The sequence below is a fragment of the Shewanella marina JCM 15074 genome, assembly GCF_000614975.1.
GTDB lineage: Bacteria > Pseudomonadota > Gammaproteobacteria > Enterobacterales > Shewanellaceae > Shewanella > Shewanella marina.
This window is the reverse complement of the sequence record NZ_BALM01000022.1, coordinates 1-57,671: the sequence shown is the minus strand read 5'-3', so window position 1 is coordinate 57,671 and position 57,671 is coordinate 1. Positions and strand designations below refer to the sequence as shown.

43 protein-coding genes and 12 pseudogenes (1 of these 55 running past the window's edge) are annotated in these 57,671 nt (G+C 42.2%); 28 read left to right on the top strand and 27 right to left on the bottom strand.

Going from position 1 to position 57,671, the window contains the following annotated elements; translation table 11 throughout:
* Both JCM15074_RS15130 and JCM15074_RS15125 read right to left on the bottom strand, forming a co-directional pair.
* On the bottom strand, nucleotides 1–18 hold the start of the coding sequence (locus tag JCM15074_RS15130) for a methyltransferase domain-containing protein (protein ID WP_025822096.1). Its footprint begins 618 nt before the window's first position; the window shows 18 of its 636 coding nt (coding positions 1–18); it begins with the start codon at nucleotides 16–18; its stop codon lies beyond the left edge, outside the window.
* A 748-nt stretch (nucleotides 19–766) separates the two neighbouring features.
* Nucleotides 767–1,390, bottom strand: coding sequence for a c-type cytochrome (locus JCM15074_RS15125; RefSeq protein ID WP_025822094.1), 624 nt, complete (start codon nucleotides 1,388–1,390; stop codon nucleotides 767–769).
* Nucleotides 1,391–1,557: 167 nt separating this feature from the next.
* Here JCM15074_RS15125 and yihA point away from each other — a divergent pair, with 167 nt between their 5' ends.
* Nucleotides 1,558–2,211, top strand: coding sequence for a ribosome biogenesis GTP-binding protein YihA/YsxC (gene yihA, locus JCM15074_RS15120; protein WP_025822091.1), 654 nt, complete (start codon nucleotides 1,558–1,560; stop codon nucleotides 2,209–2,211).
* A 512-nt stretch (nucleotides 2,212–2,723) separates the two neighbouring features.
* Here the strand turns inward: yihA and polA are convergent.
* Nucleotides 2,724–5,482 (bottom strand): annotated as a pseudogene (polA, locus tag JCM15074_RS22470) (DNA polymerase I).
* A gap of 387 nt (nucleotides 5,483–5,869) precedes the next feature.
* Between polA and elbB the strand changes: the two are divergent.
* Nucleotides 5,870–6,519: pseudogene (elbB, locus tag JCM15074_RS22465) on the top strand (isoprenoid biosynthesis glyoxalase ElbB).
* A 46-nt stretch (nucleotides 6,520–6,565) separates the two neighbouring features.
* On the opposite strand, the pseudogene glpG reads toward elbB, so the two are convergent.
* The 5 genes and pseudogenes from glpG to JCM15074_RS22450 all read right to left on the bottom strand — a co-directional run bounded on the left by glpG (nucleotide 6,566) and on the right by JCM15074_RS22450 (nucleotide 10,775).
* A pseudogene (gene glpG / locus JCM15074_RS22460) lies at nucleotides 6,566–7,410 on the bottom strand (rhomboid family intramembrane serine protease GlpG).
* The gene (gene glpE, locus JCM15074_RS15100; protein WP_025822089.1) at nucleotides 7,407–7,715 is read right to left on the bottom strand and encodes a thiosulfate sulfurtransferase GlpE; all 309 of its coding nucleotides are present in this window, start codon (nucleotides 7,713–7,715) and stop codon (nucleotides 7,407–7,409) included. Before glpE ends, glpG begins: the two are co-directional and overlap by 4 nt.
* A gap of 87 nt (nucleotides 7,716–7,802) precedes the next feature.
* Nucleotides 7,803–8,828: an L-threonine 3-dehydrogenase gene (gene tdh / locus JCM15074_RS15095; RefSeq protein ID WP_025822087.1), complete on the bottom strand. Its 1,026-nt coding sequence runs from the start codon at nucleotides 8,826–8,828 to the stop codon at nucleotides 7,803–7,805.
* A 2-nt stretch (nucleotides 8,829–8,830) separates the two neighbouring features.
* Nucleotides 8,831–10,023, bottom strand: a pseudogene (locus JCM15074_RS22455) (glycine C-acetyltransferase).
* Between the two features lie 83 nt (nucleotides 10,024–10,106).
* Nucleotides 10,107–10,775 carry a TetR/AcrR family transcriptional regulator gene (locus JCM15074_RS22450; RefSeq protein WP_037469791.1) on the bottom strand — a complete coding sequence of 223 codons (669 nt, stop codon included), beginning with the start codon at nucleotides 10,773–10,775 and terminating at the stop codon, nucleotides 10,107–10,109.
* Nucleotides 10,776–10,865: 90 nt separating this feature from the next.
* Between JCM15074_RS22450 and waaA the strand changes: the two genes are divergently transcribed.
* Nucleotides 10,866–12,140, top strand: coding sequence for a lipid IV(A) 3-deoxy-D-manno-octulosonic acid transferase (waaA, locus tag JCM15074_RS15080; RefSeq protein WP_025822085.1), 1,275 nt, complete (start codon nucleotides 10,866–10,868; stop codon nucleotides 12,138–12,140).
* Here waaA and JCM15074_RS15075 read toward each other — a convergent pair.
* Complete coding sequence (locus JCM15074_RS15075) at nucleotides 12,117–12,821, bottom strand: 3-deoxy-D-manno-octulosonic acid kinase (protein ID WP_025822083.1); 705 nt, start codon at nucleotides 12,819–12,821, stop codon at nucleotides 12,117–12,119. The genes waaA and JCM15074_RS15075 overlap by 24 nt on opposite strands.
* Before the next feature lie 174 nt (nucleotides 12,822–12,995).
* Here JCM15074_RS15075 and JCM15074_RS15070 point away from each other — a divergent pair, with 174 nt between their 5' ends.
* Nucleotides 12,996–14,036, top strand: coding sequence for a glycosyltransferase family 9 protein (locus JCM15074_RS15070; protein WP_025822081.1), 1,041 nt, complete (start codon nucleotides 12,996–12,998; stop codon nucleotides 14,034–14,036).
* Nucleotides 14,037–14,068: 32 nt separating this feature from the next.
* Nucleotides 14,069–15,145, top strand: coding sequence for a glycosyltransferase family 9 protein (locus JCM15074_RS15065; protein WP_148300809.1), 1,077 nt, complete (start codon nucleotides 14,069–14,071; stop codon nucleotides 15,143–15,145).
* 2 nt (nucleotides 15,146–15,147) lie between these two features.
* Here the strand turns inward: JCM15074_RS15065 and JCM15074_RS22445 are convergent.
* From JCM15074_RS22445 to JCM15074_RS25660, 4 genes and pseudogenes are all read right to left on the bottom strand, one after another.
* Nucleotides 15,148–16,118 (bottom strand): annotated as a pseudogene (locus JCM15074_RS22445) (WavE lipopolysaccharide synthesis family protein).
* Nucleotides 16,119–16,122: 4 nt separating this feature from the next.
* Nucleotides 16,123–16,854: a glycosyltransferase family 2 protein gene (locus JCM15074_RS15055; RefSeq protein WP_025822078.1), complete on the bottom strand. Its 732-nt coding sequence runs from the start codon at nucleotides 16,852–16,854 to the stop codon at nucleotides 16,123–16,125.
* Nucleotides 16,851–18,437 carry a hypothetical protein gene (locus JCM15074_RS15050; protein ID WP_025822076.1) on the bottom strand — a complete coding sequence of 529 codons (1,587 nt, stop codon included), beginning with the start codon at nucleotides 18,435–18,437 and terminating at the stop codon, nucleotides 16,851–16,853. The genes JCM15074_RS15055 and JCM15074_RS15050 overlap by 4 nt, the downstream gene beginning before the upstream one ends.
* A gap of 195 nt (nucleotides 18,438–18,632) precedes the next feature.
* Nucleotides 18,633–18,806: an HAD hydrolase family protein gene (locus tag JCM15074_RS25660; RefSeq protein ID WP_373278912.1), complete on the bottom strand. Its 174-nt coding sequence runs from the start codon at nucleotides 18,804–18,806 to the stop codon at nucleotides 18,633–18,635.
* A 330-nt stretch (nucleotides 18,807–19,136) separates the two neighbouring features.
* Between JCM15074_RS25660 and coaD the strand changes: the two genes are divergently transcribed.
* Nucleotides 19,137–19,622, top strand: coding sequence for a pantetheine-phosphate adenylyltransferase (coaD, locus tag JCM15074_RS15040; RefSeq protein WP_025822074.1), 486 nt, complete (start codon nucleotides 19,137–19,139; stop codon nucleotides 19,620–19,622).
* A 59-nt stretch (nucleotides 19,623–19,681) separates the two neighbouring features.
* Here coaD and JCM15074_RS15035 read toward each other — a convergent pair whose 3' ends face one another.
* From JCM15074_RS15035 to JCM15074_RS15025, 3 genes are read right to left on the bottom strand one after another with little or no spacing between them, the layout of a single operon-like run.
* Nucleotides 19,682–20,821, bottom strand: a complete 1,140-nt coding sequence (locus JCM15074_RS15035; protein WP_025822072.1) for an ABC transporter permease — start codon at nucleotides 20,819–20,821, stop codon at nucleotides 19,682–19,684.
* Nucleotides 20,821–21,555, bottom strand: a complete 735-nt coding sequence (locus JCM15074_RS15030; RefSeq protein WP_025822071.1) for an ABC transporter ATP-binding protein — start codon at nucleotides 21,553–21,555, stop codon at nucleotides 20,821–20,823. The genes JCM15074_RS15035 and JCM15074_RS15030 overlap by 1 nt, the downstream gene beginning before the upstream one ends.
* A gap of 2 nt (nucleotides 21,556–21,557) precedes the next feature.
* On the bottom strand, nucleotides 21,558–22,934 hold the full coding sequence (locus JCM15074_RS15025) for an alpha/beta fold hydrolase (RefSeq protein ID WP_159105303.1): 1,377 nt from the start codon (nucleotides 22,932–22,934) through the stop codon (nucleotides 21,558–21,560).
* 450 nt (nucleotides 22,935–23,384) lie between these two features.
* Between JCM15074_RS15025 and JCM15074_RS22435 the strand changes: the two are divergent.
* Nucleotides 23,385–25,180 (top strand): annotated as a pseudogene (locus JCM15074_RS22435) (AMP-dependent synthetase/ligase).
* Nucleotides 25,181–25,287: 107 nt separating this feature from the next.
* Nucleotides 25,288–25,689, top strand: coding sequence for an acyl-CoA thioesterase (locus tag JCM15074_RS15015; protein ID WP_025822067.1), 402 nt, complete (start codon nucleotides 25,288–25,290; stop codon nucleotides 25,687–25,689).
* 26 nt (nucleotides 25,690–25,715) lie between these two features.
* On the opposite strand, the gene mtnC is transcribed toward JCM15074_RS15015, so the two are convergent.
* Both mtnC and hutI read right to left on the bottom strand, forming a co-directional pair.
* Complete coding sequence (gene mtnC / locus JCM15074_RS15010) at nucleotides 25,716–26,396, bottom strand: acireductone synthase (protein WP_025822065.1); 681 nt, start codon at nucleotides 26,394–26,396, stop codon at nucleotides 25,716–25,718.
* Between the two features lie 122 nt (nucleotides 26,397–26,518).
* Nucleotides 26,519–27,745 (bottom strand): imidazolonepropionase, encoded by a 1,227-nt coding sequence (hutI, locus tag JCM15074_RS15005; protein ID WP_025822063.1) that lies wholly within the window; start codon nucleotides 27,743–27,745, stop codon nucleotides 26,519–26,521.
* 145 nt (nucleotides 27,746–27,890) lie between these two features.
* On the opposite strand from hutI, the gene hutC reads away from it, so the two are divergent.
* The 4 genes and pseudogenes from hutC to JCM15074_RS14985 all read left to right on the top strand — a co-directional run bounded on the left by hutC (nucleotide 27,891) and on the right by JCM15074_RS14985 (nucleotide 33,195).
* Complete coding sequence (gene hutC, locus JCM15074_RS15000) at nucleotides 27,891–28,598, top strand: histidine utilization transcriptional repressor HutC (RefSeq protein ID WP_025822061.1); 708 nt, start codon at nucleotides 27,891–27,893, stop codon at nucleotides 28,596–28,598.
* Between the two features lie 37 nt (nucleotides 28,599–28,635).
* Nucleotides 28,636–30,303, top strand: a complete 1,668-nt coding sequence (gene hutU / locus JCM15074_RS14995) for a urocanate hydratase (protein ID WP_025822059.1) — start codon at nucleotides 28,636–28,638, stop codon at nucleotides 30,301–30,303.
* A gap of 5 nt (nucleotides 30,304–30,308) precedes the next feature.
* Nucleotides 30,309–31,840: pseudogene (gene hutH / locus JCM15074_RS22430) on the top strand (histidine ammonia-lyase).
* 101 nt (nucleotides 31,841–31,941) lie between these two features.
* Nucleotides 31,942–33,195: a mechanosensitive ion channel family protein gene (locus JCM15074_RS14985; RefSeq protein ID WP_025822057.1), complete on the top strand. Its 1,254-nt coding sequence runs from the start codon at nucleotides 31,942–31,944 to the stop codon at nucleotides 33,193–33,195.
* Here JCM15074_RS14985 and JCM15074_RS14980 read toward each other — a convergent pair.
* Both JCM15074_RS14980 and JCM15074_RS14975 read right to left on the bottom strand, forming a co-directional pair.
* Nucleotides 33,192–33,818 (bottom strand): LysE family translocator, encoded by a 627-nt coding sequence (locus JCM15074_RS14980; RefSeq protein WP_025822055.1) that lies wholly within the window; start codon nucleotides 33,816–33,818, stop codon nucleotides 33,192–33,194. The genes JCM15074_RS14985 and JCM15074_RS14980 overlap by 4 nt on opposite strands.
* 14 nt (nucleotides 33,819–33,832) lie before the next feature.
* Entirely contained in the window at nucleotides 33,833–34,390 is a 558-nt protein-coding gene (locus JCM15074_RS14975) for a lysophospholipid acyltransferase family protein (RefSeq protein ID WP_025822053.1), read from the bottom strand.
* Nucleotides 34,391–34,508: 118 nt separating this feature from the next.
* On the opposite strand from JCM15074_RS14975, the gene JCM15074_RS14970 reads away from it, so the two are divergent.
* On the top strand, nucleotides 34,509–34,940 hold the full coding sequence (locus tag JCM15074_RS14970) for a YybH family protein (RefSeq protein WP_373278911.1): 432 nt from the start codon (nucleotides 34,509–34,511) through the stop codon (nucleotides 34,938–34,940).
* A gap of 3 nt (nucleotides 34,941–34,943) precedes the next feature.
* Here JCM15074_RS14970 and JCM15074_RS14965 read toward each other — a convergent pair whose 3' ends face one another.
* Nucleotides 34,944–35,705 carry an NRDE family protein gene (locus JCM15074_RS14965; RefSeq protein WP_025822049.1) on the bottom strand — a complete coding sequence of 254 codons (762 nt, stop codon included), beginning with the start codon at nucleotides 35,703–35,705 and terminating at the stop codon, nucleotides 34,944–34,946.
* A 65-nt stretch (nucleotides 35,706–35,770) separates the two neighbouring features.
* Complete coding sequence (locus JCM15074_RS14960; RefSeq protein ID WP_025822047.1) at nucleotides 35,771–37,321, bottom strand: ZIP family metal transporter; 1,551 nt, start codon at nucleotides 37,319–37,321, stop codon at nucleotides 35,771–35,773.
* Nucleotides 37,322–37,558: 237 nt separating this feature from the next.
* Between JCM15074_RS14960 and JCM15074_RS14955 the strand changes: the two genes are divergently transcribed.
* Nucleotides 37,559–38,149, top strand: coding sequence for a YhgN family NAAT transporter (locus JCM15074_RS14955; protein WP_025822045.1), 591 nt, complete (start codon nucleotides 37,559–37,561; stop codon nucleotides 38,147–38,149).
* Between the two features lie 73 nt (nucleotides 38,150–38,222).
* Here the strand turns inward: JCM15074_RS14955 and JCM15074_RS22425 are convergent.
* Nucleotides 38,223–38,782, bottom strand: a pseudogene (locus JCM15074_RS22425) (chorismate--pyruvate lyase family protein).
* A gap of 101 nt (nucleotides 38,783–38,883) precedes the next feature.
* Between JCM15074_RS22425 and JCM15074_RS14945 the strand changes: the two are divergent.
* On the top strand, nucleotides 38,884–39,312 hold the full coding sequence (locus JCM15074_RS14945) for a flagellar basal body-associated protein FliL (protein WP_084267029.1): 429 nt from the start codon (nucleotides 38,884–38,886) through the stop codon (nucleotides 39,310–39,312).
* A 29-nt stretch (nucleotides 39,313–39,341) separates the two neighbouring features.
* On the top strand, nucleotides 39,342–40,361 hold the full coding sequence (rlmF, locus tag JCM15074_RS14940) for a 23S rRNA (adenine(1618)-N(6))-methyltransferase RlmF (protein ID WP_025822041.1): 1,020 nt from the start codon (nucleotides 39,342–39,344) through the stop codon (nucleotides 40,359–40,361).
* 44 nt (nucleotides 40,362–40,405) lie between these two features.
* Here rlmF and JCM15074_RS22420 read toward each other — a convergent pair.
* Together JCM15074_RS22420 and JCM15074_RS14930 are read right to left on the bottom strand one after the other, a co-directional pair.
* Nucleotides 40,406–41,313: pseudogene (locus tag JCM15074_RS22420) on the bottom strand (substrate-binding domain-containing protein).
* Nucleotides 41,314–41,333: 20 nt separating this feature from the next.
* On the bottom strand, nucleotides 41,334–42,164 hold the full coding sequence (locus JCM15074_RS14930; RefSeq protein ID WP_234400245.1) for a formate dehydrogenase accessory sulfurtransferase FdhD: 831 nt from the start codon (nucleotides 42,162–42,164) through the stop codon (nucleotides 41,334–41,336).
* 290 nt (nucleotides 42,165–42,454) lie between these two features.
* On the opposite strand from JCM15074_RS14930, the gene JCM15074_RS14925 reads away from it, so the two are divergent.
* The 12 genes and pseudogenes from JCM15074_RS14925 (at nucleotide 42,455) to JCM15074_RS22400 (ending at nucleotide 56,385) form a co-directional block, all read left to right on the top strand.
* Nucleotides 42,455–42,916 carry a DUF3305 domain-containing protein gene (locus tag JCM15074_RS14925; protein ID WP_025822037.1) on the top strand — a complete coding sequence of 154 codons (462 nt, stop codon included), beginning with the start codon at nucleotides 42,455–42,457 and terminating at the stop codon, nucleotides 42,914–42,916.
* The gene (locus JCM15074_RS22415; protein ID WP_025822035.1) at nucleotides 42,913–43,554 is read left to right on the top strand and encodes a DUF3306 domain-containing protein; all 642 of its coding nucleotides are present in this window, start codon (nucleotides 42,913–42,915) and stop codon (nucleotides 43,552–43,554) included. Before JCM15074_RS14925 ends, JCM15074_RS22415 begins: the two co-directional genes overlap by 4 nt.
* Nucleotides 43,555–43,731: 177 nt before the next feature.
* A complete protein-coding gene (locus tag JCM15074_RS14915) occupies nucleotides 43,732–45,387 on the top strand; it encodes a 4Fe-4S binding protein (RefSeq protein WP_025822033.1) in 1,656 nt (551 codons plus the stop codon).
* Between the two features lie 10 nt (nucleotides 45,388–45,397).
* Entirely contained in the window at nucleotides 45,398–46,054 is a 657-nt protein-coding gene (locus JCM15074_RS14910) for a TorD/DmsD family molecular chaperone (protein ID WP_025822031.1), read from the top strand.
* Between the two features lie 124 nt (nucleotides 46,055–46,178).
* The gene (locus JCM15074_RS14905; protein ID WP_025822029.1) at nucleotides 46,179–46,385 is read left to right on the top strand and encodes a twin-arginine translocation signal domain-containing protein; all 207 of its coding nucleotides are present in this window, start codon (nucleotides 46,179–46,181) and stop codon (nucleotides 46,383–46,385) included.
* Between the two features lie 9 nt (nucleotides 46,386–46,394).
* Nucleotides 46,395–49,249 (top strand): annotated as a pseudogene (locus JCM15074_RS22410) (formate dehydrogenase subunit alpha).
* A gap of 27 nt (nucleotides 49,250–49,276) precedes the next feature.
* On the top strand, nucleotides 49,277–49,876 hold the full coding sequence (gene fdh3B, locus JCM15074_RS14895; RefSeq protein ID WP_025822027.1) for a formate dehydrogenase FDH3 subunit beta: 600 nt from the start codon (nucleotides 49,277–49,279) through the stop codon (nucleotides 49,874–49,876).
* Between the two features lie 42 nt (nucleotides 49,877–49,918).
* Nucleotides 49,919–50,920, top strand: coding sequence for a formate dehydrogenase subunit gamma (locus JCM15074_RS14890; protein WP_148300808.1), 1,002 nt, complete (start codon nucleotides 49,919–49,921; stop codon nucleotides 50,918–50,920).
* A 760-nt stretch (nucleotides 50,921–51,680) separates the two neighbouring features.
* Nucleotides 51,681–51,884 carry a twin-arginine translocation signal domain-containing protein gene (locus JCM15074_RS14885; protein ID WP_025822024.1) on the top strand — a complete coding sequence of 68 codons (204 nt, stop codon included), beginning with the start codon at nucleotides 51,681–51,683 and terminating at the stop codon, nucleotides 51,882–51,884.
* Between the two features lie 13 nt (nucleotides 51,885–51,897).
* Nucleotides 51,898–54,755, top strand: a pseudogene (locus JCM15074_RS22405) (formate dehydrogenase subunit alpha).
* Between the two features lie 29 nt (nucleotides 54,756–54,784).
* Complete coding sequence (fdh3B, locus tag JCM15074_RS14875) at nucleotides 54,785–55,372, top strand: formate dehydrogenase FDH3 subunit beta (protein ID WP_025822022.1); 588 nt, start codon at nucleotides 54,785–54,787, stop codon at nucleotides 55,370–55,372.
* Between the two features lie 42 nt (nucleotides 55,373–55,414).
* A pseudogene (locus tag JCM15074_RS22400) lies at nucleotides 55,415–56,385 on the top strand (formate dehydrogenase subunit gamma).
* Between the two features lie 64 nt (nucleotides 56,386–56,449).
* Here JCM15074_RS22400 and JCM15074_RS14865 read toward each other — a convergent pair.
* The gene (locus tag JCM15074_RS14865) at nucleotides 56,450–56,845 is read right to left on the bottom strand and encodes a hypothetical protein (protein WP_025822020.1); all 396 of its coding nucleotides are present in this window, start codon (nucleotides 56,843–56,845) and stop codon (nucleotides 56,450–56,452) included.
* Between the two features lie 140 nt (nucleotides 56,846–56,985).
* The coding region (locus tag JCM15074_RS14860; protein ID WP_025822018.1) for a dehydroquinate synthase/iron-containing alcohol dehydrogenase family protein at nucleotides 56,986–57,671 on the bottom strand (686 nt) is incomplete at its 5' end.

The following is a 57,671-nucleotide window of genomic DNA, read 5'->3' as shown; positions in this document are numbered from 1 at the left end:
AAGAGGACAAATGCGCATTAATTACCTGAATGATATTGACTACCTATCTTACTTATAAGATTGATCTATTTTGCGCTTTAAAACAATAGAGATTACGGTAAAACAAGATAAAAAAAGGCGACAGTAAAACTGTCGCCTTATTATTCAGTACCATTCCAAGCACTTAATCCTGACTCAAGTATCCATACTTGCTATGAGGCCTTCCCAGCCTATTTCCTATTGTTATTATTTGTTTCCATACGATTTATTATCGTTTACGGTCATCCTGACGCTTTATTTTATCCTGTACCATCCTGGCAACAGCTTCCCTAGACGGTCATCATGACTCATCAAATTTCCTATCGTCTTCAATGACGAAATAAACAATCCATGTTTATTCTTGATTTAACAACTAATATACAATTAATAATTATCCATTAGTGGTTAAAAGTTAATAAGAGACCATGCTAAGCACATATATCCTTAAGCTCTCTTATTTAGAAAAACATTTTAGCTTGAATAAAAATATTATCAGTCACAGCCAAAACAAAGTTATATAATTGTTATTATTAAAGGTCTTTATTCTTATATCTTAAATGCACCTAAAGAACACTATAAGCTATTGATATTATTATGTACTTATAGTTGGGTTCAGCTCTTTACGGGGTCTATTAGACCTAAATGACATGCTAATGTCAATGATAAATAGATAAAAAGTTTAATAATTGTTAATTCCAGTAAAAAAGGAGCCGAAGCTCCTTTATATAAACACGACTAAATTTTCTATTTATTGTTTTAAATTAGCGATATAGCTTGATAGTGCTTGAATATCTGTTGGAGTTAACTTTTTAGCAACATCCTGCATCATGCCATTTAGATCGTTAGCTCTGCTGCTATTATGAAACTTTTCTAATTGGATTTTGATATAATCAGCATGCTGACCGCCAATTTTAGGGAAACCTGCTAATTCTGCACCATTACCATTAGGGCCATGGCAGGCGATGCAAGCGGTAATGCCCCGAGAGGGATCTCCGCCTTGATATAATTGCTTACCCAATGCAGGTACATCTTTTATATCTGCTTGAGTTTGTTGTTGTGATGCAAAAAATGCAGAAACATCTTTAATATCTTGATCACTTAGTGGGAGTGACATGCCGGCCATGATAGGATCCATTCGACCCTGTTTTCCGGCGGTTTGTGCGGAATGTTTAAAATCATGTAACTGTTTTTCTAAATAAGCGGCATGTTGGCCTGCTAATTTAGGGTACATACTGATAACACTATTACCGTCAGCTCCGTGACATGCCGCGCAAGTTACTGCTTTAGTCTTACCCGCTTCAGCATTTCCTTCAGCAAGAGCTGGGGTTGAGGTGACTGCGATGATTGACAGCGCTATTGCTAACTTTTTCATGGCGTTCCATCTTCTTGTTAAGATTATTATTCCGTATTCACTATATAATTAAGTGAACATGATCATATTGATATTTTGTGATCCGGGTAATATTTTACACGAAAATGCGTAAAAGTAAGTAATTGATTAACATTTGCGCATTAAATTTAAAACTTTTGGAGTTTATAGTGACAGAATCACGAATCGATTTTCGTAAAGCACACTTTTTGATTAGTGCACCTGATATCGCTCACTTAGATCAGCACTTACCCGGTGACGTTGGGATTGAAATTGCATTTGCAGGTCGATCTAATGCGGGTAAGTCGAGCGCATTAAACGCACTAACTGAGCAAAAAAGCTTAGCTCGTACCAGTAAAACCCCTGGTCGAACTCAATTAATCAACGTGTTTGCTTTAGATGAACACCGCCGTTTAGTTGACTTGCCTGGTTATGGTTTTGCGCAAGTTCCTATTGTGATGAAGAAAAAATGGCAAAATGCATTAGGTGAATATTTACAGCGTCGTGAGTGTTTATCTGGTGTGGTGGTATTGATGGACATTCGTCATCCGCTAAAAGATCTTGATATGCAGATGATTGAGTGGGCAGTTGCGAGTGAGATTCCAGTGTTAGCGTTACTGACTAAAGCTGATAAATTAGCTCAAAGCGCTAGAATGAAAAGCGTGAATATGGTTCGTAAAGAACTGGCTGATTTTGGTGATTGGGTAATGGTTGAACCCTTTTCATCATTGAAAGGTACTGGTAAGAGTAAAGTGCTTGGTATTTTAAATGCTTGGTGTAACCCTGATTGGCTAATAGAGCAACAAGCTTCTGAAAATGAATAAAAAAATAGCCGATGATATAAAGTCATCGGCTTAAAATTAGCTCTTTTGGGGAGAAGCTAAATTCAACAAGACTCAAGTTCCACTTGTTCAAGTGGTTCTCAATGATGACAGCATATCTTGATTTTTTAAGAAATTAAAGTAAATACTCTAAATTTTATTTGGGCATAAAAAAAGCCCCAGCAAAAAAGTTGCTGGGGCGCCATAATTTGGCAGATCACTATAAGTGAAATAAAGGTCTGAAAGATAGAACATCTTAACCTCTGTACCCTACGCCGAGAATATTACGCTATTTGTCATAATATGAAAAACTGTTTTTTACAAAAAACCAAGCTAATGTGATGCATGTCACATTAACAAGTGCTGTTATTGGTCATTAATTAACAAATATTTATGTTTATTACGATAAAAATAGGCTTGTAAATAGAAATAAGCCTATTTTTACGTAATTAATTTACCAAATTAAAATTTAAACCAATAAAAAGTGTGATCTTGGTTGTTTAATGTTTTGCTGGTTAGTGAGCTTGCTCCCAGTTTTCTCCGGTACCAGCTTCAGCAAGTAGTGTGACATCAAGCGTAGCTGCTTGGGCCATGAGATCACATACCCATGTCTTTATTTCATCAGCTTGCTCTGCATTGACTTCAAAAACCAATTCATCGTGAACTTGCATGATCATTTTTACATCGTACTGTGGATTTGATTTGATCCATGCTTGTACGTTGATCATTGCTTTCTTAATAATATCTGCTGCAGTCCCCTGCATTGGTGCATTAATTGCTGCTCTTTCAGCTGCTTGTCGGCGCATCGCATTTCGAGCTTTAATTTCTGGTAAATATAAACGACGACCAAATAGCGTTGATACGTAACCTTGTTCAGCGGCTTGTGCTCGGGTTTGCTCCATATAATTTAGTACGCCAGGGTAGCGAGCAAAATAGGTATCAATGTACGTTTGTGCTTCGTTACGTGGGATATCTAATTGTTTCGCTAAACCAAATGCCGACATACCGTAAATTAAACCAAAGTTTACTGCTTTTGCTCGGCGACGTTGTTCATTGGTCACTTCTTCAAAATCAACGCCAAAAACTTCAGCGGCGGTTGCCCTATGAATATCTTTGCCTTCAGCAAAAGCCGTTAGTAGGCCTTTGTCTTGTGATAAATGGGCCATGATCCGTAATTCAATTTGAGAGTAATCTGCCGCGAGAATCACTTTTCCTTCTGGGGCGATAAAGCATGTCGAATACGACGGCCTTCTTCTGTACGAATTGGAATATTCTGCAAGTTGGGTTCGCTAGATGATAAACGTCCTGTTGCAGCATTAGCTTGGTGATAACTGGTGTGTACTCGTCCTGTAACAGGGTTAACCATTAATGGTAGCTTATCAGTATAAGTGCTCTTTAATTTACTTAAACTACGATGCTCTAAGATGATTTTTGGTAATGCATAATCCAGTGCGAGTTCAACTAATACCTCTTCGGCTGTTGATGGTGCTCCTTTTGGGGTTTTCTTTAAAATTGGATACTTTAATTGTTCAAAGAAAATCTGTTGTAACTGTTTTGGTGAACTGAGGTTGAACTCTTGCTCTGCAATGTCGAAAGCTTTCTTTTCTAGAACATCAATTTTACGCGCTAACTCTTCACTTTGTTGGCTCAATAACATTGAATCAATCAGTACACCACCACGTTCAATTTCTGACAAAATATTGATTAAAGGTAGCTCAATATCGGTAAACACTGATGCTAAATCAGGTGTTTTTGATAGGTGAGGCCACAGGTGTTGATGCAGCCTTAACGTAATATCTGCATCTTCTGCCGCATAATGAGCTGCTGTTTCTAGTGGGATCTGATTGAAGGTAAGTTGTTTTGCTCCTTTGCCTGCAATCTCTTCAAAGCTGACGCATTTATGTCCTAAATACTTAAGCGCTAATGAATCCATATCATGGCGGGTTGCAACAGAGTTAAAGACATATGACTCGAGCATAGTATCAAAAGCGATACCGCGTAATTGAATGCCGGCATTGGCAAAAATACTGATGTCATACTTTAAGTTTTGGCCGACTTTTTTGATTGACTCACTTTCTAAGATTGGCTTGAGTTGATCAAACACAAGATCTAATGGTAATTGTGTTGGAGCATCAAGATAATCGTGAGTTAATGGTAAGTAAGCGGCCTCACCAGCTGCGACAGCAAAAGAGATACCCACTAACTTGGCCTTCATATAATCGAGGCTCGTGGTTTCGGTATCGATAGCGATTAGCGGCGCTTGAGCTAGTTTCTCAACCCAAGAAGTTAACTGAGCTTGGGTTAGAATTGTTTCATAATGAGTTTCAATGTTTTGTGCAACGATTTCCTCTTCTGTTTCATCCGTCGCTGTTATGTTTGCTGGTTGGTTATTACCATCCAATACTTCAGCTAACCAACGTTTAAATTCCATTTCGCCGTAGCACTGAATTAATTCATCAGTTTTCGCGGGCTTAATGGCAAAGTCTTGCCAAGTTTGTTCAACTTCTACATCCGTTTTGATGGTGGCAAGATCATATGATAGTTGCAACATTTCAGCATTATCAGTGATTTTCTTTGCCATGGTCTTTGAGCCACGGAAACTCAGCTCTAGCATTTTTTCTGGGGCGCTAAGAATGCTTTCTACACCACCGGCACCAATCAGCATTGCTAGTGCAGTTTTTTCACCTACACCGGGTAAACCTGGGATGTTATCAGCCTTATCGCCCATTAATGCCAGTAAATCAATAATTAATTCAGGGCCAACACCGAATTTAGTTTTTACTTCTTCAGGGCCTAAAACCGTATCTGTCATGGTATTGATAAGAGTGACGTTCTCATCAACTAATTGAGCCATATCTTTGTCACCAGTACTGATAAGCGTTGCTCGACCATCAAGGCTGGCTTGGCGTGCAATGGTGCCAATTACATCATCAGCTTCTACACCAGAAATTGAAATTAATGGTAAACCTAAGGCTTGAATTATTTTGTGTAAAGGCGCAATTTGGGTACGCAAATCATCAGGCATAGGTGGACGATTTGCTTTGTAGTCACTGTACATCTCGTTACGAAATGTTTTGCCTTTTGCGTCAAAGATTACCGCCATGTGTGATGGTGAATATTGTCTAATTAAGCTGCGTAGCATATTAACTACACCATAAACGGCACCGGTGGCTTCACCTTTTGAGTTGGTTAAATGTGGTGGTGCATAGTAGGCACGGTATAGGTATGACGAACCATCTACTAAAATGAGTGGGTTTTCAGCAATTTTAGGCATAATTTGATATCGAACGAGTTATTTATCTATGGCTATAAGGATGCCACAGAGTCGTAAAATCGGCTATGTAAAATAACCTTTATCCCTGTGGATAACTCTGTGGGTCAAAAAATTTGAAAGCAGAATAATTACAGTCCATTAAAAAAATGGGTTGCTGTAAGTTTTTGAATAAATAGTGATTTTATTTTTTATGTGATCTTGATCAGTTTTTATTTAGTAAAGTAGGATTTGTGGATTTTTATTTTATTGATTAAAAAATAATAAATACAAACCTAACTATCAACTCAAGCTTTTTTATCAGAGTTGATAACCTAGCATGTTTTTTGTACAGATCAAGTGTTTTGTTATTTTTTTATTGAATTTTATTTGCAAAAATGGAGCTTATAAATGAAACGTATTGCCGTATTGCTTAGTGGTTGTGGTGTGTTTGATGGTAGCGAGATTAATGAGGCGGTATTAAGTTTGTTGGCGATTGCTAGCAAGGAGCGAGTTACCAATGTTTTGCGCCTAATATTGAGCAATTACACGTTGTTAATCACTTAACTGGGGAAGTTGAATCAAATCAAGTTCGTAATGTGCTTGTTGAATCTGCACGTATTGCCCGTGGTGAGATTCTAGATACGGAGCAGTTAAATATTGAATTATTTGATGGTTTGATTATTCCAGGTGGTTTTGGCGCTGCTAAAAATTTATGTGATTTTGCGGTTAAAGGCGCACAGTGCCAAGTTAACCCTATTGTTGATAAGTTTGTGCAGCAATTTATTGCAGCGGGCAAACCTATTGGTTTTATCTGTATTGCGCCGGTGATGATCCCTCATTTTGTGAAAGGAGCAACAGGAACTATTGGGCAAGATGCTGATACTGCCGCTGCTTTTGAGCAGATGGGCGGCATTCATCAAGCCGTTAATGTTGATGAAATTGTAGTTGATGAGCAGCACAAAATTATCAGTACACCAGCATATATGTTGGCGCAATCTATTGTAGAGGCGAATCAAGGGATCCAAAAGTTAGTCGCAAAAGTGATTGAGTTAGCTTAAAGCCGCAGGATCACCAAAGAGGGTCAATGACCCTCTTTGGTGATGTTTAGTTGGATTTTTTATAACGTTGACTATCGATAAAGCCTTGTAGTAAACCAATGACTAAGCCACCGATATGAGCGCCATTAGCGACTGAAAAGCCAAAAATATCGGTAAAACCTAAGACTAAACAAAGCAGCATAAACCCCATAAAGGCGGGGGGTAAATCAATGCCTTTTTCTGGGACTCGTTGACTAATCACATAACAGTAGCCAATTAATGCGTAGACTACGCCAGATAAACCACCAAAATCTGGTCCCGCGACAAAATACTGAATAATGTTAGGGAGCGTACCGGCCACAACCAGCAAAATGATAAGCGGGGTCTTACCTAACTTATTCTCAATCTTGCCACCTAGATACCACCACCATAATAAGTTGAAGATTAAATGTAGGGCAGAGAAGTGTAATAAGCTGGGGGTAAAGACTCGCCATACTTGATTGATATTGCTATCTGGGGTTGCACCAAAAAATGATAAGTAATTAAATACGGTTTGTGCAAAGCCTAAATTAAGTGCTGCAAATATGGCGCAACAAACAGCAAAAATGGTCAGGGTGACAGGGCCTGCACCGGTCATAAATTGACTAAAAAGTTGTAACCCAGGAGCGCCATAATCAAATTTAGTGTGACTATCGCCATGCTGCATGATGCTTGCAAGTATTTATCTTGATAGGGATTTTCTACAAATTTTTGAAACTCAACTTGAGCCTGTTCTAGTTGGCTATGATCTGATATGTAGAGGGTAACGCCATTTTCATCTGGTTGTAGTCGACACTCAATATCGAGCCCTTGTAGGTAATCCACTAATGCTTGTGCCGCGCGGGGATTATCTATGGTTCCTATGGCTATCATAGGTGTGCCTCATGCCATGCTTGAAAGCCACCATCAAGGCTATAAACATCATCAAAACCTTGTTCATGTAGATAATTAGCGGCACCTTGACTGCTAATACCGTGATAGCAAACGACAACAATAGGCGCATCTAAATCTGCATCGGCAATATAATGAGCGATGTTCTCGTTAGATAGGTTAGTAGATTTTTCAATATGTTGCGTGTTGAAACTTGCATTATCGCGGATGTCGACAATTTGTAATTCAGGATGTTGAGTTATTAGATGTTTTAGTTGCATGACATCTAGATGTTGGAAACTAGACATACTTACCTCGCAATTAGATGAGCTATCGCTGAGGTGTAATAGTGCAATATGAGGCTGCATATGTACAGCCTCAAACCGTCGATTAATTTAATCCCAATTTAAGATGACTTTACCAGAAGCACCTGAGCGCATCTGTTCAAATCCTTGTTGGAAATCATCAATAGGGTAGTGGTGGGTGATAATTGGCGTGATATCTAATCCTGATTGGATCAGACTGGCCATTTTATACCAAGTTTCGAACATCTCACGGCCATAAATACCTTTGATGGTTAGGCCTTTAAAGATAACTTGGCTCCAATCAATGGCCATATTATCACCTGGAATACCTAACATGGCGATTTTGCCACCATGGTTCATGGTATCAAGCATAGTATGGAAAGCACTTGGAACGCCTGACATCTCTAAACCGACATCAAACCCTTCAGTCATTCCAAGTTCATGCATCACATCTTTAATGGACTGCTTGCTGACATCAACGGCACGAGTTGCTCCCATTTTTTCAGCAAGTTCAAGACGATAAGGATTTACATCGGTAATCACCACGTGTCTAGCACCAACGTGACGACACACCGCCGCAGCCATAATACCAATAGGGCCAGCACCTGTAATTAATACATCTTCACCCACTAGATCGAATGATAATGCGGTGTGGACAGCATTGCCAAAAGGATCGAAGATTGCGGCTAAGTCATCACTAATATCGTGTGGAATTTTAAAGGCGTTAAATGCTGGAATAACTAAATATTCAGCAAAGCATCCTTCACGGTTGACGCCAACGCCGATGGTATTACGACATAAGTGAGTGCGGCCACCACGGCAATTACGGCAATGACCACAGGTAATATGCCCCTCGCCAGAGACTCGGTCACCAATATTAAAGCCACGAACTTCTTGCCCCATATCGATAACTTCGCCCACATATTCATGGCCGACAACCATAGGCACGGGAATGGTTTTTTGTGACCATTCATCCCAGTTGTAAATATGAATATCGGTACCACAAATAGCCGTTTTACGGATTTTAATCAGCAAGTCGTTATGGCCCATCACTGGCTTTTCAACTTGGGTCATCCAGATACCAATTTCTGGCTTTAATTTACTTAATGCTTTCATGGTTAGATTATTCCCATCTCTTTAGCGATACGGTAAATGCCTCAATAGCATGATCTAATTGAGCTTGTGTATGGGCTGCTGACATTTGAGTGCGGATCCGAGCTTGTCCTTTAGGAACAACGGGGAATGAGAAGCCAATGACATAGATTTGTTCTTTAAGTAACTGATTGGCAAAATCACCAGCAATTTTTGCATCGCCAATCATCACTGGGATAATGGCATGATCGGCACCACCTAAGGTGAAACCTGCTTGGGTCATTTTCTCACGGAAATACTGACTATTATATTTCAGTGTTTGACGTAGCTGTTGCCCCTCTTTAAGCATCTCTAATACCGTAATTGAAGCGGTCACAATTGATGGTGCTAGTGAATTAGAAAACAGATATGGGCGTGAGCGTTGGCGTAACCAATCAATCACTTCTTTTTTAGCTGAGGTAAAACCACCCGATGCGCCACCAAGTGCCTTGCCTAAGGTACCCGTAATAATATCGACCCTATCCATTACGTCACAATATTCATGGGTTCCGCGGCCTTGTTCGCCAACAAAACCTACAGCATGAGAGTCATCAACCATCACTAAGGCGCCATATTTATCGGCAAGGTCACAAACACCTTTGAGGTTAGCGATTACACCATCCATAGAGAACACACCATCGGTCGCGATTAGGATATGACGGGCATCAGCAGCTTTTGCTGCAATAAGTTGTTGCTCTAAGTCTGCCATATCATTATTGGCATAACGGTAACGTTTCGCTTTACATAAACGTACGCCATCGATGATTGAGGCGTGATTTAGCGCATCAGAAATAATGGCATCTTCGGCGCCAAGTAGGGTTTCGAATAGCCCTGCATTGGCATCAAAACATGAAGAGTAAAGAATGGTATCTTCCATTCCTAAAAATTCGCTTAAACTGGCTTCTAATTGCTTATGAATGTCTTGAGTTCCGCAAATAAAGCGAACTGATGCCATACCAAAACCATGTTGCTCTAAGCCTTGTTGGGCGGCTTTTATTAAGGTTGGGTGGTTGGCTAAGCCTAAATAGTTATTGGCACAAAAGTTAATGACTTGCTGTTGATTAACTTCGATTTGGGGCTGCTGAGGAGATTCGATAATACGTTCAGACTTATACAGTCCTTCGTTTTTTACATCCTCAAGTTGTTGATTGATTTGGGTATAGAAAGACGTTGATGCCACCTTGTTGCTCCTTAAGGAAATCTAATTGTAGGCTGGTGGCATTCTAGCGCTTATCTGATGGCACAGCATCATTTTTGTGCAGGTTACTGACTGGATAGGCTACGGTAATGTTGCTCTAGGCGCGCAATGGCAGGAAGTGCGGCGTCGGTTGCATATCCTTTAAAGATCATCAGTACCCGTAACAGTCCCTCATAGAGTGTTGCTTTATTGATGGTGCTGATGCTGGATTGGGTCAGTTTGTAACTGATCCAAAAGCTCACAATCATTTTGACGGTGTCGGCTAATTCTTCAATGCGATTGGCTTCAATAGCGAGAAAACCATCTTGTTTGAGTTGCTGTAGTACATGGCTAGATTGTGACAGCACTTGCTGTTGCGCCATTAGATAACGTTGTTTTAATTGCTCATCTCGAGCCAATATATCGGCAAGATTGGCGTACATAAATCTAAACTGCCAGAGTGTATAAAACATAGCGTCGAAATAGCCCATTAATAACTCAACATCAACAGGTTGTTTCTCATAGGGCACAAAACCTTGCTTTAGGTGTTGTTCGTATTGCAAAAAAATGGAACTGATAATGTCTTCTTTATTACGGAAATGGTAATAAAGATTGCCAGGGCTGATACTAAGGTGCGCTGCAATATGGTTGGTGGTGACATTACGCTCACCTTGCTCATTAAACAAAGCAAGGCTGGCCGCGATTATTTTATCACGGGTTTTTAATGGCTTAGATGTCGCTTTTGAGGTTGGCATATGGCGTCTTAATTGCTCGTGGCATTATGGTAGTTCTATCGATTATGTTAGCATTGGCACAATTGACCACGCAAAAATAATCTTAATTAAATGAATCGCTCACTATATTCGTTACTACTTTATTTTATTTCACCGCTATTACTGCTGTATCTAGGCTTTCGGGCGATCAAGAGCGCTGATTATCGTGGTCGTTGGAGTGAACGTTTTGGTTTCGCTAAGTTGCAACCAAGTGATGTAGTGATTCATTCGGTCTCTATGGGCGAAACGCTGGCCGCTATTCCATTAATTAAGTTAATTATGCAGCAGCATCCTGAGCTGCAGATCACCGTGACAACCACAAGTCCAACAGGCTCTGCACAAGTAAGAAAAGCCTTTGGGGACACAGTTCAACATTGCTATTTACCCTTTGATTTGCCCTATTCCATTAAGCGTTTTTTAGCGCAAATCCAACCACAGTCTTTGATTATAATGGAGACAGAACTGTGGCCTAATTTATTGCACTACGCAGCTAAGCGTGGTTGTCGCTGTATGTTAGCTAATGGCCGTTTATCGGCTAAGTCTGCGGCGCAATATCATAAGCGCCTAAAGTTGGTTCAACCTATGCTCGCTTGTTTAGATTATTTGGCTTTGCAGACAGAAGCAGAAGCTCAACGTTTTATTGAGTTAGGTGTGAATGCAAACAAAATTAGTGTCTGTGGTAGTTTAAAGTTTGATTTGAATATTGCCGACACTGTGATTGAACAAGCCCAGCAGTTAAGGTCAGGTTGGCAACGCAATGATGCGCCAATTTGGGTGGCTGGTAGTGTTCATCCTGGCGAATTTCAGGTCATCATAGATGCTCATAAACAATTACTTGAGCGACATCCTAATGCTTTGTTGGTGGTGGTACCACGTCATCCCGAGCAATTTGATGCCGCCGCGCAATTGCTAGCAACCAATAAACTAAAGTCTGTGAGACGCAGTAGTAAACAAGCGCTGATGCCTGATACACAAGTGTTATTAGGTGACTCGATGGGCGAGTTATTATTGTTCTATGCGGCTGCAGATTACGCGTTAGTTGGCGGCAGTTTAATTGTTCATGGGGGCCATAACCCATTAGAACCTGCTGCGTTAGCTAAGCCAGTATTGATGGGGCCTAATTATCGTGATTTTTTACAAATTACGGAAATGCTGCAAACTGCGGGTGGCTTAACTGTGGTTGATGATGCAGAGGCTATTGCTAAGCAGTTAATTGGTTATATTGAACAACCTGAAATGAGTGAGCAGGTGGGGCAAGCGGCTTTGAACGTGGTGGCGCAAAACCGCGGTGCACTACAGCAACAATTTGCCGTGGTGGAGCAATTATTTCATATAACCAAGCATTAATTGTTGCCAATCTGAGTCTGAGAAATTCAAACTCGATAGTTTGTTTTTCTCTTTATTAAATGAACGTAATAAACGGTCGATATTCGCTTGTTGCCATTGTTTATTCGGTTGGCGCAGTTCACCTCTATCGAAGTCGATAAGATAAAAGTCTTGCTGATCAAATAAAATGTTCTTGGCGTTTAAATCGGCATGATAAACCCCACGCTGGTGGAATTTTGCCAATGTTTGGCCTAATTGCTGCCATTGTGATGCCGTTAATGTTTGTTTAGCTAAAATGGCAACCAGATCTGCTGCGTTATCAATTCGCTCAATTAGAATGTCGGCTCGATAACTTATACCACGACGTTGCACATGTGCTGCGATGGGTTTAGGTACTGGAAATTGCTCTTGATAAAGTTGTTCGAGCAATGCGAGCTCCGCGACGGCGCGGGTATGATTAATACCGCTAAAAAGATAACTATCATGGCAAACTTTAGCGATTAAACCACCACGATAATAGTGTCTTAGTACCCAATGCTGTTGATGGCTGGCAATAAACCATGTGGTATAACGGCCACAAGATTGACCTTCTATTGCATCTTGTTGTTGCCAGAAGTCTGCCGAAAACCACTGTGGAGTAATGCCATCAGGACAAGCGGAGCAAGTGGCAATGTAACCTTGAGGTATTTTCTTTAGTTGCATAGTGAGGTCATTTATTGGGGTTATTGTGGGTTCCGTGCTCATTCTACCTCAAGATTTAATGCTTTTATATTAAAGCGAAGCTAATCCTTTTGTTTCACGATGTGTTTGGTCGTAGAATCAGAGTTCATATTCAATTAACATTCGTGACTGACGAATAAGAGAAGATTTTTCATCATGGCTTTAGATTTAACCTCGATGCAATCCTTATGTGTTTTACGCCTTTCTGCTATTGGTGATGTATGTCATGCGGTAGCGATGGTACAAGCGATTGCGCGCCAATACCCGCACCTTAAAATTACCTGGGTGATTGGTAAGGTTGAATATCAGCTGGTGAAACACATTGATAATATAGAATTTGTGATTTTTGATAAATCACAGGGCTGGCGCAGTTATCAGCAATTACGTCAGCAATTTAAAGGGCGTAAATTTGATGTGTTATTACATATGCAAGTTGCCTTAAGAGCGACAATCGCTTCACTCATGATCCCTGCAAAAATCCGTATTGGTTTTGACCGTGCTCGAGCGAAAGAGGGGCAATGGTTAGTGACTAATCAACAGGTCGAGCCTCTAGCGACGCCGCATGTGTTAGAAGGATTTATGGGATTTGCTAAAGCGGTAGGAGTGACAGATTTAACGCCACATTGGCATATTCCTGTTCCAGAAGCGGATACTCAATTTGCCGAAGTGCAGATTACTAAACATCAGAAAACGTTAATTATTTGCGCTGCGGCGAGTAAAGCGGAACGTAATTGGTTGCCTCAGCGTTATGCTGCGATAGCTGATTATGCAATAGCTAAAGGCTATAAGGTGTTATTGTGTGGCGGCCCTAGTGCATTGGAGCGTCAATTAGCTACAGATATTCAATCCTGCAGTGATAATCAGATAGATGACCTAGTTGGCAAAACAACGCTAACGCAACTATTAGCATTATTAAAGCGTGCTAGTATGGTGCTTGCTCCAGATACTGGGCCAGCTCATATGGCAGTGACTCAGGGAACGCCTGTCATTGGTCTATATGCACATTCAAATCCTGGCCGTACTGGACCTTATACCTCATTAGATCATGTCGTAAGCGTTTATCCGCAAATGATTAAGTTACAACATCAAGCTGATGTAGCATGGGGTACCAGAGCAAAAGGTGCGGATTTGATGAGTTATATTGAAGTAAGTGAGGTTGAGCAGATGTTCGATAAGCTTGCTGCAACAATTAACTAAATTATTAACTGTTTTGTAGTAGGTTTATGGACATGCCTTTTCTAGCGCCTAAATTTTTATTTGTTCCCGTATCTTCGAGCGAAGGTATCGGTGAGTATATGCGCTCACTTATTTTGGCCGATGCCGTGCAAGCACGCTGGCCAATGGCACAAATCCGTTTTATTTTAAATCGCCATTCTCCTTCCGCGAATCAATGCCCCTACGCGACCGATTTATTAGCACAATCTCCAACTAAAGAGGTTAATGCGGTAAAACAGATCATGGATAGCTATACGCCTGATGTGGTGATATTTGATGCATCTGGACGTCAATCACAACTACAACATGCACATCGTTTGGGGGCGAAAGTTATCTTTTTAAGCCAGCATAAGCGTAAGCGTAGTCGTGGTATGCGTTTAAGCCGAGCCCGCGTTACCGATCATCATTGGGTCGTACAACCTGAGTATGTATTAGGCGATATTAGTGCATTTGAGCGTTTTAAATTGAAGTTGATAGGCAAAGCAGAACCGAGCTTTATTGGACCCATTTACCATCAACCTTATGCTGAATTGCAGATGAGTGTCCTTGAGCAACATCAATTAACAGCTCAGCAATATATTGTGATTAATGCGGGATCAGGGGGTCATTATAGCGATGATAAACTGATAGCTGATGAGTTTGCTGAAGCGGCAGCGTTAATTACCAAGCAGCAACAAATGCCTTGTGTCATGGTTTTCGGTCCTAATTATCCCAATCAACTTCCTCAAATTGAGGGGGTGATTTGTGTGGCACAAATGAATCACAATGAGTTTATTAATTTGCTCTCGTTAGCTAAGGTCGCCTTACTCAGTGGGGGTGATACTATGTTGCAAGCGATAGCGATGAAAGTGCCGACAGTCGCGGTTGCGGTATCAAAAGATCAACCCAGCCGAATTGATATTTGCGTGCAGCAAGGACTAGTGCAGTCGGCCGTTGCCGATGCGGGTCATATGGCTTCGACTATCAAGGATATGTTACAACAAGAGTCGTTATCACAACTGCAGTCGCATTTAGCACTGCAGCCTGACGAATCAGGTCTGCAGATTGTAATGCATCAGTTTGAGCAAATTGTGGCTGAATTAGCCCACTAAGTTTAATGATGCGGTTTAGCTATCTTAAATTTTAAGTAGCTGAATGGAAATTTAATGGCTCGGCGCCAACCGACCGTTAAAAAGTTATGTAAGGATTTTGCGTCAATACTTGGATCGCAATATTGTTTATATAATTTTAACCAATCATAGTGACTCATTTCATTGGGACGTTTTGCTTTAGGTATAAAACGCTCAATCAAGCCTAAGCCGATTTGTTCTGGCTCTAACACCACAAAGTTAGATGCCATAAAACGATCCCAGTAAATCAATGACTCTGCAGTTTTATCATGTCTATGATTGACCGTTGGCGCATTTTTATCCAGTAAGGCTAACCAATGTCGACAATAACATTGCTCTGCATGGGTTGCTGTTACAGGCGCACCATCGTATTGTTTTTGGCCAGCTTTGGCTGGGTCGAAAACGCGATCTGCAAATAGCGGTAAGTCCCAAATTTTAAGTAAATCTTCTGTACGGCCAAAATAGAAAAAGTCACTTGGATGCAGAATAACTCGCTGACCTTCTGCATAACGCCTGAAATAACTAGTATTGACGACAACTCTTTCTTGAAAAACACTATCTTGTTTTAAGCGGTGCGGGTATGCCTGTTGAGCGGTAATAAAACCATTACCAGTCAGAAAGTTATCCGAACGTATTTTGACTGCATAGGGGGTGGTGACCTCGCGTAATCCTGCCGCTGTTGACACAATTTGGCGATTGAAATTAAGCGACCGGGAGTCCCATCTTCAGCGTATGACACTATATTGGCACCGGGATCTTGATTGAGCAGTAAAGTATCAACTTGCAATGCGCTACAATCCTGTCCTTGCCAAGTCGATAAGATAATCTTAGCACCCGGTACAAATTGACGAATTGAGGCAATGCATTTTGCTGTTACGCCTAAAGGTTGATCTCGTCCAGGTAGTGCTTGTACTGGGCCTTGGATAACAAAAGTGATATCAGAATTTGCAATCATGTTATTAGCTCATTTCGCCTTGTTTCAAGAAGTCTAAATACTCTTGTGGTACACCGCAAAAGATCACTTGTTCGCGTTCGATTAAGTGATAACGAATATCTAAACCTTGAGCAATGAGTTGGTTATATAGTGGTGCAATATAAAGCTCTTGTTTTTGCCATTGACTGGCAGGCTTTGCTGCTTCAACTTCAAATGCACGTTTAAACTCACCAGCATGAGCGAAGTAATATAAGCCGGTACTGCATAAATCTGAAATTGGATTTTTTTCTGCAGTTTCAATTACTTTATCACTATTGGCAGCGATTGGTTTGGCATAAGACCAGTTATCACCTTCACCTTTAAACACCTCAAGGTAACCATCGGCGAATTGGCATAATGCGGGTAATTGAAATTCAGGTCTAAAGGTGTCGATATTAAAAATAGTGATTGGGGTACTGTCGTTAATATCCGTTAAACCAAGATAAACTGTTTCGGCTTGGCCACGGGTTTCTTGATCGAGTACATGTATCTCAAATTGTTTAATGCCGAGTGCCACGCAGCGCTGTTCTACAAATGCAGGTGTATCAAAATCTGCTCGCACAATAAATAGGAATGGCTCACTGTCAAAATAAGCTTTAAAACTTAAAATGGCATGATCAAATAGTGAAATACCATGAGCTTCAAGCATATATTTAGGCTGTTGGTAGCCTGCTTTGAAAAAACGGGAACTCAGTCCTGCCATTGGAATAACGATCATGCCGCTTCTTCTCCAAGTAATAATTGATATAGGCGATAAGCATTGCCAATAAAGGCTAATTGACGTTCTGGTCGATCAGCGTGCAAAGGTAGCATAGATAGAAATAGTTGGATCTGCATGGCGAGCATCTGTGTATATGACACGCCAAATGATTTAGCAATCCTATGATTAAATAAGCTAATAATCTGCTCTCGATTCGGGGTTTCTGCTATCGAGAAGTTAAGGCGGTTATCGACGAGTTCAACAGTAAAATATCCAGCAATAATAAGATCATACAAGCCAATAACCGAATGCGCTAATTTGGCGATATCGTATAAGCTATTGCCAAAAATACAGGCTTGATTGTCACCATCAATACCACGGGGATCAATCACTTTAATAGCGCGGGTTCTAAAGTCGAATAAAATATTACTAAAGCAAAAATCACCGTGTAATACATTGAGTATCTGGTTGTCTTTTGGTAACCACGGTTCACTGGCATGTGATAATTGATTGATACTTAGGCTTGCTTCACCATTAACAATCAATGGCATATCTAAATCAAATTGATTCTCTTGAGCAAATTGGGCTAGTCGACTGGCTGTTTTTTGCTGGAATAACTGTGTTAAAGCCGCAGATGGGATCACTGATGTGGTCGGATATTGCTGCGCGTCCGTAATAAATTGGCAGCAGGCATCAATGATTTGTTGCCAAGCAAATGCGGGTAATTGACTAAATGCATAAAGTTCATTGAGCGCAGTAAGATGTAAATACTCAATGCTATATTCAAAATAATCGTCTTGTTGAACTGAATTAAGTAGTTGTGGTGTATATATTTTTAAATACCCTGGAAGTACTTGATACCAGTTTTTTTCCGCTGCTAGCTTAAATGCTTTGTGACTTCTTTTGGTGACGACATGCTTACTGATGCTCATTTCATTGAAAGCACGCTGGGTGGTCATTTTCGATTTAGCATTATAATAAGTTTGACTGTGGCCAAAGTCATACCATTGTTCACAGTTAATCACGGTTAATGGCTGTTCTTGATGATAACCGTTGATCCCTTCAATAAAGTCCCAATTTGCGATGGTGATATGTTTTATCAATTTTTTGGGTGAAGCAAAGCTGAAGAAGCCATTGACAATATATGAGCTTTGTTGCTGGTTATCAGCTTGATACGGTTTGAGCTGTTGACTGGTTTGATCGTATTCAGTCCATTCATAGTTGGTTTCAACTTCGCTAACACACAACATATTGGAATGCTGTGGTAGCTCATCTAACAGTGTATCGCCATGTAAGATATACAAGGGTTCTTGCGGATCAAACTCGATCAGATTTAAGGCGTAGTTGATTGACTTACCTAAGCTTAAATAGAGTGGCAGTTTTAAAATAGTAACTTGGTAATCCGCTAATGATTGAGCATCGTAAGGACCAATATCAAAATCCTCAGGTAAGGTGAGATAAATTTGTTCACCTTGAGGTATCTTACTAATTTGATGGTGAAATAGGCGTTTATTACCAACAGGTAAAAAACTTGGCGGTAATTGTCCAAACTCTGATTGCAGATCTGAGCCGATATAAGCTGCTGAAGTAATTAAATACATGATTTTTCTTCTGCAAGTAGTTGGTTGATTTCGTCGAGCGATAATTTTGCAAACTCAGAGGGTCTAATCGCACGATCATCAATATAAAATCCTTCATGACCACACCAAGCTTGCCGACTAGAATTTCATCATAAGGGACTTGATGCTTATCTAACCAAGCCGTAATGATGGGCAATGTATGGATATTAATTTTACCTACATTACCTCATAAGTGCGCATATTACGGGCGGTTGAAATCACAATCGTAAAGCCTTGTTGATGATAGTGGCGCAGCTGTTCAATCACATCAAGTCGAGGGGCAACTTGTTCATAGTCACTGGTATTTGCTTGGGTTAAGGTCCCGTCAAGATCGACAATAAGTCTTTTCATGCTATGAATGTTCCTGATGTTAGCGTGTTCACTGATACTTGCTGCTAAAATGGCTAATATCAAACTAAAAATATATTTAAACTAAGTATATTTTACACAATTACATCTGTTTATTACTAGGGATGTAAGGTTAATAATTGATTATCAATTAATGCATAAATGTTGCATTAATGGGGCTTTGACAAGCTAAGCAATCTTTATTATTGATGATGATTCACAAATATCATCAATATAGGTAAGCTAATTGTATTTTTATTAATGCCTGAGTTTTATATTATTAAATTGCAGGGATTATGTGACCTTTCCACTTCATTTTGAGCAGACATCATTATGCAAATTCGAGCCGTATATCCAGGTACATTTGACCCGATCACCAATGGCCATAGCGATTTGATTGAACGTGCAGCTAAATTATTCAGTTATGTGGTAATAGGCATTGCTTCGAATCCATCTAAACAACCTAAGTTTAGTTTAGAAGAGCGAGTTGCTATGGCAAGGCAAGTGACGGCACATTTAGATAATGTCGAAGTTGTTGGTTTTAGTGGCTTGTTAGTCGATTTTGCTAAGCAGCAAGATGCCAGTGTGTTAATTCGTGGTTTACGTGCCGTATCTGATTTTGAATATGAATTTCAGCTAGCCAATATGAATCGCCGCTTATCGCCAGATTTAGAAAGTGTCTTTCTAACGCCCGCGGAAGAAAATGCGTTTATTTCTTCAACCTTGGTAAAAGAAGTATCACTGCATGGTGGTGATGTCAGTCAGTTTGTGGCACCGATAGTGACGCAAGCATTACTCGCTAAACATCAGCAAAAATAACGCTGTCTACTTTAATAAAAAAGCCGCATGATTGCGGCTTTTTGCTATTTATAAGCATGCTATAAACCAAAAATAACCTTCTCGCTTTTTAGCATTTTTTGCATCCCATAAATTAATACAATGGCGATAATTAAGGTTAAGGATGACGATAATGCCAGTTGAGTAAGACCAATATCATGGCCTTTTACAAATGCCATTAATGCCTGCTGTTGGCCCGATACCGGCACCCACTCAAGCACTTTAGGGGCGATGTTGTAGCTCGACATCATAGAAATTGCCATGGGCACAATCAGTACCATAGTGAGATATGATTGCGCTTCTTTAAAGCTCTTTGCGAGAAACGAGACAAACAACTGCAAGCTTGATGCTAGCAGGGCAACGGGAAAGCCAATCAGCAGCATTAATAATATAAAAGGTAAACTGATATTGACGCTAAATCCTAGTTCTTGCCAAGGTACTAAAGCATAAGCAAATTTTGAAACAAGCAGGATCAGTAATAAGCCTGCCATGGCAAATAGGGTAACGGTAATCACTTTCGATAATACAATTTGCCAAGTACTGATAGGATGACTCAGTAACAAGGTGAGAGAGTTACGCTCTCTTTCGCCGGCACTGGTATCAATGGCAAGGTTCATCCCTGAAATAAATACTGAATAGATCATAGTGAAAATGGCTAAGCCAATAATCATGCCGCCTTTAGAATCTACCGTGGCTTGATCTTGTACTTGTACTTGAATTGGACTCACTACACGAGGATCTATTCCCCTTGCTATTAAGCGTAAACTGGCAATGTCACTACTGTATGCTTGCAAGGCTCGTTCAATACGTCTAATTGAGCTTTGTAGTTTATCATTTGAATTATCGGCAATTAGCGTTATCGTCGCAGGCATGCCTTGGCTAATGTGGCTGTTATAATCTTTATCAATGATGATAGTGATTTGTTTGAGTTCGCTATTATCACTGTCAGCGTGATTAATTTCAGCGGTACTTAAATAGCGCACTAAATCCGGTGCAGCTTGGCTATTTTCAATAGAAATTAGTAATTGCTCAGGGCTCGATAACTGTTTAATAAGCACCATAAATAATAAGCACATGACAATCGGTGTGCCTAGTGCGTAATACAACCCGGCCATCACTGAACGCTTATCTCTGCTGGCATCTTTAAGCTCTTTTTTGATCATATTCGCCAGTACATGCATCATGCTGCGATTCCTTCATCTGTACCAATTAGCGTAATAAATGCTTCTTCTAGTGATGTTTGACCAGCCTGTTGGCATAATTCATCAGGACTGCCTGTAGCGACAACTTTACCCTTGGCCATGACGATGACATGATCACATAATGAAGCGACCTCTTGCATCACATGGCTAGAGAATAAAACGCAATGACCTTGGTCGCGCAGATCACTGAGCATGCCTCGTAGCACTCTAGTACTCATGACATCTAAGCCTCGGGTCGGCTCATCTAATACAATATTGCGAGGGTTATGCACGATAGCTTGTGCTAACGCGGTTTTCATTCTTTGCCCTTGTGAGAAACCTTTGCAGCGCCTATCGGCAATATCTTTGAGCATAAGTTTATCAATAACGGCTTGAGTTGCTTGGTCTGCCTGAGTATTACTCAATCCATTTAGGCTGGCAAAGTAGCTAATATATTCCCGAGGTGTGAGGCGTTCATACAAACCAAAAGGATCAGGAAATAATCCAAGCTGTTGTTTAGCTGCAATAGGATCTAGGGCAATATCAATACCATCAATTTCAGCCTGACCACTGTCAGGTGTCAATAAGCCAAATAAGGTTCGCAGGCAGGTGGTTTTACCTGCGCCATTTGGACCTAATAAGCCCGTAATATGACCATCTTGAGCACTAAAACTCAGATTGTCGAGCGCTTGTACCTCACCAATGCGTTTCGCTAAATTTTTGACTTCAAGCATGGCTAATCCTTATTTTTAATCGTGGCTACGCCATTGGCATTTAAATAAAAACTGCGAGATACATCTTTATCAAGGCAGCTAGTATCGATATCTTGCATGTTGCCAGCATCAATAAATTTCGCAATTAAACTGTTAGCACAAGACTGTTGCGCGACGCCGTGAGTCGCATGCGGTGCGATTAAATGGGTGGCGTTGCTCATGTCAACTTTGGCTAATTCTGCCCAGCTTGGTGGTGTTGCCGGATCTAACTCACCAGAGAGCAATAAAACGGGTAATGCGCTCTTAACTGGGGTTGAGATATCTGTCGGCGTAACATTCAAAAGGGGGCAAGAGATATCAAACGTAGTCAACATCTCTTGACCCATATAGGTACTATTGAGTTGTATGCGTTCTGCTTGAGTTAACCTCGGCCAATCTTCACTACAAATCACCGCAGCATGCATGCCCATTGCCATTGAGCCATCTCCGCGCAATGTAATGGCATACAAACCTAATAATGGTTGGTAATTGCCGTTAGCAGCTTGATGAATCGCAAGCGGAATTAAGCTACGGATACTTGGCATATATAACGCCATTCGGATCGCGCCATTAAATTTTGCGCGAGTTAAGGTCAATTGAGTTTGTTGAGCTGTGAGAGGGTCACTAATATTCTCGATAATAGGCTGCTGTGCTAACTGTTGGTCCAGCTTCATAAAATCATCAAGTAAATGGGGGAATTGCGCATGACAACTCGGTGATTGCTGACACTCTTCGACTAATAAATTAAAGCTGCGAGCAACGGCATCACTGATTGCCAGCACATTTTGCTGCATAGGCACAACGCCATCTAATGTTACGGTTGCAACGGCTTGCGGATAATCACGCATATATAGCTGCGCCATCCTAGTACCATAAGAAATACCGTAAATATGCAGTTTTTGATAGCCCAATTGCAGCCGCACTGCCTCAAGATCTTTTACTGCAGTTTGACTGGCATATTGGCTTATATCTGCATCAATATTAGCCAAACAAGTCTGAGTCGACTCGGTAATATCAAGTTGTTCGTCATTAAATGACAATGGCTTGCTGATCTCTTCGCAATCGAGTTTATTTGAACGCCCAGTCCCTCGTTGATCGATGAGTAATATATCGCGCGTTTGTCTGACTTTACTAAAGGTTGTATTAAATGCTTGCGCTAATTCTAACGCGGATTGTCCTGGACCGCCTGCTATAGCAAGTAATGCTTGTTGTGGGTGAGTGGCTTTAGTTGCCGGTAAAATGGCGTAATGAATATCAATTTTTTTGCCATTAGGTTGTTGATAGTTTTCAGACACACTGACACTGCCACATTGTAATTGATCGGCTACGCCTTTGAGATAACAGGCTGTACTTGCCGCCATGCTACTGGCGCTGAAGCTCACTAAAGAGGTGAATAAAAGAATAAAATGCGATTTTCGAGTCATGTTTTGAAGGGCGAATTTTGGCCATTTAGCATGTATGAGCATTGTGATAACCTTCCATTAAGAAATCACTTAACATTATTTTTACAACGCTAACCCTAGCGGTGCTGTTAGTCAATATAGGTGTTTGAAGTTTGTACAATTTTTAGTTTTAAAGTGTATCAGTTTGTAAACCATTAAGTGTCCGATTGAGGCAATCTATTGTCTATTATGTTTATGAAATATAAATGAAATAAGGCTATTTTGCAGTGTGATTTTATCAACAGATCGGAGCAGTGTAATTGTGATTTTCACCATAATTTTAGTAAATATCGTTAGTGTTTAGGTGAGCTTGCAGTAGAATGATTATGAAAAGCGGAACACTTGTAAGCTTAAATATAGGATTAATGAATGTCACTTGAACAATATCATGTTATTCGTCTTCTCAAGCAACAATGTCAGACATTGAAAAATGCAGTTGCACTTGAAGGCTATGCAATGGCAGCGCATGGCAACATGTCAGCTGGAGCGAGTTTGATCGCATCAGTGATAAGATTGCTCAGCTGCTGATTCAATACGATATCGCTGTACAAGATCGCGTTGTTATTTTATCTCAAAACTGCCCACAATGGACTTGTGCCGACGTTGGTAGCTTAAAAGCTCGTTCTGTTGTGGTACCTATTTACCCAACCAGTACTGCTGAACAAGCGGCTTATATTATTAATGATGCCCAAGCAAAATTGGTATTTGTGGGTGATCAAGCCCAGTATGATTTAGCTTGTGCAGCATTAAAAGACTGCAATACAGTGCAGCATGTTATTGCATTCGATGCTTCTGTAAAATTAACCAATGACATTAATCATCGTCATCTTGATACCTTACTTTCAAGTGAGGTTAGCCCTGCGGTAGAAGCTGAATTACAACAGCGTTTACAAGATACCGACTTAGATGACTTATTAACCTTGATATACACCTCAGGTACGACTGGTGACCCTAAAGGGGTGATGTTGGATTACCGTAATGTCGCTTCAACAGTACGCCAACATGATCAAAAACTTGCCTTTGAACCTGGTGATGTATCACTGGCATTTTTACCGCTAAGTCACGTTTTTGAGCGTGGTTGGAGCTTCTACGTATTATGCCGTGGTGGTCGCAATGTGTATTTGCAAGACACCATGATGGCAAAAGAGGCGATTTTAGCGGTTAAGCCACATACTATGTGTGTGGTTCCAAGATTTTTAGAGAAAGTGTATAGCGCAGTTCAAGATAAAGTGAGTAAATCACCTGCGATGCGCCAAAAACTATTTGCGTGGGCGATTAATGTGGGTCAACGCCAATTTGAAGTGAATCAAGGCCGAGAGCAAGGTTCGACAGCGTTGAAATTGCAGTGGCTATTGGCTGACAAATTGGTATTTAGCAAGTTACGTAACGTACTTGGTGGCCGTTTTAAATTTATGCCTTGCGGTGGCGCGGCGTTAGATGCTGACGTAGCGGCATTTTTCCATAGTATTAATCTACCAGTGCTATGCGGCTATGGTATGACTGAGACCACAGCAACTGTGACTTGCAATACTTTAGCAAATCGCGTTACAGGTTCTAATGGGCAAGCATTGCCAGATGTTGAGATTAAGATTGGTCAAGACAATGAAATCTTAGTTCGTGGTGATATCGTGATGCGTGGTTACTATAACCGCCCGCAAGAAACGGCTGAAGCTTTTGAAGATGGTTGGTTAAAAACCGGCGATGCAGGGCGTTTTGATGCGCAAGGTAATCTCTATATAACCGATCGTATTAAAGAATTAATGAAGACCTCAAACGGCAAGTATATTGCGCCGCAACGGGTTGAAGGTAAGGTTGGCTGCTGCCCGTTCATTGAGCAGGTGGCGATTGTTGCTGACGCCCGTAACTATGTGACGGCACTGATTGTACCTGCATTTTCTGCACTTGAGTCTTGGGCTAAAGATAAAGGCTTAAGTTATGAGTCGCCAATGGATTTGTTGCGTCATAGTCATGTGGTAGAACATTTTGAACAGCGTTTAAAGCACTTACAAAAAGAACTGGCGGGATTTGAGAAAATCAAAAAGTTCACCCTATTACCTGAAGCATTTTCAATGGAATCTGGGTTAATTACACCGACCATGAAATTACGCCGTAAGATGATTTATCACAAATATGCGCGCGAAATTAAGGCGATGTATAGTAAGTAGTAGTAAAACAAATATCTAAAGGACGCATTAGCGTCCTTTTTTGTATGATTAAATAAGTCAGAAAATGATAATCTCGATTGTAGTAACAATATTGATAAGGACATTTAATGGCACACTTTAGTCTAGAGTTAAGCCCAAGATTTAATGAAACGGATGGTTTAGGCCATATTAATAATACGGTGATCCCTATTTGGTTTGAGGCAGGTAGAGAGCCTATTTTTAAAATATTTAATCCATCACTGGCATTAAGTGAATGGAATTTGATTGTGGCGGGTTTCACTATTGCCTATAAAGCGCCGACATTTTTTGGCCAAGATGTAACGATTACGACTGAAGTGATTCGGATTGGTAATAGTAGCTTTGATGTTAAACAATGCTGTTGGCAAGGAGATAAGTTAACGGCGGAGGCGACCACAGCGATGGTGCATTATGATTATCAAACTGAGCGTAGCCAGCCAATTAGCGAGCAAATAAAATCAGCGTTATTAAACAATAAAGCCCGCGTATAGCGGGCTTTGTCTTGAATGACTTAAGGTTATTCGAACTGAATCTCATCAAAGCTAGTGACTTGTTCAAAATTCCCTTTGATGACATCAGGGCTGCGTACCATTTGTTTGGTTATCAAGCCTGCTGCTTGAGCCGCTTTTAGCTCATCGGCTAAATCAGACACAAATAGAATCTGACGCGGTGTTAAGCTGATGGTATTACAGATATTTGAATAAGCTTGTCGATCCAGTTTACTACCTGTTCGGGTATCAAAATGGCCATTAAATAGTGGATTTAAGTCGCCGCCATCACTGTGACCAAATAGCATTGATTGTGCTTCGGCTGAACCAGAAGAGAAGCTATAAACTCGAATGCCTTGGGCGCGATAGCGTTTGATTGCTTCAATGAAGTCTGGGTAGATATGGCCGGTAAATTCGCCAGCCGCATAACCTTGCTTCCAGATTAATCCTTGCAAGGTTTTTAATGGTGTTGCTTTACGATCTTCACTGATCCACTGCTGTAGAATCTCAATCACACGCTCAATTGAGGCATCAGGCTCTAGGGCGATATCTCTTACATCACTAATACAGTTATCAACCAGTACACTATGCTGATTTTGCATAATAAAATCAGGCAATGATTTAGCTGAATAAGGAAAGAGCACCTGATGAATAAAGGCTAAATCGGTAGTTGTTCCTGCTGTATCAACAACAATGGCTCTGATACTCATAAGATGAAGACTCCGCAACATATATAATAATTATCCGATCTCAATGCTATGCCGAAAAGCCGCGCTTGGCTAGCCTTTCGGCAGCAATATTAGATCTTGCCCATGTTTACAGAATATCAGGGCTATTGATGCACTAATTTGCCTGTTTTAACGACTTCTTTGCAAGGATTAACACCATAGCTATAGGCGAGTTCTGCTGGCGACTCGATTTGCCATAAACAAAAATCTGCATTCATTCCTGTTTTCAGTACACCAACTTGATCACTGATACCGAGTGCTTTAGCAGCATTGACTGTCACTCCTTGTAGTGCCTCGGCTGGCGTTAATCTAAATAAGGTGCAACCTAAGTTGAGCATTAGTAGAGTTGAGCAAAGCGGTGATGAGCCTGGATTAAAATCACTGGCTAGCACCATGGGCACTTTATATTGGCGTAAAAGCTCGATTGGCGGCATTTTCGTTTCACGTAGGAAATAAAATGCCCCCGGCAGTAAGGTTGCACAAGTACCACTTTGAGCTAAGGCTTGAACACCTGTTTCATTAAGGTATTCAATATGATCAACTGACAGTGCTCCCATCTTTGCTGCCAGAGTAGAACCTCCCATATTGGAAAGTTGCTCGGCGTGCAGTTTAATAGCTAAGCCAGCTTCTTTTGCCGCAGTGAGTATTTGTTCGGTTTGCTCAAGATTGAATGCGATATTTTCGCAAAATACATCAACTGCGTCGGCTAGGTTTTCATTAATTACCGCGGGTAGCATCTGCTCGACGACGCAATTAACATAAGCTTGGCAATCATCTTTAAATTCAGGAGGTAACGCATGAGCACCTAAAAATGTTGTTTTAACATCCACATGGTGATGCTTACCTAATTCTCTTGCTACTCGTAGCATCTTCAATTCATCTTCAAGGCATAAACCATAACCGGATTTGATTTCAACCGTGGTGACACCTTCTTTAGCTAATGCATTTAAACGACGGCGACCAAGCTCAAATAACTCACCCGCAGTAGCGGCTCTAGTGGCATTGACCGTGTTAATAATGCCACCGCCTGCGGCGGCAATTTCTTGATAACTAACACCATTTAAGCGTTGTTCAAATTCATTAGCGCGGCTACCGGCAAAGATAAGGTGAGTATGTGCATCAATTAAACCTGGGGTAATCCAACCACCATAACCGCGGTAAACGGGGGTATCCAGTGGATCGAATTGCGGTAGATCTGCCCGTGGACCAATCCAAGCTATTTTGCCATCTTTGACTGCAATCGCACCATCAGTAATCGCGCCATAATGGTTATCTATGGTGTTATCCATAGTGGCAATATTGACCTCAATCCAAACTTGATCCCAGCACATAACCAATCCTCAAATGTTTAATTAACGTTATCAATGTAAATCAACTTGTATTTACTTGTATATACAAGTTAGGATTATAGCCGTATTTTTAAGCAGTAATCATGTGTTACGGCGTTAAAATCTGGAATTAGGGTGGCATAGGGTGATGGTAAAAGCAAAATATCAGCAAATTAAGCTTCATATTCAGCAACGTATAGATGCTGGTATTTGGGCTGAATTTGCCAAGTTGCCATCAGAGAATCAATTAGCCGAGTCATTCAATTGCAGTCGAATGACCGCAAGAAGGGCGTTAACCGAACTTGCAGAAGAGGGAATTTTAGAGCGGAGCCAAGGACTGGGCACTTTTGTTGCTGAACTTAAAAGTCAGTCATCAATGTTGGCGATTCACAATATTGCAGATGAAATTCGCCAACGTGGGCATGGTTATAGTGTGCAGGTGTTAAGGCTAGAAACTTGTACTGCACCAACTGAAGTGGCTTTAGCACTGGCTTTACCTGAAACGGTTTCAGTTTTTTATTCATTACTGCTGCACTGTGAACAAAATATCCCACTGCAATTAGAAGCTCGCTACGTCAATCCATTTATTGCGACTGATTACCTTAAACAAGATTTTAGCCAACAAACACCCCATGAATATTTATCGTTAGTTGCGCCATTAACTGAAGCCCATCACACCGTTGAGGCGGTAATGGTTGATGCCAAGATGCGTGGCTATTTAGCGATTGAAGCTAACGAACCCTGTTTACAAATTTTACGCCGCACTTGGTCTACTCAAGGTGTGGTGAGCGTGGCCAAATTGACTCATCCGGGCAGTCGTTTCAAGTTGGGTGGACATTTAACGATTAAGGGCTAACAGCCTTGTCATTATTATAAAAAAGAGGAAGCACACTATGGATAGCAGACATGACCCTAGTCGCCGCATTATTGCGCCAACGGGCTCACAGTTAAGTTGTAAAAGCTGGTTAACTGAAGCGCCCATGCGGATGTTGATGAATAATTTACACCCTGATGTGGCCGAGCGACCAGAGGATTTAGTGGTCTATGGTGGTATTGGGCGCGCCGCGCGTGATTGGCAATGTTATGACAAAATTATAGAGGTGCTACAGCGCTTAGAAGACGATGAAACCTTGTTAGTGCAATCTGGTAAACCTGTGGGCGTGTTTAAAACTCATGCAGATGCACCGCGAGTGCTCATTGCTAACTCAAACCTGGTACCGCATTGGGCTAATTGGGAGCATTTTAATGAACTCGATAAGTTAGGACTGGCGATGTACGGTCAAATGACTGCAGGGTCTTGGATCTATATTGGTTCACAAGGCATTGTGCAAGGTACTTATGAAACTTTTGTGGCGATGGCTAAGCAACATTTTGCCGGTAGTGCTAAGGGCAAGTGGATTTTAACTGGTGGTTTAGGTGGCATGGGCGGTGCGCAGCCATTAGCGGGTACGATGGCTGGCTTTTCTGTGATTGCCTGTGAAGTTGATGAAACCCGTATCGATTTTAGATTACGTACCCGTTATGTTGATAAAAAAGCCACTAGTCTAGATGAAGCATTGGCAATGATTGAGCAAGCAAAACAGGATGGTAAACCTGTGTCAGTCGGCTTGTTAGGTAATGCTGCAGATGTGTTTGCTGAGCTGGTGGCGCGTGAGATTACGCCAGATGTTGTGACTGACCAAACCTCTGCCCATGATCCGCTCAATGGTTATTTACCACAGGGGTGGAGTTTAGAATATGCCGCTCATATGCGTAGTACTGATGAAGCGGCTGTTACCTCTGCGGCTAAAAAGTCGATGGCAGTGCAAGTACGTGCGATGTTAACCATGCAGCAACGTGGTGCTGCAACAACCGATTATGGTAATAATATTCGGCAGATGGCGCTTGAAGAGGGCGTTGAAAACGCATTTGATTTCCCCGGTTTTGTGCCTGCTTATGTGAGACCGCTATTTTGTGAGGGCATAGGCCCATTCCGCTGGGTCGCGCTTTCGGGTGACCCTGAAGATATCTATAAAACCGATCAAAAAGTAAAAGAACTCATTCCTGATAACCCCCATCTACATAATTGGCTGGATATGGCGCGTGAACGTATCGCCTTTCAAGGCTTACCTGCGCGTATTTGTTGGGTGGGTTTGAAAGACCGTGCTCGTTTAGCCTTAGCCTTTAATGAGATGGTTAAGAGTGGTGAATTATCAGCTCCAGTTGTTATTGGTCGTGACCATCTAGATTCAGGCTCTGTTGCCAGTCCAAATCGTGAAACTGAATCTATGTTAGATGGTTCCGATGCCGTATCCGATTGGCCATTATTGAATGCGCTATTAAATACGGCGGGTGGTGCCACTTGGGTATCGCTCCATCATGGTGGTGGTGTCGGCATGGGCTTTAGTCAACATTCAGGTGTGGTGATTGTGTGTGATGGCAGTGATGCTGCGGCTAAACGTGTTGCGCGGGTATTATGGAACGACCCCGCAACCGGGGTGATGCGTCATGCCGATGCGGGATATGAGATAGCGAAAAATTGTGCCAAGGAGCAGGGCTTAGATCTGCCAATGCAGGAGTAACAAGGATGCGACATATTGAGATTATACCGGGTAAGCTAACCCTTGCTGATTTACGTCATATTAGTCGACATAATGTACAGGTGAGTATTGCCAATAGTGCGCTAGATGATATCAACCAAAGCGCTGCTATTGTGCAGCAAGTATTAGATCAAGGCCGAGTGGTTTACGGCATTAATACGGGGTTTGGCTTGTTAGCAAATACCCGTATTGCAGCAGAAGATTTACAAATATTACAACGTTCTATCGTATTATCGCATGCGGCTGGCACTGGCCAATATATGCAAGATACCACTGTACGCTTGATGATGATTTTAAAAATTAACTCGTTGAGCCGTGGTTTTTCAGGTATTCGACTTGAGGTGATTAATTTTCTTATCCAGTTGGTTAATGCTGGCGTATATCCTTGTGTACCAGAAAAAGGTTCAGTGGGTGCCTCCGGTGATTTAGCACCATTAGCCATATGTGTTTGCCATTATTGGGCGAGGGCGAAATGAGCTATCAAGGTCAAATCATCTCGGCGATGGAAGGGCTTGAGATTGCAGGGCTAACGCCGATTGAATTAGCGGCTAAAGAGGGCTTGGCGCTATTAAATGGTACTCAAGCTTCAACGGCGTTGGCGTTAGAAGGACTGTTTAATGCTGAAGACCTGTATGCGGCGAGTACGGTAATTGGCGCGATGTCCGTTGAAGCTGCTATGGGCAGCCGTAGTCCATTTGATGCTCGTATTCATGCTGCCCGCGGCCAAGTTGGGCAAATTGATACTGCTGCCGTGTTCCGGCATTTGTTGGGGGATGAGTCTGAAATTAGCCAAAATCATATTGATTGTGAAAAGGTGCAAGATCCTTACTCATTAAGATGTCAGCCACAGGTGCTAGGAGCATGTTTGGCACAAATCAGACACGCTGCCAACGTGCTAGAGGTTGAGGCTAATGGTGTAACCGACAACCCATTAGTGTTTATTGATAACGCTGATATTATTTCCGGCGGTAACTTCCACGCTGAACCGGTGGCGATGGTGGCAGATAATCTTGCGGTCGCTATTGCTGAAATTGGCTCGATAGCTGAACGTCGCATTGCACTATTAATTGATGCAGGCTTATCTAAGTTGCCACCATTTTTAGTCGATAACGGTGGGGTTAATTCGGGCTTTATGATTGCGCAGGTGACTGCTGCTGCATTAGCCTCAGAAAATAAAACCCTTGCCCATCCTGCTTCTGTAGATAGTTTACCAACATCTGCAAACCAAGAAGATCATGTGTCGATGGCAACCTTTGCAGCACGGCGTTTACGTGATATGAGCGAAAACACCCGCGGCGTATTGGCGGTTGAATGGTTAGCTGCTGCGCAAGGGCTTGATTTCCGTCGACCATTGCAACCCAGTATGGCAGTGGCAAGAGCACACGCCGAATTAAGAGAAGTTGTCAGTTTTTATGATAAAGACCGTTATTTTGGGCCAGATATAGAGGCTGCCACCGAGTTACTCTGTGGTGCTTGTTTAAATGACTATCTACCGCAGAACATTTTACCAAGTTTGTAAAAACCATAATATTTAAAGGGGCTTCGCCCCTTTTTTTTATTCGTGTGTGTTACTCTTGCGGCTAATATAAGTGTGTGTAGGATTTACTCGGAGTGCTTTCTTTGAACCAAGAAATCAGACTTGAAATAGCCACTTGGCTTTCTCAATTTGGCATTAATACTCAGCCGTCTGATAGCACTGCAACTGCGGTTGTTTTAGTGTGCTGCGTTATTGTTGCAGGTTTATCATATCTTTTTGTTCGTCGTGGCGTGATTAAAGCAATGAACGCGGTGATCCGTCGTTCTAAAGTGACTTGGGATGATGTGTTTATGCGTCATCGAGTGTTAGAAACTTTGGCGTTAATTGTGCCTGCGTTAGTGCTGAATATTTTAGTACCATTAGCGCTTACCGAACATAAACTGATGAGTACACTGGTTGATCGCATTTTAAGTGTTTGGCTGGTGGTGTTATTAATCCGTGCCGCTTATGCTTCGCTGGATGCCGCCAATGAAATTGCTGATCTGAATTTAGTGAGTCGGCGTTTACCGATTAAAAGTTTTGTGCAGTTATTTAAGCTGTTTCTGTTCTTTGTCGGCATCATTGTGTCGATCTCCATTCTTGCGGATCAATCCCCGGTTTATTTCTTAAGTGGTTTAGGTGTTGCAACTGGTTTAGTGATGTTAGTGTTCCGCGATACTATTCTTGGTTTTGTGGCGGGGATCCAGCTAGCAGCTAACCGAATGGTTAGTATTGATGACTGGATTGAGATGGATAAGTACGGTGCCAATGGTGCGGTAGAGGAGGTCTCACTCACCACGGTTAAGGTGCGTAACTGGGATAAAACCGTTACCAATATACCTGCATATGCACTGGTTCAAGATTCTTTTAAAAACTGGCGTGGCATGCAAGAGTCTGGTGGTCGCCGGATTATGCGTTCACTCTTTATTGATATTGAAACCATTAGCTTCTTAACCGAAGAAGATTATGAGCGTTTAACTCAGATTAATTTATTAAAGGCTTATTTGGTTAATAAATCAGATGAAATTAAGCATGCCAATGCAGAAACTGAAGCCAATAATATTGCCGGTAATACTCGTAGACTGACTAATATTGGTACTTTTAGAGCGTATTTGGAGGCGATGCTACATGCTAATCCTAATATTCGTGAAGATATGACATTTTTAGTTCGTCAGCTTGAGCCAACAGCCCAAGGGTTACCGATTCAAATTTATGTCTTTACCAATGATACTCGTTGGGCAATTTATGAAGGCATTCAGGCAGATATCTTTGATCATATCTTTTCGATACTGCCTGAGTTTGGTTTGCGTGCGTTCCAAGGGCCATCAGGATCGGATATTCGCTCGCTGAAATCTTAGCCTTCTCTCGTGACTAGGATGGCGGCGAGGCTGACAAAGACGCCGCCACTGACTCGGTCGAACCAATGCAATTGATTACTGCGTTTTAATTTAGGGGCTAATAGGCTGGCTAAACAAGCGTAAATCATTACAAAGCTGAAATCGACCACAGCCCAAGTACCGGCAAGAATGGATAATTGCGGTGCTTGAGGCTCACTCATATTAATAAACTGCGGGAACAGCGCCGCAAAAAACAGTAGATCCTTTGGATTACTAATACCCACCATAAACGCTTGCTTAAACAGCTGTAATGGACTGCCTGTACCCTGTTTTTTATTTAAATTAAATTGCTGATCTTGCTGTTTTGAAAGCAGTAGTTTAACGCCTAAAAATAATAGGTAAGCTGCGCCACACCATTTTAATACCGTAAAGCCATACTCACTGGCGCTCAGTAGTGCGCCAAGTCCTGCTGCTGATGCCATCATGAGTAATAGCGCCGAAGTGACACTACCAGCTGCTGTGGCTAAACTTTTCGTTTTGCCATAGTGGATGCCATGACTCATCGACAATACCGCAATGGTGCCGGGAGAAATTGCGATTAATAAGATTGCAAATAGGTACAGTAGCCAAGTTTCAAAAGTCATAATATTTATTCTAGTTATTTGTCAGTATGAAAGTCTGGGATTGTTTTTGGGTATTTGCCTGATACCGAACGATAAAAACCGATCAGTTGTTGCATATCTTGTTCGATGTTGCCAGTCGGGGTTAATGGATTTGTGATAATCACCTGCTTTAATTTGAAATCCAGCGCAACAGGAACAATATCGACCTGTGCTTTATAGGCGATATGATAAAAGCCCGTTTTCCAACGAGTGACTTGGCTGCGGGTTCCCTCAGGGGCTAATGCCAATTTATAGTTAGCATCTTGCTTAAAGAGATCTGCTACAGCATCAACTAAGTTATTGGTGGTACGTCGATCGACAGGCGTCCCCCCAATGGCGCTGAAAAACCAACCCCAGGGTTTAATAAAGAGAGAATGTTTACCTAAAAAATGGATATGAGTAGCAAGTGCAAAGCGAGCTAACAAACCGACAATAAAGTCCCAGTTACTGGTATGTGGTGCAACAATAATCAAGTATTGTGCTTGTTTGGGGAGTTGTCCTTGTATCTGCCAACCCCATTGTTTAAGTAACCAACGGCTTAGTGTCTGCATCATCTGTTATTATTCTCTTTGTTATGATTGTTGCAATTATAAAACAAGACTTTAGGTCAAATATTAAAAATACGCTATCATCCTACCATAACGATTATCGGTCAGTTAACAAGAGATGATTATGCCTATTTTACTCAAGCTGCTGTTATCTATATTAATTTGTTTAACCAGTTTTCAGAGTTTAGCGGTGCCTTCTGATGAAATCAGCAAGGTGATCATTGCTCAGCAAGATGCATGGAATCGTGGAGATTTAGATAGCTATATGCAAGGCTATTGGAATGATCCCAAAATGCGTTTTGTTTCAAATGGTAAGCTTAGATATGGCTGGCATGAGACATTAGCATCCTACAAGAAACACTATCCAAATAAGGCCACATTAGGGCATCTAACTTTTACTATTAAAGATATTAAAATGCTTAGCAATTATGCTGCGTTAGTGGTGGGGCGTTGGCAACTTGAGCGTGAGAAAGATAAGCCTGGTGGAGTTTTTACCTTGTTAGTTGAGCGCATTAATGATCAATGGGTGATTACCCATGATCATACTTCGTCGTAACGTTTATTTAGCTGTTGGCAAATGAAAGGTTTGTCGATTAAAAGGCTTGCCTGTTGGAGTATAACTGACCTCAGTTAATTGCAGCTGCTTGTGGTTATCCATTAACAACACAGTACTCGAACGGGTGCCGTATTCTGGCTGGCAAATAAAAATGGCAGACAATTGTCGCTCCCACTCTAAACTCACGCCAGTATTAGGTAAGCTCTCATCGGGTGCTTGTGATTGATCTTTAAGTAGATTCAGTAAGGCATCAACATCAATATCTGCTTGTTGATTAATCAATTGCTCCAGTGCTTGTTGTCCCTTAGCCATTTTAGGCCAGTTATCATCTAAGGCCCCATTACAGACGGCATGAAAGCCATCTTTTAGTTGGCGCATCTCTTGGCTGGGACTATGAAAACAATATATCTGTTGTTGTCGGCTAAAAAGCAAATTGAATGGATTAAATTGTTGGTAATGCAGAGCCAACCAGTCAGCATTGATAGTGCTGGGATGTAATAGGGTATTGACCACAAGCTCACCGCGACTTTGCATATTCAATTGCTGCTCGGCCACGCGAATATTAGTGATGGTACAAAAGTCACCCACTTGATTAACACCAAACCAAGTGCCGCCACCTTGTAAATCTTTACCTGCAATAAGCTGTTGTTTATCAGGCCATATATGTGCAGATTGAGTTGGCCGTAGATGAAATTCATCGCGATTGGCGCAGACAATTAATGGGTAGTCTGGATGTTGATTAATGGCGATAAAGACAATGCACATAAATGGTTAGCTCGCTTAAGGCTCTGGTAAGTTGCTAGCTTAGCCCGAGCCTTAATAATTTACCATTAATGATGGTGGTGACCATGGGATTCAGCAGCATGTTCATGGTGGTGGTGAGCTGGACGGTTAATTACTAAGCGTCTTAAAAACTGTCGAGGTCCTTGGCGCAGTAGGCTTGCAGCAAATAAACCCGCAATAGCAATTAAGCAAAGGTATTCGATACTTGCTGGTAAATGCAGTAACTGCACGCGTGCAGGTAGTGACCATGCCGCTAGGCTAATACCTGCAATAATGAGCGCTACCAGTCCAATTTGTTGTGGACGCTTTAACAGTTTCAGTTGATCAATACTGATTAATGGCGCTGCCACAAGTGCAAGCATTACCGCTGCAGTTGACCAGCCGCTATAAGCTAATGCCAGTGCTAACACTGCTGCGCCCAAGTTGCAGAAGCGCATCGGTAAAAAGACCAATAGCAAGATCACCACTTGTAGCGCAGGATGCTCAAGCGGTATCGCTGGATGCCCAATGAGATTAGCCAGCACTAGACTGAGTAACACCCAAGGTGCACTGCGATCCACTAAATGCAATAAACCAAAACATAACGCTGATTGAGGCACTGATGCGTGTGGATCAATCAGCTGCACTTTATTTAAGGTTAAGAAGGCACCGATCACCAATAAAATGACGGCTTGTGCTAATGCATACCAAGGGCTCAATAACAGTGCGGTAATAATCAGCGCTTCAGGGCCTGCTAATCGTTGTAACCAGCGAGCGGCTAAAGAGTGACTTCGTGGTGATAAACCTAATGCAAACCGAATTGCAGCAGTGACGTAGGCCAACAGTAATACCGGTGCAATAGTAAACATCCACTCGACTAGCTGTTCTGTACTATGGCCGTGATCATGACCGCCGTGGTCGTGACCATCTGAACCAACAGTGAGCAATAAAATCAGTAAACCAATACCTAATAAGCTGCCTATGCCCGCTTGATATTCATATTTATGCTTTTTATCTTCAGGGGTGCCGTGCGGTTGATGTAATACCACATGCAAAATCGAACCTGTTACAAAGGCTTGTAAATAAACGGTATTGTCTAAACTTAGCTGCGCTAGTAAGTGTTCGCCAGCAAAATAGCCTAAGCTAGTTAATAACATCATGCTCGCTAGAACAACAATTGACCAACGTAAGCCGATTTGTGGTCGCAGTAACCACCAAATAGCAAGGCCAACTGGTAGGCGATGCAAAATAACGCCTAATGCGAGTAATGGTGAGTTACCACCGTGTTGCGCTAAGACCATAGCACCACCATCAGTGATGGTATGCAACATTAAGCCGCCGACACCTAAAATTAAGGTTAGGTTATGGGTAATTTCTGAGTAACGATGGAAAATACGTTCGCTGAGCGTCGGCCCCCAAAGACCCAAGATCACGAATACAATCGCCATTAAACCGCCATGTTCTAGCAATTCAGGCAAAATATGGATAAGAACTAAGCCACCCAAAGAGACAAAAATAAAGCCATCTAAGCCTTTTTGTAAGCCACTACCCGATGAAAAGTAGCGATAAAAAAGTGGGCCAATTAATAGGGCAATACAGCTGGCGAATAGATACAGCATAGGTCTCACAGGCTTGGTTTAGAAGCGGCATAGTATAACAGCAGATTAGCAAATGGGCAGAGTGTGCTACGTAAATTACTTTTACAAAAATTGAGGTAATTAAGCCCTATTTGCTTATTTGTAACGCCACGAGTAATTAAAGAATGTCACATATCTATAAAACTTATTAAAAAATGCAACAGTGTGTAATGCGAAGTGTATAATAACGGACTGTTTCTTCACCTAAAAGTTATATTTATGGATATATTGTCAGCAGCGGTAATGTTATTTTTAATTATGGATCCGCTAGGTAATCTACCTATCTTTTCTTCTATTTTACGCCATATCGATCCTAAGAAGCGCCGTAAAGTATTGATCCGTGAGCTGTTGATTGCATTATTCATTATGTTGGCATTTTTATATGCCGGTGAAGCCATTCTTAATTTCCTCAATTTACGTTCTGAATCAGTCAGTATTGCTGGCGGTATTATTCTATTTTTAATTGCGATTAGAATGATTTTTCCGCAAGAGGGCGGTGTAACAGGGCTTGCAGCAGGTGAAGAGCCTTTTATCGTGCCGATGGCTATCCCATTAATGGCAGGCCCATCAGTATTAGCTGCACTGATATTGCTTGCTCATACTGATGGTACTCGCATGGTCGATTGGACCATTGCGCTTATTGCAGCTTGGGGCGTGAGTTCACTCATCCTGTTATTTAATCAACTATTCACGAAAGTGTTGGGTGATAAAGGTCTAACCGCGATGGAGCGTTTGATGGGGATGGTGTTGGTGATGATCTCTGTGCAGATGTTCCTTGATGGTATCGCCAGTTACTTAAAACATGTTTAAGTGATATCAAAAAGCCAGCGAAATGCTGGCTTTTTTGTATTCCTCTAAAGCGTTGCCGGCTTTGACCGATAACCTAAGGGTAGAAAGGGGTTGTGATAATTTGCTGCTTGGCCGCGGGTAGAAAAATCTCACTGACCAGCACTTGCTGTTGTAGTCGATAAAACTGACGTTGTCGGCCCCATAGTACTTCATCAACAGGTTGTTGTAGTGATTGTGCTAATCGTGCCAATTTACTGCAAGGGGCTATCTTGCTATTTCAATCGGGCCAGGAGTAAAGTCGTCACGACTAAACAGTAATTCGCCTAAAGGCCGATTACCGAGATGAAAAAAGTCGTTATTAGGCGTGTTGACCAATAGGGCTGGAATGATGCTGCGGGCAAATACCCACGGGACACCGTCTAGGCATAGCAATACTTCACGCACCCAAACAGGGTTATTGTGTTGATCTTGTTGCCACATTTCGCCCAACACTTTAACCTGAAAGTGTTTACAACATTGTTTTAGTCTTAAGGTCAAACTGCCTTGAGCTAATAACCAATCTGTTAATGGTGCTTCAGGACGTGTCAGCATATTGGATGGTGAAAACCATTGAATTGATTCACCATAAGGAAAACCTAAGCTTGTTTCAGGCATCTACTACTCAATCGAATAATCGCTTGAAACGAGTCTAACATGCCATCGACTAGCCTGATAGTTGTTGAATGTGTTAACCATGATAAAAGGAATTATCAATAATGAAAACGCTATCTTTATTACTTATATCGCTGCTGTTTTTTACCCTGCCAGTCATGGCTGAAGAGGAAGAAAAAGAAGCCGCAGCAGAAGATGCCCCAGCCGTAATCGAATACGCTTACTATGGGTTTGAGCCCGATATTATTACTAATTACGTCACTTCAAAAAAGAAGATGGGTTATATCCGTGTGACTGTTGAGTTGATGGTGAAAAACGCGGCTGATTTAGTGGAAATTGAGCAGCACGCGCCATTATTACGGGCCGCTATGATTGAAATTTTAGGCAACCAACCTGAAGAACGCATAAAATCTTTATCAGGACGAGAAGCGATCCGTAAGCAATGTTTTGATACTATGTCGCGCTTATTAAAGCAGGAGACAGGTAAAGAGCCTATTAATCACCTGCTATTTACCAAATATTTATACGATTAATTTGCCTGTTGGCAAGCCGAGTGGAATGCATGAACAAGTTTGCCAAAAAAAATGCCCGCAATAATCATCAATCTAGCTTAATGCAGGAGCAAGCAACTGCTGTAACAGCAAAAGGATTGCATGCTCGCAATATACATAATGACGCTTATGATTTTGATGCATTAATTAATGCATCAAAATCACTTGCGCCGTTTGTTAAGCCAACCAAATATGGTCAACTGTCGATAGACTTTGCTGATCCACTCGCTGTAAAAGCACTTAATCAAGCTATCTTATTAGCACATTATCAGATTAAAGCTTGGGATATTCCGACGGGTTTCTTATGCCCGCCAATCCCCGGTCGCGTCGATTATTTGCACTATATTGCCGATCTATTGATGACGAGCGATAAGCTTGTGAAAGGCCATAAAATAAAAGTACTTGATATCGGTACTGGCGCTAACGGAGTGTACCCATTATTGGGTGCGAGTATTTATGGCTGGCAATTTACTGCAACGGATATTGATCCTATTTCGATAGCGAATGTGGATAAGATTTTAAGTCATAATCCGCAGCTTGCGAGCAAGATAAGCTTGAAACTGCAAAGTGACAGTCAGCATATTTTTAACGGCGTTATTGCTGCAGATGAACGCTATGACTTAACCATGTGCAACCCACCTTTTCACGCTTCTTTGGCGGAGGCAACGGCTGGCAGTTTGCGTAAAGAGCGTAATTTACAGGCTAATCGTGGTGAGAAAGTACAGCTTAAGACTCAGGCTAAACTTAATTTTGGTGGCCAAAAAGCTGAGCTTTGGTGTGATGGTGGTGAAGCTAAGTTTTTAGCCAATATGATCAAAGAGAGTCAGCAGTTTGCGACCCAGTGTTTATGGTTTACCAGTTTAGTGTCTAAAAAAGAGAGTTTACCCGCTTGTTACCAGCAATTGGAGCAAGTTGGCGCAGTGACTGTTAATACCATTGATATGCAGCAGGGTAATAAGCAAACGCGGGTATTGGCGTGGAGTTTCTTAACTGACAAGCAGCGGCAGTTATGGGCTAAATATCGCGGCTAAAGCATAAAAGATAACGGCATCAATAGATGCCGTTATTGCTTGTATTATTTGCTTGGGTTCCACAATAGCTTGCCGCAGTCGGTTAAATCATATCCGCCTAACATCAGCGCTAGTTGACGTGTTTGCGGACTGGTTAACATGCTAAATAGCTGTTGTAATTGGCGTCTAAAATAGATGCTTTGTGGCATCACAAAATCAAAAGATTCAGTGACTAACGGAATAAATCCTAAGCCGCTTTCAAGTGCGACAGATTGGCAACCAAAACCAATATCTGCGTCACCCCTGGCAATGTAGCCTGCTAATTCACGTTCACTATATGCCGTTAACGTGCTGGTTAAGTCTTCAATTTCAGCACCTTGAGTTTTTAACCAATGCGCTAAATGTTGCTGGCTGCCCGCACCTTCCTGACGGTTAACCCAGCGCCAAGCTAAGCTCAGTACTTTGTCGGCCTCTTGGCAGCGATGTAGCATGTCTGGGCGAACGATTAATCCCTGTTGTCTGGTGTAGCCATGTACCATGATCCATTGTTGGTGGTTGGCATAGCCCTTAAGTAGCGCGGGATGGCGAATATTACGTTCATCAACACTGCCCCAGTGCAAGGTACACACGTCGGCATAGCCTTAGACAGTAAGTCGAGTCCTAATCTTGAACCCGTTGCGCTATAGCTAATTAATTCTCGGCTACCCACATGCGACATTAAACGTGCCACTAACATTGATAATAATGGGTCATCACTGCCCGTAATTAAGAGTCGGTCCGTTAGCATACCGCTGTGGCATGAATCCATGATCCAGCGGTCAATTAAAATCTTAGGAAATAGCCACTTACCAGTGATTTTTGTGGCAGGTAAAATCCTGTCATTAGCCATGGCATAGACCTTTTTTTCATTAAGATCTAAGTATTCGGCCACTTGCTTGGCGCTCATATAAACTAGGTCACTAGCTTCGGTCATTTTGATTCCTGCGGTAATTATTAACGCTTGCTTGGGGCATCAAATTCGATGGTTTCGCTGCCATTATAAATTAAAAAGTGACGGCCTTTGGCTCGAGCAATGGTGGTTATTCCCAATTTTTGAGCTAGCTCTAAGCCCATCTGAGTCACGCCGCTGCGAGATAATAAAACAGGGATACCCATTTTGGCTACCTTAATGACCATTTCAGAGGTCAGGCGGCCTGTGGTGTAGAATACTTTATCCGCACCATCTTGTTGGTTAATCCACATTTCACCAGCAAGGGTATCAACGGCATTATGACGACCAACATCTTCAACAAAATTAAGTATTTGATCTTCATGACAAATGCCACAACCATGTACTGCACCTGCATTTTTATAGGTGTCATTATACTCATTAATATTTTTAAGTAGGCTGTATAGGGTGCTCTGTTTTATTTGTGGTGTGGGCAATTTAATATCTTCAACACCATCCATAAAGCCACCAAAAACAGTACCTTGACCACAACCTGTGGTGACCGTTTTTTCTGATAACTGTTGCTCTAAATTTTCAGTTTGTTCAGTAGTGATAATGGCGGCTGAATTGACATCCCAATCAACGATGACGGATTCAAGTTGTTTTGCGTCTGTAATAAAACCTTGATTTTTCAGGTATCCCAACGCCAGAGCTTCTGGTCTTGCCCCTAATGTCATTAATGTCACAATAGGACGCCAGTTTAAATATACGGTCAATGGTCGTTCGCAGGCGACATGTTTATCGACCACCTCACCATTCTCGTTAACAGCGGTGACAGCGATGGTTAGCGGTACTTCGGCGCGGGTTTTAACTAGGTTGATCGATAATGGGTTCATAATAAAGGCCATAAAAACGAAAGTAGAATAAACATAGCAATAATTGTACCTAAACGTATTAACTATATATAAAATGTGATGCTTATCTCATTTATAGGGTTGTGGTCGGTTGAATATGTCTATATTTTAATTGAAGTTTGGACAAAATGTCCTAATCTTAAAGTGTAGATTTATCACTAAGTCGCTATTTGTTTAGGGTTTTGTAAGCTGGCATATTATTTGCATTTGTTTTAAGTATTATCACCTGGTCAGACAAGCTGTCTATGACCGATTTTATAAAGGTTTATCATATGCAACACACCGAAAGCCAGTGGCCAATGTATGTTTCGCTAAAGAGATCAGAAAAACAGATCGGTCGTTGGCTCACAGAGCAGTGGGAACTTGATCAAGTTATCCCTGCGAATTATGACGCACCAGAAGGTGCGAGTTTGGTTTTGTTAGAACTGCATTTAGATGAGCGTGCTAGTTATCGTTTAAATTTAGATATGAACAATCCCATGATCTATGTTGTATGCGATGAGTTAGGCGATGGTACTTGGATCCCTGCCGCTATTTCTGCAGATCAAGGTGTTGCCGCAGCTTGTTTAGAAGGTGATACGCCAGTATTAAATATGCCAATGCCAGATGCAATTGCCTGCTGGATTGAAGCATTTATTACCAAACATGGTGAAGTTGAAATTACTGCTCATCGCCGTAAACATGTGAATCGTCGTAAAGAATTAGCGACTGAAAAGCAGAGGAAAGGGCTATGAGTGAGCAAAGTGGTGGCTTTTTAAGCCGCTGGCAACTGCGTCGTCAACAGGTAGAAGCGGAGGCTAAAGTCGAAGCAAAACCTGTGGTTGAGAGCGCTGAGCCGATTGAACCTGTCGCAGAGACTCCAGTTGAACTTGAAGTTTCCCCTGCGACTGATAATGCTGCTGAAGCTTCAGTTGTTGAGTCAACTGAACCGCAAGATCCCAATCGAGTGCTAACTGCAGCAGATTTGCCCGATCCAGATTCGATTGAAGTAGGCGGCAGTTTTGCCCAATTTATGGCAAATAACGTTGATCCAGCAGCAAAGGCCGCAGCGTTACGTGCTTTATGGAAACAGCCTCATTTTAGTGAGTTAGACGGTATGGTTGAGTATGGGTTGGATTACCATAAGCAACCGTTAATGACGGCCGAAGAATCCGCTGAAGTTGCTAGAAAATTATTTAATAACGTTAAAGATACCGTTGAAAAAGTACTTGATGCGACCGAACCAGAGCTTGCATCTGAAACCGCGATTAATCATACCAATATCGTTAATAATACCCCTGAAATATCTGCGGACAAATTGGGTGAACAAGAGACTGAATTAGTACAATCTGGGTCAGTTGTAGACGATAAAACCGATAAGCCAGTTGCTTAAGGTGATAATAAATCATTTTAATTTCATAAAAACTGGTACGACTTTTGCTTTATTGAATGATATATAACGAATGCTGACTTAGCCATAGAGCATACAAACAAAAGCAGCAGTTCAATAAAGCAGTGATTCAAATACAGCAGTGATGAGCAAACTGCTTAGGAATGCAATGTGAGTAATATTATATCGCCGACGGAGCTTAAACAGGTTCGTCAACAGGTGCTTGCGCAAACGCAAATACTACAAAACTTAATTCCACCAACAGTGACTTATAGCACTGAAGGTAATGTACTAATCATTGGCCCTGAAGATTTGGCACGATTAGCCGCTGGACAGCTGTCTGGTATGGGCGCTTGTGTTATTTTGGCTAATGAAGCCATCACATCTCAAGATCCTGAGCATCTTGAGCGCGTACTTGAGTCTGCTACTGATGTAGAGACTTTCTACAATAAACTTATTAGTGTTAAAGGCTTCCTTGGTCAATTCCAAGTGACAGTCGATAATGGCGACACCATTGCTGAATTGAGCATGGTGGCTATTCGCAAGCCTCACTTTGATCTTATTTTGGATTTAAGTGCAACACCTTGTCTTAACTTAGAGATGTTACCGCCAGGCTATTTTTATGTCGGTCAAGATCAAACTAAGTTAGCGACAGCCCTAACAGAGTTGCCTGATTTAATCGGTGAGTTCGATAAGCCACGCTACGTTAAAGTGAATGCAGATTTATGCGCCCATTACCGTCATGGTAATGCGGGTTGTAATCGTTGCTTGAACTTCTGTCCAGCAGATGCCATTAGCAGCATTGATAATGTGATTGAGATCGATCCTTACCTTTGTCATGGTGCGGGCAGCTGTACTAATGCATGCCCGACAGGGGCAATTGCTTATGACTTACCGACACCGCAATCTCTGCAAGTTTTCTTAAAGAAAATTGTGGGTCGTTTCCGTGAGCAAACTAATGTTGCTCCAGTGGTTTTATTCCACGATAGCGACGCTGGTGCGGCAATGATTGATGACAGTCTTGCTGGTGAAATTTTACCAGTTGAACTAGAAGAAATTACAGTTGCGAGCATTGATCATTGGTTATCTGCATTAGCATGGGGCGCACGTAAAGTCCTTATCCTAAATACGCCTGCGACAGCGCCAACATTGACCCAAATGCTAAATGGCGAATTACTCTTAGTTAATCGCATACTTGAAGAGATGGGTCAGCCGCAACGTATTGAGCTAGTGAATAGTGTTGATACTGAAGTGGTAGCACCGATTTTAGATATTAGTCGTGATTGGCCAATCATTATGCCAGCGGCATTTGATGCAACGACTAAACGTGAAACTTTATATGCAGCATTAGATCATCTGAATCAGCAAGCTGCAGCCGTTGATACTTGTTTATCAATGAGCAATATCCCTTACGGTAAGGTTACCGTTAATCAAGATAAATGTACTTTATGCTTATCTTGTGTGGCGACCTGTCCGACTCAAGCATTAAAAGATGGTGGCGACATGCCAGCGCTTCGTTTTGTTGAGCAAGATTGTGTTCAATGTGGTTTATGTGCGCAAGCATGTCCTGAAAAGGTGATAAGCCTTGTACCACAGGTGAATTTTGATCAAGCCGTGCGTCAAGCACCACAAACGTTAAAAGAGGAAGCGCCATTTGAATGTATTACTTGTGGTACCGCATTTGCGACGCAATCTATGATTACACGTATGCTTGATATGGTTGGTAGCCACAGTGCATTTGGTGCCAATATTGAACGTTTAAAGATGTGTGCAGACTGCCGGGTTAAAGATATGTTTGAAGACATTCTTGCCGAGCCAGAAAAGCAACTGAAATAAGAGATCCGCCATGACCGAATTAGTAAGAGAAGTATCAGAAAACGATCAGTTACGCGCAGATATCTATCAGCTGCTAGCTGCATTACTGCGTCGCGAGCCGACGGCTGAGTTATTAAGCTTTTTAGCATCACTTGAAATTGATGCTGATGATGATAACGATATGACTAAAGCATGGTTAGCATTAAAGCTAGCTGCTGCGCAATTTACCCCTGAACAGTTAGAAGATGAATATTTTGACCTGTTTTTAGGCGTAGGTTGTGGTGAAATCATCCCTTACGGTAGCTGGTTTGTTACTGGTTCGTTAATGGATAAGCCGTTAGCTCTATTGCGTCAAGATTTAAAACAATTAGGTTTTGAACGTCAAGATGATGTGAAAGAACCTGAAGATCATGTGGCTGCATTATGTGAAGTCATGGGCTGTTTAATTCTGGAAGCTCCAGGATTTCGCCAGTTAGCTTTCTACAAGCGCCATCTTGGTGGTTGGATTGAACGCTTTAGTGATGATCTTGCAAAAGCCCCTAGCGCCGCGTTTTACGCGACTGTTGGCGCACTTGCAAAGGCATTTTTTGCACGAGAAGCTTACGAGTTTGAGCAACTTAGCTTGGACATCCCTGTCAACTGTCCCGGTGCTGAGGGTATCACCCCAACCACCAGTGACATTGTCTAAAAGCAAGTATACCGCGCCCCGCCAGAGCAATCTGAGCGGGGCGCAGTCTTTAAGGGCGTTTGCAAAACGCCTTGATAAACGTTGATAAGTTGTAACTTATTGTAACATTCAAAAAGGAGACTCTATGAAAAAGTCTGTTTCCAATATGGGTCGTCGTGAATTGCTAAAAACCTTAGCAATTGGCGGTGCTGCTACAGCGGTTGTTGCCGCAAGTAGCCAAGTGCTAGCTGCGACACCAAAGGATGCAAAAGTATCTACTGAGGAAGAAGGTTCAGGTTACCGCGAAACTGACCATATCCGTCGTTATTACGCCACGTTAGGCAGAAAATAGGAGATTGCGATGCGATTATCTCGCAAATCAGAGCAAGTTGAGGTTGTTGAAAAACAACACCTTGGCTTAAACCGTCGTCAATTCTTGCGCTCTGCAGGTTTGGCTACTGGTGGTATTGCAGCGGCTTCTGTACTTGGTATGGGCATGATGCGTAAAGCGGAAGCTCAAACTGAGTTTGTACCGCACGATACACCAATTGAAGTAAAACGTACTATCTGCTCACATTGTGCGGTAGGTTGTGGTGTTTATGCTCATGTACAAGATGGCGTATGGACTCATCAAGAGCCTGCGTTTGATCACCCATTCAATGCGGGCGGTCACTGTGCTAAAGGTGCTTCATTACGTGAAGTGGGTAGCGGCGCAAAACGCGTTAAATATCCAATGAAGTTAGTGAACGGTAAGTGGAAGCGTATCTCTTGGGAAACTGCGATCAATGAAGTAAGTGAACGTGCCCTTAAGGTTCGTCAAGAGTCAGGTCCTGACTCAGTTTACTTTATGGGTAGCGCTAAGTTTTCAAACGAACAAGCTTATTTATATCGTAAATTTGCAGCAATGTGGGGCACCAACAACGTCGACCACTCTGCTCGTATTTGTCACTCTACCACGGTAGCCGGTGTTGCTAACACTTGGGGCTACGGTGCGCAAACTAACTCAATCAATGACATGCGTAATGCTAAGTCAATGATTTTCATCGGTTCTAACCCAACAGAAGCGCATCCAGTTGCGATGCAGCATATTCTTGAAGGTAAAGAACGCGGTGCGAAGGTGATTGTAGTTGATCCTCGTTTTACTCATACCGCAGCTAAGTGTGATGAGTATATTCATATCCGTTCAGGTACTGACATTCCATTTATCTATGGTCTGCTATGGCACATCTTCGATAACGGTTGGCAGGCTCAAGAATTTATTGATGAGCGTGTATACGGTATTTCACGTATTCAAGATGCGTGTAAAAACTGGACGCCTGAAGAAGTTGAAAACGTTGTTGGTGTACCACGTGAGCAAATGTACCGCACAGCTAAAATGCTAGCGGATAACCGTCCAGGTACTGTGGTTTGGTGTATGGGTGGTACTCAGCATCACATCGGTAACGCTAACACTCGTGCTTACTGTATTCTTCAGCTTGCATTAGGCAACATGGGTGTTGTTGGTGGTGGTACTAACATCTTCCGTGGTCACGATAACGTACAGGGTGCAACTGACTTCGGTCTATTGAACGACACGTTACCTGGTTACTATGGCTTGAAAACAGGTTCATGGCAGCACTGGTGTCGTGTATGGGATCTTGATTACGATTGGGTTAAAGGCCGTTTCGACCAAGGTACTTATTTAGGTCAGGTTCCAATGAACTCTACCGGTATCCCTTGTTCTCGCTGGCACGATGGTGTGTTAGAGAATAAAGCCGAGCTAGCACAGCGTGATAACGTACGTATGGCATTCTTCTGGGGTCAGTCAGTAACAACTGAAACCCGTGGTCAACACGTGAAAGAAGCATTGGAAAAGATGGACACTGTTGTGGTTGTCGATCCATATCCAACGATTGCTAGTATTTTAGGTAACCGTACTGACGGCGTGTATATTTTACCTGCATGTACTCAGTTTGAAACTTATGGTTCTGTGTCTGCGTCTAACCGTTCAATTCAATGGCGTGACAAGGTTATCGAGCCATTATTTGAATGTAAGCCTGATCACGAAACCATGTATCTGCTAGCGCAGAAGTTTGGTTTTGAAAAGCAGCTTTGTAAGCACATCAAGGTGAATGGTTCAGAACCACTTATTGAAGACATTACTCGTGAGTTTAACCGCGGTATGTGGACAGTGGGTTATACCGGTCAAAGCCCTGAGCGTTTGAAGATGCACCAGCAAAACTGGGGTACATTCAGTATTGAAACCCTAGAAGCACCAGGTGGTCCAGCTAAAGGTGAAACTTATGGTTTACCTTGGCCTTGTTGGGGTACTCCAGAGCAGAAGCACCCAGGCACTCAGATTCTATATCGTACAGATCGTGAAGTACGTAACGGTGGTGGTACTTTCCGTGCCCGTTATGGTGTTGAACATGACGGCGTTAATATTCTGGCTGAAGGTAGCTACTCTAAAGGTAGTGACATCAAAGATGGTTACCCAGAATTTACTGACAAGATGCTTAAGCAACTTGGCTGGTGGGATGACTTAACACCAGAAGAGAAGCTTGCAGCTGAAGGCCGTAACTGGAAGACCGACTTATCTGGCGGTATCGTACGTGTTGCTATTGCTCATGGCTGTAGCCTAATGGTAATGCTAAAGCACGTTGTATCGTTTGGAATTTCCCAGATGATATCCCAGTGCATCGTGAGCCGTTATATACACCGCGTCGTGACTTAGTGGCTAAATACCCAACTTATCAAGACCGTCGTGTTGCGCGTCTACCGACCCTTTACTGGTCAATTCAGAAAGAAGACTACGCGAAAGACTTCCCAGTGATCTTAACCACTGGTCGTATTGTTGAGTACGAAGGTGGTGGTGAAGAAACTCGTTCAAATGCATGGTTAGCGCAATTAGCCCGTGAGATGTATATCGAAATTAACCCTGCAGATGCAGCCGATCGCGGCATCCGTAATGGTGATAAGGTCGAAGTACTAAGTCCTACAGGCGCTAAAGTATTTGTGAAGGCCATGGTAACTCCTCGTGTTGCGGTAGGCGAAAGCTTTATGCCGTTCCACTTTGCAGGTGTATTTGAAGGCAAGAGCTTAGGACCTAAATATCCAGAAGGTACTGAGCCATTTGTGATTGGTGAAGCAGCTAACACTGCCATGACTTACGGTTATGACGTGGTGACTCAGATCCAAGAAACTAAAGCAACACTTTGCCAGATCAAAAAAGCCTAACTTAACTTGATGAGGAGATAAGCCATTATGGCAGTCATGAAATTTTTATGTGACACCAAACGCTGCATCGAGTGTAACGGTTGTGTCACTGCGTGTTCAAACTCAAACTCTGAAGCGCTTGTATGGGGTATTCAACGTCGTCGCGTTGTGACCTTGAAAGAGGGTGAGCCAGGTGAAGCATCAATCTCAGTTGCATGTATGCACTGTACCGATGCCCCTTGTATGGCAGTTTGTCCTGCTAACTGTTTTTACCGTACCGATGACGGCATCGTGCTACATAACAAAGCAACTTGTATTGGTTGTGGTTATTGCTTCTATGCTTGTCCATTTGGTGCACCACAGTTCCCACAGAAAACCAGCTTTGGTAGCCGTGGCAAAATGGACAAATGTACTTATTGTGCAGGTGGTCCAGTACCTGATTTCTCTAAAGAGGAAGTTGAGCTATATGGTGCAAACCGTATTGCTGAAGGTAAATTACCATTATGTGCTGAGATGTGTTCGACTAAGGCACTACTTGCAGGTGATGCTGAAGTGATCTCTAGCATTTACCGCCAGCGTGTTGCGGCTCGTAGTAATCCAAATGTGATTTGGGGTTACGATCCACAAACAGCAGCTGACTTTAAATAACGAAGTATCAGAGGTGTGCATAGCACACCTCAAGGAGTGACTATGATGATTAAATCATTGCGTCGACTGCTTACTTTGTTAGTTGTTCTGATGAGTGTCTCGGTTGTCATGCCGAGTTATGCTGCAAATGAACAAACGAGTCAGCAAATGGCGAATGCCGAGCAAAGTACAGCCGATATGTGGCGCGCGGTTAAAGCGGGTGAAGTCGGTACAACAGCTGCAACTGAAGTTGAAGCTGGCGTATTAATTAATACTTTTGGTAATGAAGGTAAGATTATTAAGAATGATTATATCAACCCCGCTATGATGGCGGTTGTGGTTGGTGTATTTAGCATCTTTTTAATTTTCTTCTTGGTTAATGGCCCTTCAAAGCTAACAAAAGGTTTCTCTGGCAAGATGGTATTACGCTGGAGTAGAGCTGATGTGATACTGCACTGGGGCATGGCGATTTCCTGTTTTGCATTAATCTTAACAGGATTAACGATCATGCTGGGTAGACACATTATCCAACCTTTTATTGGGCATGAAGCATGGGCATTTATCATCCATTTCTGTAAAACCGTCCATGATTGGGTCGGTCCAGTATTCTTTGTCTTCTGGGCAATTTGTGTATTGAAATGGATGCCACGCCAAACCTTTAAGTCTTATGACTTAAAATGGTTCCTTGTGGCGGGTGGTTACATCAACTTTGGCCCGTTCAAAGGTAAACATCCCCACAGTGGCTATGCTAACGCGGGTGAGAAAATGTGGTTCTGGTCTTTAGCCATTTTTGGTCTATTTATCTGTACCACTGGCCTAATGTTAGTGTTCCCTGGTTTGGCATTACCGCGTGAAGTGGCGATGATTGCAGTGCTTGTGCACGGTGTTAGTGCGATTGTGATTATCGGCTTTACTATTGTTCATATCTGGATGGCTACCGCGTTAAGTGAAGGTGGTCTTGAGTGTATGAAGTCTGGTTATTGTGATGAGAACTGGGCGATTCAACACCATGATATCTGGTATGACGAAATCAAAGCTAACGGTAGCCTTAAGTACCAAGATTAGTTTATTTGATTAAGCCAAATATAAACCCTCAACATTCGTGTTGGGGGTTTTTTATGACCGTCAGTAAATTACCGCAATTGTTACATTCTTAATTTCAAACATCTGCTTGTTACCTCCTACAGCAAAAGCTGCACCAGTATTAATCACTAAATCATAATGTGGGTCAAAATGTCATATCAAATTGATGAATAAATGTACTTGCCGTGGTGTCTACAGGTTTTTAACTGTTAGTTCAGTGGTGACTAAATTTGAACTTATGCAGTTAGTTTTTATAGCAATAAAGACGATACGTTATGCTTGCTTTTAAATGTAATTTTGATGTTATCGGTAGTGGTTTTTAAGGTGTTGAATTTAAAAACTATTTCTGGTTATTTTTAGAGGCGCTATGCGAAGGGTTTAAGGACTGTTTGCGGCTTGTTTCTGTACATTTTAAAGATCTAATATTTACCACATCTGTATCAGTTTGTATCTCATAACTATATGCTTTTATTAGTAAAATCTTATTGTTTTTGTGATCTACTTAGCACTTACTTAAACATCTAATGACTGACCCCTCACAGATGCTTTTTTCTTCATGTTTTTCATGTCGAAATATGTTTATATCAGCCCAGCTTTGAACAATAAACTACTTAATTAACATGTAATTGCATCAATGCGGTAACACTTTAGCGGATTGGTGTTAATTAAAGTTGGTTTGGTTGGATAAAAGTAACATAAAAGTCACCTATGTATCTGGTGGCGCTCTTGGAGTGGAGTAAACATGAAAAAGCAACAGCCTGATCTAAGTCGTAGATCTATGCTGAAAGCCATTACCGTTGGCGGCGCAGCAACTGCTGCATTAGCTGTGACTGGTGTGAGTGTGGCTCAAGCATCTGAAACTAGCGTTGACGCTCAGTCAAAAACTGACGGCTACCGTGAAACTGATCATATCCGTCGTTACTACAACAGTCTGCGCGGCAACTAGGAGTTTTTGAGCGATGAAATTAACTCGCAAGTCAGAATCAGCCGTAACGGTTGAGAAAAAGACGCTTGGCATTAGCCGTCGTCAATTTATGAAGCACGCTGGTATTGCTACTGGTGGTATCGCCGCTGCATCATTAATGGGCACAGGCATGATGCGTCGTGCAGAAGCTGCTGACGTACCTTATGATGCACCAATCGAAATCAAACGTACTATTTGTAGTGCTTGTGCGGTAGGTTGTGGTCTATACGCTGAAGTACAAAATGGTGTGTGGACAGGTCAAGAGCCTGCATTCGATCACCCATTCAACGCTGGTGGTCACTGTGCTAAAGGTGCTGCTCTACGTGAACATGGTCACGGTGAGAAGCGCGTTAAGTACCCAATGAAGCTTGTTAATGGCAAGTGGAAGCGTATCTCTTGGGAAACTGCGTTTAACGAAGTTGGCGACAAGATGATGCAGATCCGCGAAGAGTCGGGTCCTGATTCAGTTTACTTCATGGGTAGTGCTAAGTTCTCGAACGAAGGCTGCTACATGTACCGTAAACTTGCAGCTATGTGGGGCACAAACAACGTCGACCACTCTGCACGTATTTGTCACTCTACCACGGTAGCTGGTGTTGCTAACACTTGGGGCTACGGTGCGCAAACTAACTCTTTCAACGATATCCAGAACGCACATGCGATCTTCTTTATCGGTGCTAACCCTGCTGAAGCTCACCCAGTTTCAATGCAGCATATCTTGTTAGCGAAAGAGCGTAACAACGCTAAGATCATCGTTGTTGATCCTCGCTTTACTCGTACAGCTGCACACGCAGACTTACATTGTGATATTCGTCCTGGTACTGATATTCCATTCATTTACGGTATGTTATGGCATATCTTCCAAAATGGTTGGGAAGACAAGACGTTTATCGACCAACGTGTATTCGGCATGGACGAAATCCGTGAAGAAGTAAGCCGTTGGACGCCAACTGAAGTTGAAAACGTTACTGGCGTTAAAGAAGAGATCGTATACCAAGCTGCTAAATTAATGGCAGACAACCGTCCTGGTACTGTTGTTTGGTGTATGGGTGGTACTCAGCACCACGTAGGTAACGCGAACACTCGTGCATACTGTATTCTTCAGCTTGCATTAGGCAACATGGGCGTTTCTGGTGGCGGTACTAACATTTTCCGTGGTCACGATAACGTACAGGGCGCAACTGACTTAGGTCTACTGTTTGACAACCTACCTGGTTACTACGGTCTAACATCTGCAGCTTGGCAGCACTGGACTAACGTATGGGAACTGGATATGGAGTGGATGAAGAGCCGCTTCGATCACGGTACCTACTTAGGCCGTACACCAATGACTACGCCGGGCATTCCTTGTTCGCGTTGGTTTGACGGTGTATTAGAAGAGAAGAACAAGTTAGCTCAGAAGGATAACATCCGTCTAGCATTCTTCTGGGGTCAATCTATCAACACTGGCGTACGTTCTCGCGATCAGCGTGATGCGTTAGATAAGATGGAAACTGTAGTTGTTGTGGATCCATTCCCAACAATCGCTGCTGTTCTTGGTAACCGTAAAGATGGCGTGTACATCTTACCTGCGGCAACTCAGTTCGAAACTCAAGGTTCTATCTCTAACTCAGGCCGTTCAGTACAGTGGCGTGAGCAGGTAATCCAGCCGTTATTCGAATCTAAGACTGACTTAGAGATCATGTACCGTCTATCACAGAAGCTAGGTTTTGCTGAGCAATACACTAAGCGTCTAGCGATCGATAAGGCAACTGATACTCTAGTTATCGAAGACATTACTCGCGAAATTAACCGCGGTATGTGGACCATTGGTTTAACTGGTCAAAGCCCAGAGCGTATCAAGCAACACACCATGAACTGGGGTTCTTTCAATAACAAGACATTGTTAGCGGAAGGCGGCCCATGTGAAGGCGAAAACTACGGTCTACCTTGGCCATGTTGGGGTACGCCAGAGCAGAAGCACCCTGGTACTCAGATTCTTTATAACACAAGCAAAGAAGTGAAAGACGGTGGTGGTAACTTCCGTGCTCGCTACGGTGTTGAATACCAAGGCGTGAACATTCTTGCTGAAGGCAGCTTCTCGAAAGGTTCTGAGCTACAAGACGGTTATCCAGAGTTCACTGACAAGATGCTTAAGCAACTTGGTTGGTGGGATGAGCTGACTGCTGAAGAGAAAGCTTCTGCAGAAGGTAAGAACTGGAAGACTGACTTATCAGGCGGCATCGTACGTGTTGCTGTTAAGCATGGTTGTACACCATTTGGTAACGCTAAAGCGCGTTGTATTGTTTGGACATTCCCAGACAAGTTACCTATTCACCGTGAGCCGTTATATACCTCTCGTCGTGACTTAGTATCTAAGTACCCAACGTACCCAGATATGCAAATTCACCGTCTACCGACGTTGTATAAGTCAATTCAAGATAAAGATGTAACAGGTCAATTCCCACTAATCGCGACTTCTGGCCGTTTGGTTGAGTACGAAGGTGGTGGTGAAGAGTCTCGTTCTAACCCATGGCTTGCTGAACTACAGCAAGAGATGTTTATCGAGATCAACCCAGCTGATGCTGCTGATCGCGGTATTGCGAACGGTGACACTGTATGGGTTCACGGTCCTGAAGGTGGCAAGATTAAGATCCAAGCTATGGTGACTCCTCGTGTAAACAAGGGTGTAACTTGGATGCCTTACCACTTCGCTGGTGTGATGGAAGGTGAAAGCTTAGCGCCTAAGTACCTGAAGGTACTGTGCCTTATGTGATTGGTGAATCTTGTAACACGGTTCTGACTTACGGTTATGACCCAGTAACACAGATGCAAGAAACCAAAGCTTCACTATGTCAAGTTGTGAAAGCATAAGCGCAGCAATAAGCTAGGAGATTGCCATAATGGCTACAATGAAATTTTTATGTGATACCAAGCGCTGCATCGAATGTAACGGCTGTGTCACTGCATGTAAAAACGAAAACGCCTCTGCTTTAGAGTGGGGCATTCAACGCCGCCGCGTTGTAACCATCAATGATGGTAAACCAGGTGAAGCATCTATCTCTGTTGCATGTATGCACTGTAGTGATGCACCTTGTATGGCGGTTTGTCCTGCAAACTGTTTCTACCGTACTGAAGACGGCATCGTATTACATAACAAGTCAACCTGTATTGGTTGTGGTTACTGTTTATATGCATGTCCATTCGGCGCACCACAGTTCCCTAAGAACGGTGCATTCGGTGCTCGCGGTACTATGGACAAGTGTACTTTCTGTGCTGGTGGCCCAGAAGAAGATCATTCAGAAGCTGAACTGAAGATGTACGGTGCTAACCGTATCGCTGAAGGTAAGCTACCTATGTGTGCTGAGCTTTGTTCAACTAAAGCTCTGCTAGCAGGTGATGCTGAAGTGATCTCTGCTATTTATAGCGAGCGTGTTGCTTATCGCGGTGCTAAAACGCAGCTTGGAAGTAAGCCACAGTACCATTTTTGATACCCGGTTAACCGGGTATCAAATGGTGAGAGAGGATCTAATATGAACAAATTGTTCAAACACATAGCGTTGCCATTGCACTGATGTTTAGTGCGGTATGTTTCGCTAATGGTGGTGCTGAACTTGCTCAGCACAGTGATGCTCAAGTTTGGGCTCAGCTGCAGCAGGGCGCACAGGGTTACACTACTTCAAAGAGTGAGTTTCATAACCAACCAATCAATACCTATGATCTACGTGTATTAGAAGTGCGTGATCTATTGGCACCAGCATTAATTGCTGCGTCATTCGGTATGATTATTATCTTCTTGTTATTTATCAAGGTGAACGGCATTTCTAAGCTGCACCATGGTTTCTCTGGCAAGATGGTTTACCGTTGGTCTAAGTTTGATGTGTCAATCCACTGGTTAGGTGCGATTCCATGTCTATTACTTATCTTAACGGGTATTGGTTTATTAGCAGGCCGTTTCTTCATCCAGCCGTATATCGGTGAAGGTGCATGGGGCAGCTTAGTTTATGGTGCAAAGCAGATCCACGATGTGGTTGCTTTCCCATTCATGGCCGGTTGGTTATTAATGACCGTGCTATGGGCTAAAAACCAGATGCCAAAGATGTATGACGTTAAGTGGTTCATGGTTGTTGGTGGTTATATTAACTTTGGCCCGTTCAAAGGCAAGCACCCTGATGCTGGCTTTGCTAACGCAGGTGAGAAGTTATGGTTCTGGGCATTTGCAATCTTCGGTCTAGTGATTTCTGCGACCGGTATGATTTTGCTATTCCCTAACTTATTTGAACCAAGCCGTACCATTAGCTTACTTTCACTTATCTTACATGGTGTGAGTGCAATTATTATCTGTGCATTCTCTATCGTACATATCTTCATGGCGACAGCTATGTCTGAAGGTGGTATGGAGTGTATGGTGTCTGGTTACTGTGATGAGAACTGGGCAAGTCAACACCACAATCTATGGTTTGATGAGATTAAAGAAAACGGCACTCTTAAATACAAAGAGTAAGCGTATATTCTCTATATTGAAAACATCGTGAATAGTAAAACACCCAGCTTAGCTGGGTGTTTTTTTATGCTTGTGGCGCAAAATCGGCTGCGGCTTCGCGGTGAGCAGTATAGATTGCTTCACCATCACTTTCTGCATCAAAAATAACAGTTACATCGGGTGAGAAAAGTAAGATATCACCAACTTCAGCTACGTATTTAACGTTGTCAGTGTCACGTACTACGATTTTACCTTTAGTAATGACTTTGTATTCAACAGAATCATAGAAGTATTCAAATTCAGTGCCTGGTGACATGGTAAAGTGGCCAACGGTCAATGCGTTACTGTTGTTAGTCACACTCACTTCTGCCATGTCACTTTTTAAGTTAGCGACATTAAGTAACTTGCTTAAATCGTTTAGTTTGAATGAACCTGATTTTATCAGGGTAATTTTGTTTGGCTGGTTGGTTAAACTAGTCATTATGATCCTTTAATAAAAATAATGCCCATCACCGCTTTAATGTGATTGGCATAAGGAAAGGCACCGGCCTTTCCTTATTGGGTAATCGATGATTAAGTCGATTTTTATTGATTGGCTAAACGGGGTTAGCTAATCAGTGATTACATGCGAGCTTTAAAGATCTCAACAATCTCTTCAAGACTTGCTTGACGTGGGTTTGTTAGTGAACAAGCATCGTTTAGGGCGTTTTGTGCCATAAATGCTAACTTGTCTTCTTTCACGCCAAGGTCAGCTAAACGCTGATTTGTACCCACTTGAGCAGATAGCGCTTCAATCGCCGCAATACCCGCTTCAATAGCTTGTGCTTGGGTCATACCAGTAACGTCAACACCCATTGCTTTAGTAATATCAACGAAACGCTCAGGGCTTACTTTGGCGTTAAAGCGAGATACTTCAGGTAATAAGATAGCGTTACATAGACCGTGTACTAGGTCATAAACACCACCTAATTGGTGCGCCATAGAATGAACATAACCAAGAGATGCGTTAGAGAACGCCATACCTGCTAGGTATTCACCATACTGCATTGCATCACGTGCTTCGCGGTTTTCACCATTTTCAACGGCAGTTGCTAGGTTTTGAGAAATTAACTCAATCGCCTTAATAGCAGATGCATCAGTAATTGGTGTAGCAGCAGTAGAGACATAAGCTTCAACGGCGTGAGTTAATGCGTCCATACCAGTCGCAGCAGTTAAGAATTTAGGCATTGCGACCATTAATTCAGAATCGTTAACCGCAATGATAGGAGTAAAGTGCTTATCAACCACAGGGTATTTAGTTTCATCAG

Bases quoted from the DNA above. Each gene is read 5' to 3' on its own strand.
- JCM15074_RS15125 (WP_025822094.1), bottom strand. From the start codon at position 1,390: ATGAAAAAGTTAGCAATAGCGCTGTCAATCATCGCAGTCACCTCAACC.
- glpE (WP_025822089.1), bottom strand. From the start codon at position 7,715: ATGTCTAGTTTCCAACATCTAGATGTCATGCAACTAAAACATCTAATA.
- tdh (WP_025822087.1), bottom strand. From the start codon at position 8,828: ATGAAAGCATTAAGTAAATTAAAGCCAGAAATTGGTATCTGGATGACC.
- JCM15074_RS22450 (WP_037469791.1), bottom strand. From the start codon at position 10,775: ATGCCAACCTCAAAAGCGACATCTAAGCCATTAAAAACCCGTGATAAA.
- waaA (WP_025822085.1), top strand. From the start codon at position 10,866: ATGAATCGCTCACTATATTCGTTACTACTTTATTTTATTTCACCGCTA.
- JCM15074_RS15075 (WP_025822083.1), bottom strand. From the start codon at position 12,821: ATGCAACTAAAGAAAATACCTCAAGGTTACATTGCCACTTGCTCCGCT.
- JCM15074_RS15070 (WP_025822081.1), top strand. From the start codon at position 12,996: ATGGCTTTAGATTTAACCTCGATGCAATCCTTATGTGTTTTACGCCTT.
- JCM15074_RS15065 (WP_148300809.1), top strand. From the start codon at position 14,069: ATGCCTTTTCTAGCGCCTAAATTTTTATTTGTTCCCGTATCTTCGAGC.
- JCM15074_RS15055 (WP_025822078.1), bottom strand. From the start codon at position 16,854: ATGATCGTTATTCCAATGGCAGGACTGAGTTCCCGTTTTTTCAAAGCA.
- JCM15074_RS15050 (WP_025822076.1), bottom strand. From the start codon at position 18,437: ATGTATTTAATTACTTCAGCAGCTTATATCGGCTCAGATCTGCAATCA.
- JCM15074_RS25660 (WP_373278912.1), bottom strand. From the start codon at position 18,806: ATGAAAAGACTTATTGTCGATCTTGACGGGACCTTAACCCAAGCAAAT.
- coaD (WP_025822074.1), top strand. From the start codon at position 19,137: ATGCAAATTCGAGCCGTATATCCAGGTACATTTGACCCGATCACCAAT.
- JCM15074_RS15035 (WP_025822072.1), bottom strand. From the start codon at position 20,821: ATGCATGTACTGGCGAATATGATCAAAAAAGAGCTTAAAGATGCCAGC.
- JCM15074_RS15030 (WP_025822071.1), bottom strand. From the start codon at position 21,555: ATGCTTGAAGTCAAAAATTTAGCGAAACGCATTGGTGAGGTACAAGCG.
- JCM15074_RS15025 (WP_159105303.1), bottom strand. From the start codon at position 22,934: ATGGCGGCAAGTACAGCCTGTTATCTCAAAGGCGTAGCCGATCAATTA.
- JCM15074_RS15015 (WP_025822067.1), top strand. From the start codon at position 25,288: ATGGCACACTTTAGTCTAGAGTTAAGCCCAAGATTTAATGAAACGGAT.
- mtnC (WP_025822065.1), bottom strand. From the start codon at position 26,396: ATGAGTATCAGAGCCATTGTTGTTGATACAGCAGGAACAACTACCGAT.
- hutI (WP_025822063.1), bottom strand. From the start codon at position 27,745: ATGTGCTGGGATCAAGTTTGGATTGAGGTCAATATTGCCACTATGGAT.
- hutC (WP_025822061.1), top strand. From the start codon at position 27,891: ATGGTAAAAGCAAAATATCAGCAAATTAAGCTTCATATTCAGCAACGT.
- hutU (WP_025822059.1), top strand. From the start codon at position 28,636: ATGGATAGCAGACATGACCCTAGTCGCCGCATTATTGCGCCAACGGGC.
- JCM15074_RS14980 (WP_025822055.1), bottom strand. From the start codon at position 33,818: ATGACTTTTGAAACTTGGCTACTGTACCTATTTGCAATCTTATTAATC.
- JCM15074_RS14975 (WP_025822053.1), bottom strand. From the start codon at position 34,390: ATGATGCAGACACTAAGCCGTTGGTTACTTAAACAATGGGGTTGGCAG.
- JCM15074_RS14970 (WP_373278911.1), top strand. From the start codon at position 34,509: ATGCCTATTTTACTCAAGCTGCTGTTATCTATATTAATTTGTTTAACC.
- JCM15074_RS14965 (WP_025822049.1), bottom strand. From the start codon at position 35,705: ATGTGCATTGTCTTTATCGCCATTAATCAACATCCAGACTACCCATTA.
- JCM15074_RS14960 (WP_025822047.1), bottom strand. From the start codon at position 37,321: ATGCTGTATCTATTCGCCAGCTGTATTGCCCTATTAATTGGCCCACTT.
- JCM15074_RS14955 (WP_025822045.1), top strand. From the start codon at position 37,559: ATGGATATATTGTCAGCAGCGGTAATGTTATTTTTAATTATGGATCCG.
- JCM15074_RS14945 (WP_084267029.1), top strand. From the start codon at position 38,884: ATGAAAACGCTATCTTTATTACTTATATCGCTGCTGTTTTTTACCCTG.
- rlmF (WP_025822041.1), top strand. From the start codon at position 39,342: ATGAACAAGTTTGCCAAAAAAAATGCCCGCAATAATCATCAATCTAGC.
- JCM15074_RS14930 (WP_234400245.1), bottom strand. From the start codon at position 42,164: ATGAACCCATTATCGATCAACCTAGTTAAAACCCGCGCCGAAGTACCG.
- JCM15074_RS14925 (WP_025822037.1), top strand. From the start codon at position 42,455: ATGCAACACACCGAAAGCCAGTGGCCAATGTATGTTTCGCTAAAGAGA.
- JCM15074_RS22415 (WP_025822035.1), top strand. From the start codon at position 42,913: ATGAGTGAGCAAAGTGGTGGCTTTTTAAGCCGCTGGCAACTGCGTCGT.
- JCM15074_RS14910 (WP_025822031.1), top strand. From the start codon at position 45,398: ATGACCGAATTAGTAAGAGAAGTATCAGAAAACGATCAGTTACGCGCA.
- JCM15074_RS14905 (WP_025822029.1), top strand. From the start codon at position 46,179: ATGAAAAAGTCTGTTTCCAATATGGGTCGTCGTGAATTGCTAAAAACC.
- fdh3B (WP_025822027.1), top strand. From the start codon at position 49,277: ATGGCAGTCATGAAATTTTTATGTGACACCAAACGCTGCATCGAGTGT.
- JCM15074_RS14890 (WP_148300808.1), top strand. From the start codon at position 49,919: ATGATGATTAAATCATTGCGTCGACTGCTTACTTTGTTAGTTGTTCTG.
- JCM15074_RS14885 (WP_025822024.1), top strand. From the start codon at position 51,681: ATGAAAAAGCAACAGCCTGATCTAAGTCGTAGATCTATGCTGAAAGCC.
- fdh3B (WP_025822022.1), top strand. From the start codon at position 54,785: ATGGCTACAATGAAATTTTTATGTGATACCAAGCGCTGCATCGAATGT.
- JCM15074_RS14865 (WP_025822020.1), bottom strand. From the start codon at position 56,845: ATGACTAGTTTAACCAACCAGCCAAACAAAATTACCCTGATAAAATCA.